49 protein-coding genes and 1 pseudogene (1 of these 50 running past the window's edge) are annotated in these 57,671 nt (G+C 44.7%); 34 read left to right on the forward strand and 16 right to left on the reverse strand.

Translation table 11 applies throughout. The annotated features are described in order from the left end of the window. Positions 1-77: 77 nt before the first annotated feature. The 5 genes and pseudogenes from JKP82_RS20885 to JKP82_RS13050 all read right to left on the reverse strand — a co-directional run. Positions 78-191 (reverse strand): annotated as a pseudogene (locus tag JKP82_RS20885) (transposase); the annotation flags it as partial. 190 nt (positions 192-381) lie between these two features. Further along, complete coding sequence (locus JKP82_RS13035) at positions 382-822, reverse strand: DUF4426 domain-containing protein (protein ID WP_159532830.1); 441 nt, start codon at positions 820-822, stop codon at positions 382-384. Between the two features lie 22 nt (positions 823-844). Continuing rightward, positions 845-1,384 carry a YggT family protein gene (locus JKP82_RS13040; RefSeq protein WP_159532828.1) on the reverse strand — a complete coding sequence of 180 codons (540 nt, stop codon included), beginning with the start codon at positions 1,382-1,384 and terminating at the stop codon, positions 845-847. Positions 1,385-1,405: 21 nt separating this feature from the next. Beyond that, positions 1,406-2,227 carry a pyrroline-5-carboxylate reductase gene (gene proC, locus JKP82_RS13045; protein ID WP_218397338.1) on the reverse strand — a complete coding sequence of 274 codons (822 nt, stop codon included), beginning with the start codon at positions 2,225-2,227 and terminating at the stop codon, positions 1,406-1,408. 55 nt (positions 2,228-2,282) lie between these two features. Next, positions 2,283-2,969: a YggS family pyridoxal phosphate-dependent enzyme gene (locus JKP82_RS13050; RefSeq protein ID WP_218397340.1), complete on the reverse strand. Its 687-nt coding sequence runs from the start codon at positions 2,967-2,969 to the stop codon at positions 2,283-2,285. Positions 2,970-2,993: 24 nt separating this feature from the next. Between JKP82_RS13050 and JKP82_RS13055 the strand changes: the two genes are divergently transcribed. From JKP82_RS13055 to JKP82_RS13065, 3 genes are read left to right on the forward strand one after another with little or no spacing between them, the layout of a single operon-like run. Continuing rightward, complete coding sequence (locus JKP82_RS13055) at positions 2,994-4,037, forward strand: type IV pilus twitching motility protein PilT (protein WP_159532822.1); 1,044 nt, start codon at positions 2,994-2,996, stop codon at positions 4,035-4,037. A 9-nt stretch (positions 4,038-4,046) separates the two neighbouring features. Continuing rightward, entirely contained in the window at positions 4,047-5,159 is a 1,113-nt protein-coding gene (locus JKP82_RS13060; RefSeq protein ID WP_159532820.1) for a PilT/PilU family type 4a pilus ATPase, read from the forward strand. Positions 5,160-5,164: 5 nt separating this feature from the next. Further along, positions 5,165-5,479, forward strand: coding sequence for a putative signal transducing protein (locus JKP82_RS13065; RefSeq protein WP_159532818.1), 315 nt, complete (start codon positions 5,165-5,167; stop codon positions 5,477-5,479). Between the two features lie 217 nt (positions 5,480-5,696). Here the strand turns inward: JKP82_RS13065 and ruvX are convergent, their stop codons facing one another. The 4 genes from ruvX to JKP82_RS13085 form a co-directional block, all read right to left on the reverse strand. Next, positions 5,697-6,131 carry a Holliday junction resolvase RuvX gene (gene ruvX / locus JKP82_RS13070; RefSeq protein WP_159532816.1) on the reverse strand — a complete coding sequence of 145 codons (435 nt, stop codon included), beginning with the start codon at positions 6,129-6,131 and terminating at the stop codon, positions 5,697-5,699. Beyond that, positions 6,124-6,690, reverse strand: coding sequence for a YqgE/AlgH family protein (locus tag JKP82_RS13075; RefSeq protein WP_159532814.1), 567 nt, complete (start codon positions 6,688-6,690; stop codon positions 6,124-6,126). The genes ruvX and JKP82_RS13075 overlap by 8 nt, the downstream gene beginning before the upstream one ends. A 50-nt stretch (positions 6,691-6,740) precedes the next feature. Then, complete coding sequence (gene gshB, locus JKP82_RS13080) at positions 6,741-7,694, reverse strand: glutathione synthase (protein ID WP_218397343.1); 954 nt, start codon at positions 7,692-7,694, stop codon at positions 6,741-6,743. 212 nt (positions 7,695-7,906) lie between these two features. Further along, on the reverse strand, positions 7,907-8,635 hold the full coding sequence (locus JKP82_RS13085; RefSeq protein ID WP_159532810.1) for a 16S rRNA (uracil(1498)-N(3))-methyltransferase: 729 nt from the start codon (positions 8,633-8,635) through the stop codon (positions 7,907-7,909). Positions 8,636-9,452: 817 nt separating this feature from the next. Here JKP82_RS13085 and JKP82_RS13090 point away from each other — a divergent pair. Next, positions 9,453-10,295 (forward strand): mechanosensitive ion channel family protein, encoded by an 843-nt coding sequence (locus JKP82_RS13090; RefSeq protein WP_159532808.1) that lies wholly within the window; start codon positions 9,453-9,455, stop codon positions 10,293-10,295. Between the two features lie 79 nt (positions 10,296-10,374). On the opposite strand, the gene JKP82_RS13095 is transcribed toward JKP82_RS13090, so the two are convergent. Continuing rightward, positions 10,375-11,169, reverse strand: coding sequence for a M48 family metallopeptidase (locus JKP82_RS13095; RefSeq protein ID WP_159532806.1), 795 nt, complete (start codon positions 11,167-11,169; stop codon positions 10,375-10,377). Positions 11,170-11,491: 322 nt separating this feature from the next. Between JKP82_RS13095 and JKP82_RS13100 the strand changes: the two genes are divergently transcribed. The 4 genes from JKP82_RS13100 to prsR all read left to right on the forward strand — a co-directional run bounded on the left by JKP82_RS13100 (position 11,492) and on the right by prsR (position 18,319). Further along, complete coding sequence (locus JKP82_RS13100) at positions 11,492-13,303, forward strand: choice-of-anchor I family protein (protein ID WP_159532804.1); 1,812 nt, start codon at positions 11,492-11,494, stop codon at positions 13,301-13,303. A gap of 341 nt (positions 13,304-13,644) precedes the next feature. Next, the gene (locus tag JKP82_RS13105) at positions 13,645-14,769 is read left to right on the forward strand and encodes a beta-ketoacyl-ACP synthase III (protein ID WP_218397345.1); all 1,125 of its coding nucleotides are present in this window, start codon (positions 13,645-13,647) and stop codon (positions 14,767-14,769) included. 98 nt (positions 14,770-14,867) lie between these two features. Next, positions 14,868-16,895, forward strand: coding sequence for an XrtA/PEP-CTERM system histidine kinase PrsK (prsK, locus tag JKP82_RS13110; protein ID WP_159532802.1), 2,028 nt, complete (start codon positions 14,868-14,870; stop codon positions 16,893-16,895). Positions 16,896-16,957: 62 nt separating this feature from the next. Then, positions 16,958-18,319: a PEP-CTERM-box response regulator transcription factor gene (gene prsR / locus JKP82_RS13115; protein ID WP_159532800.1), complete on the forward strand. Its 1,362-nt coding sequence runs from the start codon at positions 16,958-16,960 to the stop codon at positions 18,317-18,319. A 294-nt stretch (positions 18,320-18,613) separates the two neighbouring features. Here prsR and JKP82_RS13120 read toward each other — a convergent pair whose 3' ends face one another. Together JKP82_RS13120 and JKP82_RS13125 are read right to left on the reverse strand one after the other, a co-directional pair. Next, complete coding sequence (locus JKP82_RS13120) at positions 18,614-18,934, reverse strand: GFA family protein (protein WP_159532798.1); 321 nt, start codon at positions 18,932-18,934, stop codon at positions 18,614-18,616. Positions 18,935-18,945: 11 nt separating this feature from the next. After that, positions 18,946-21,087, reverse strand: a complete 2,142-nt coding sequence (locus tag JKP82_RS13125; protein WP_218397347.1) for a GGDEF domain-containing protein — start codon at positions 21,085-21,087, stop codon at positions 18,946-18,948. Between the two features lie 495 nt (positions 21,088-21,582). On the opposite strand from JKP82_RS13125, the gene JKP82_RS13130 reads away from it, so the two are divergent. From JKP82_RS13130 to JKP82_RS13155, 6 genes are all read left to right on the forward strand, one after another. Continuing rightward, on the forward strand, positions 21,583-22,323 hold the full coding sequence (locus tag JKP82_RS13130; protein ID WP_159532794.1) for a glutathione peroxidase: 741 nt from the start codon (positions 21,583-21,585) through the stop codon (positions 22,321-22,323). A 166-nt stretch (positions 22,324-22,489) separates the two neighbouring features. Continuing rightward, positions 22,490-23,557, forward strand: coding sequence for an alpha/beta hydrolase (locus JKP82_RS13135; RefSeq protein WP_159532792.1), 1,068 nt, complete (start codon positions 22,490-22,492; stop codon positions 23,555-23,557). A gap of 51 nt (positions 23,558-23,608) precedes the next feature. Next, on the forward strand, positions 23,609-24,169 hold the full coding sequence (locus tag JKP82_RS13140; protein ID WP_218397349.1) for a hypothetical protein: 561 nt from the start codon (positions 23,609-23,611) through the stop codon (positions 24,167-24,169). An 80-nt stretch (positions 24,170-24,249) separates the two neighbouring features. After that, complete coding sequence (locus JKP82_RS13145) at positions 24,250-25,944, forward strand: TolC family protein (RefSeq protein WP_218397351.1); 1,695 nt, start codon at positions 24,250-24,252, stop codon at positions 25,942-25,944. After that, on the forward strand, positions 25,941-27,392 hold the full coding sequence (locus tag JKP82_RS13150; RefSeq protein WP_218397354.1) for an efflux RND transporter periplasmic adaptor subunit: 1,452 nt from the start codon (positions 25,941-25,943) through the stop codon (positions 27,390-27,392). Before JKP82_RS13145 ends, JKP82_RS13150 begins: the two co-directional genes overlap by 4 nt. Continuing rightward, complete coding sequence (locus JKP82_RS13155) at positions 27,385-30,537, forward strand: efflux RND transporter permease subunit (protein ID WP_218397356.1); 3,153 nt, start codon at positions 27,385-27,387, stop codon at positions 30,535-30,537. The genes JKP82_RS13150 and JKP82_RS13155 overlap by 8 nt, the downstream gene beginning before the upstream one ends. Positions 30,538-30,735: 198 nt before the next feature. On the opposite strand, the gene JKP82_RS13160 is transcribed toward JKP82_RS13155, so the two are convergent. Next, positions 30,736-31,950 (reverse strand): dipeptidase, encoded by a 1,215-nt coding sequence (locus JKP82_RS13160; protein WP_159532782.1) that lies wholly within the window; start codon positions 31,948-31,950, stop codon positions 30,736-30,738. 385 nt (positions 31,951-32,335) lie between these two features. Here JKP82_RS13160 and JKP82_RS13165 point away from each other — a divergent pair, with 385 nt between their 5' ends. The 20 genes from JKP82_RS13165 to mutT all read left to right on the forward strand — a co-directional run bounded on the left by JKP82_RS13165 (position 32,336) and on the right by mutT (position 56,209). Continuing rightward, positions 32,336-33,103, forward strand: coding sequence for a SapC family protein (locus JKP82_RS13165; protein WP_218397358.1), 768 nt, complete (start codon positions 32,336-32,338; stop codon positions 33,101-33,103). Between the two features lie 356 nt (positions 33,104-33,459). Beyond that, positions 33,460-33,918: a division/cell wall cluster transcriptional repressor MraZ gene (gene mraZ, locus JKP82_RS13170; protein ID WP_057789935.1), complete on the forward strand. Its 459-nt coding sequence runs from the start codon at positions 33,460-33,462 to the stop codon at positions 33,916-33,918. Next, positions 33,915-34,856: a 16S rRNA (cytosine(1402)-N(4))-methyltransferase RsmH gene (rsmH, locus tag JKP82_RS13175; protein ID WP_159532778.1), complete on the forward strand. Its 942-nt coding sequence runs from the start codon at positions 33,915-33,917 to the stop codon at positions 34,854-34,856. Before mraZ ends, rsmH begins: the two co-directional genes overlap by 4 nt. Beyond that, positions 34,853-35,188: a cell division protein FtsL gene (ftsL, locus tag JKP82_RS13180; protein WP_013782930.1), complete on the forward strand. Its 336-nt coding sequence runs from the start codon at positions 34,853-34,855 to the stop codon at positions 35,186-35,188. Before rsmH ends, ftsL begins: the two co-directional genes overlap by 4 nt. Further along, entirely contained in the window at positions 35,185-36,960 is a 1,776-nt protein-coding gene (locus tag JKP82_RS13185; RefSeq protein ID WP_129739878.1) for a penicillin-binding transpeptidase domain-containing protein, read from the forward strand. The genes ftsL and JKP82_RS13185 overlap by 4 nt, the downstream gene beginning before the upstream one ends. Continuing rightward, complete coding sequence (locus JKP82_RS13190; RefSeq protein ID WP_218397359.1) at positions 36,950-38,542, forward strand: UDP-N-acetylmuramoyl-L-alanyl-D-glutamate--2,6-diaminopimelate ligase; 1,593 nt, start codon at positions 36,950-36,952, stop codon at positions 38,540-38,542. The genes JKP82_RS13185 and JKP82_RS13190 overlap by 11 nt, the downstream gene beginning before the upstream one ends. Further along, on the forward strand, positions 38,539-39,954 hold the full coding sequence (locus JKP82_RS13195) for a UDP-N-acetylmuramoyl-tripeptide--D-alanyl-D-alanine ligase (protein ID WP_218397361.1): 1,416 nt from the start codon (positions 38,539-38,541) through the stop codon (positions 39,952-39,954). The genes JKP82_RS13190 and JKP82_RS13195 overlap by 4 nt, the downstream gene beginning before the upstream one ends. Further along, entirely contained in the window at positions 39,948-41,030 is a 1,083-nt protein-coding gene (gene mraY, locus JKP82_RS13200; RefSeq protein WP_159532772.1) for a phospho-N-acetylmuramoyl-pentapeptide-transferase, read from the forward strand. The genes JKP82_RS13195 and mraY overlap by 7 nt, the downstream gene beginning before the upstream one ends. Then, complete coding sequence (murD, locus tag JKP82_RS13205; RefSeq protein WP_218397363.1) at positions 41,030-42,442, forward strand: UDP-N-acetylmuramoyl-L-alanine--D-glutamate ligase; 1,413 nt, start codon at positions 41,030-41,032, stop codon at positions 42,440-42,442. Before mraY ends, murD begins: the two co-directional genes overlap by 1 nt. Beyond that, positions 42,439-43,941, forward strand: a complete 1,503-nt coding sequence (gene ftsW, locus JKP82_RS13210; protein ID WP_258544394.1) for a cell division protein FtsW — start codon at positions 42,439-42,441, stop codon at positions 43,939-43,941. The genes murD and ftsW overlap by 4 nt, the downstream gene beginning before the upstream one ends. Then, positions 43,934-45,022 carry an undecaprenyldiphospho-muramoylpentapeptide beta-N-acetylglucosaminyltransferase gene (gene murG, locus JKP82_RS13215; RefSeq protein WP_159532768.1) on the forward strand — a complete coding sequence of 363 codons (1,089 nt, stop codon included), beginning with the start codon at positions 43,934-43,936 and terminating at the stop codon, positions 45,020-45,022. The genes ftsW and murG overlap by 8 nt, the downstream gene beginning before the upstream one ends. Continuing rightward, positions 45,022-46,470 (forward strand): UDP-N-acetylmuramate--L-alanine ligase, encoded by a 1,449-nt coding sequence (gene murC / locus JKP82_RS13220; protein WP_218397365.1) that lies wholly within the window; start codon positions 45,022-45,024, stop codon positions 46,468-46,470. Before murG ends, murC begins: the two co-directional genes overlap by 1 nt. After that, positions 46,467-47,435, forward strand: coding sequence for a D-alanine--D-alanine ligase (locus tag JKP82_RS13225; RefSeq protein ID WP_159532764.1), 969 nt, complete (start codon positions 46,467-46,469; stop codon positions 47,433-47,435). The genes murC and JKP82_RS13225 overlap by 4 nt, the downstream gene beginning before the upstream one ends. 6 nt (positions 47,436-47,441) lie before the next feature. Beyond that, positions 47,442-48,206 (forward strand): cell division protein FtsQ/DivIB, encoded by a 765-nt coding sequence (locus JKP82_RS13230; RefSeq protein WP_159532762.1) that lies wholly within the window; start codon positions 47,442-47,444, stop codon positions 48,204-48,206. A gap of 7 nt (positions 48,207-48,213) precedes the next feature. Next, positions 48,214-49,443 (forward strand): cell division protein FtsA, encoded by a 1,230-nt coding sequence (gene ftsA / locus JKP82_RS13235; protein WP_013782941.1) that lies wholly within the window; start codon positions 48,214-48,216, stop codon positions 49,441-49,443. Between the two features lie 102 nt (positions 49,444-49,545). Then, positions 49,546-50,715: a cell division protein FtsZ gene (gene ftsZ, locus JKP82_RS13240; RefSeq protein WP_159532760.1), complete on the forward strand. Its 1,170-nt coding sequence runs from the start codon at positions 49,546-49,548 to the stop codon at positions 50,713-50,715. Between the two features lie 236 nt (positions 50,716-50,951). Then, positions 50,952-51,863 (forward strand): UDP-3-O-acyl-N-acetylglucosamine deacetylase, encoded by a 912-nt coding sequence (gene lpxC, locus JKP82_RS13245; RefSeq protein WP_159532758.1) that lies wholly within the window; start codon positions 50,952-50,954, stop codon positions 51,861-51,863. Positions 51,864-52,068: 205 nt separating this feature from the next. Next, on the forward strand, positions 52,069-52,947 hold the full coding sequence (locus JKP82_RS13250) for a M23 family metallopeptidase (RefSeq protein WP_159532756.1): 879 nt from the start codon (positions 52,069-52,071) through the stop codon (positions 52,945-52,947). A gap of 149 nt (positions 52,948-53,096) precedes the next feature. Continuing rightward, positions 53,097-55,814: a preprotein translocase subunit SecA gene (gene secA / locus JKP82_RS13255; protein ID WP_218397368.1), complete on the forward strand. Its 2,718-nt coding sequence runs from the start codon at positions 53,097-53,099 to the stop codon at positions 55,812-55,814. Continuing rightward, entirely contained in the window at positions 55,814-56,209 is a 396-nt protein-coding gene (gene mutT, locus JKP82_RS13260; protein ID WP_218397370.1) for an 8-oxo-dGTP diphosphatase MutT, read from the forward strand. The genes secA and mutT overlap by 1 nt, the downstream gene beginning before the upstream one ends. A 115-nt stretch (positions 56,210-56,324) precedes the next feature. Here mutT and JKP82_RS13265 read toward each other — a convergent pair whose 3' ends face one another. The 3 genes in view from JKP82_RS13265 to zapD are tightly spaced (at most 41 nt apart) and all read right to left on the reverse strand, a layout consistent with a single transcriptional unit that may run on beyond the window. Further along, entirely contained in the window at positions 56,325-57,203 is an 879-nt protein-coding gene (locus JKP82_RS13265; RefSeq protein WP_159532751.1) for an aspartoacylase, read from the reverse strand. A 10-nt stretch (positions 57,204-57,213) separates the two neighbouring features. Further along, the gene (gene yacG / locus JKP82_RS13270) at positions 57,214-57,441 is read right to left on the reverse strand and encodes a DNA gyrase inhibitor YacG (RefSeq protein WP_159532749.1); all 228 of its coding nucleotides are present in this window, start codon (positions 57,439-57,441) and stop codon (positions 57,214-57,216) included. A gap of 41 nt (positions 57,442-57,482) precedes the next feature. Then, positions 57,483-57,671, reverse strand: partial view of a cell division protein ZapD gene (gene zapD, locus JKP82_RS13275; protein WP_159532747.1) — the 3' end only. 564 nt of this gene lie beyond the right edge of the window; the window shows 189 of its 753 coding nt (coding positions 565-753); its start codon lies beyond the right edge, outside the window; the stop codon is at positions 57,483-57,485.

Raw genomic sequence — 57,671 nt, forward strand, 5'->3', positions numbered from 1 at the left:
TTATTGAGATATTGAGCTAATTCATTGGCTAAATATACTGAACAAGAGGATGGTTTGAGTGGGTGTCCATGCTTCTACTTTCCCGTGTAACGGTCTGCTCCACACAAGAATGCTCGCCTCACACACCGTGATACGCAGTGATAGTAAGGGGTGTTTTGTAAACAGATTAGTGACTTTCTAGGGCGTGGCATAAGGGAACTCACTCTCAAAATAGTTATTGAGATATTGAGCTAATTCATTGGCTAAATATACTGAACAAGAGGATGGTTTGAGTGGGTGTCCATGCTTCTAGTGCGCGTAAAAAAGGCGAGTTTTCACTCGCCTTTTGGTATTTTTACAAAATTATATTACGTGTTTCGCGCTTTCGGCTTACTTTAATTATTAACCATCAACAAACATTTCTTGCTTGAAATTTAAGGTATGCAAGGTATTTCCACGTTGAACATCAATACTGAACCGGTAGTTTTCTCTATCTCTAAAAGGTAGCACTGCTAGGTAGTAAATAGCATCACCTTCTTCTACCTTTTTAAAGGTGAGTGTCTTAGTGGTGCCTATCAAGTTCTTAGCCGTACCCGAAACCGATACCCGTTGAGAAGTTCCTGTTACGGTGTCTAGCACTGAAATATTGACAAGGGCGTTAAATTTACTACGAACTATGCCGTAAGAGGCCGCAACTTCTGGAGTAAGAAAGGGAGTACTCACTACCATGTAATGTACATCCCAATCGCCTAGTTGTTGCTTTTGCTCGGCGTACGCTGCACTACTTATAATAAGTAACAAACTACCCAATAAACCAAAAAGTAATGTACTGATTTTTTTCATGTTATCACCTTACATATTCAGCTTAAAAAAACCTGAATGTGTCTTGAAGTAGCAATTGTAAAAACTGTAGTCCAATAATGGCAATCAGCACAGATAAGTCTAAACCACCTAGAGGCGGTATAACTTTTCTAATGGGTGCTAAGAAAGGCTCAGTTAATTGATAAAGAAGGTAATCGATAGGCGTTTGGCCTTGTGATACCCAACTTAAAATGGCGCGTAGAATCAACACCCAAAACATAATGGAAAGGGTTTCTTTTACCACTTCAATCAGTGCAACGATTGCGATACCGACTGGATTCAAACTTCCACCAGCCATCAGTGAAAGCGTAATTATTTTTAACGCCGCAACAACAAGCGCTAGCACGAACGTAGCCGTGTCGAAGCGTCCGATTGAAGGGATTATTCTGCGCAACGGCCCCACGATTGGATGTGTGGCCTTTACAATAAACTGGCTCATAGGGTTATAAAAATCAGCCCTAACCAGTTGCAACCATAGGCGTAAGATAACCACCATTAAATACAGACCAAATAGTGTATCTACCAGAAAAACCGTTGCATTCATGTTTTGATGTTCCTAAAAACGTTAAAGCTGTTTTGCCATTTCTTCAGCGCGAGCTACCGCAGCGCGCATCGCTTTACTTACGATATCACTCAAATCCAGGTCAATTAAGGTATTGACTGCCGCAGCCGTAGTGCCGCCCTTAGAGGTAACTTGGGCACGAAGCTCACTTAATTCAAGGTCAGGATTGTGACAAACCATTTCAGCCGCGCCCAACATGGCTTGCTGTACCATCAAACGGGATTGTGCTTTATCGAAGCCCATGTTTATGGCTTCCTCTTGCATGGCCTGTAAAAACAAGAAGAAATACGCTGGGCTGCTGCCAGCGGCGGCGATAACGCCGTTAATACCGTCTTCTTCTTCTACCCATACCGTTTCACCTACGCTATTCATCACATCATCAACGTAAGTTCTATTGTCTTGTGACACGGTAGTGTCTGCGTACATGCCTGACATACCCTTACCAAGTAGGCTTGGCGTATTTGGCATTATACGAACAACAGGGTATTCCCCGCCTAACATTTCCTGTAATCGAGAAACGGGTAACCCAGCTGCAATGCTAAGAAATAACTTGCCAGATAAATCGTTGTTCTGCTTAAGTTCTGTGCACATATCACCCATCATTTGGGGTTTAACGGCTAGCACAATAGCATCGGCAAACTGGCAGGCTTCATCATTAGATTGGGTAATTTGAATACCGAATTCCTCTTTTAATTTATCGAGTTTCGGAGTAGACGGGTTGCTCGCTAAGATGCGTGTCTTATCGTAGCCAGACTGAATTAAACCACTAATGATGCTACGGCTCATGTTGCCCGCGCCAATGAATGCCAATTTCTTTTGTTGCATATGAATCCTATTGTAAGTTGAAAAACTAACAGCGTTCAGTAAAAAATAGTAGGAACTAGTTTCGTGAGCCAAAGATAGCTGTGCCAATTCTTACCATGGTAGACCCATGAGCGATGGCGCTTTGTATATCACTGCTCATTCCTACGGACAGGGTATCAAAATTGGTCAAGTTTGTATGGTATCGGTCGAACAATTCCTTTAAAGCACTTAAGCTTTGCGCTTGTTCATGGCTGTCCGGGTTCGCTTTAGGAATTGCCATCAGCCCGCGCAAGCAAAGTTTGTCCTGCTGGCCAATAAAGCGCACTAGCTCGTCTACTTCTTCGGGTTTTACTCCTGACTTATTCGCTTCATCATCAATATTAACTTGAATACATACATTCAAAGGCGCCATATCCGCCGGACGTTGGTCATTCAAACGACGCGCTATTTTTTCTCTGTCAACGGATTGCACCCAATCAAAATGCTCGGCTACTATTTTTGTTTTGTTCGATTGAATTGGGCCTATCATATGCCATTCAATATCACTAAGTGCAGACAGCTGCTGTATTTTATCTACACCTTCTTGTATATAGTTCTCGCCGAATGTACGTTGTCCTTCTTCATACGCTGCCATAATATCCGATACCGGTTTAGTTTTGCTCACGGCTAGCAATTTAACTGAATTTGGTGGACGATTAGCGTTGGTAGTAGCTAGGCTCACATCCTGTCGTGCACTATTGAGTCTTTCTGCTATTGTTTGCATTATTCACCTTTTTGAGGAGTTGTTGTGGATATTACCGAACTTTTGGCTTTCAGCGTTAAAAATAAAGCGTCAGATTTGCACTTATCAGCAGGTCTGCCACCTCTTATCCGCGTAGACGGAGAAATGCGTAAGCTTAATGTACCCGCATTAGATCATAAACAAGTCCATGCACTTATTTATGAAATAATGAATGACATGCAACGTAAAGAATACGAAGAGAACTTGGAAACCGATTTCTCATTCGAAATTAGTGGCTTGTCGCGGTTTCGTGTAAATGCTTTTGTACAAAATCGCGGTGCAGCAGCAGTGCTCCGTACTATCCCCAACACAGTTCTGACGCTTGATGATTTAGGTGCACCTGAAATTTTCAAAGAAATAATCAACCAACCTACCGGAATTGTCCTAGTAACTGGGGCCACGGGTTCGGGTAAGAGTACAACCCTTGCGGCGATGGTAGATCATATCAACTCGCATAAGCGTGAGCACATTCTTACTATTGAAGATCCTATCGAGTTTGTGCACGAAAATAAGATGAGCCTGATAAACCAACGGGAAGTACATAGAGACACCCACTCATTTAGTAACGCGCTTCGCTCTGCATTACGTGAAGATCCAGATGTTATTTTAGTTGGTGAATTGCGTGATTTAGAAACAATTCGTTTAGCCATTTCAGCTGCGGAAACGGGGCATTTAGTATTTGGCACTTTGCATACTAACTCAGCGCCTAAAACGATAGACCGTATTATCGATGTGTTCCCTGCCGAAGAAAAAGCGATGGTGCGATCTATGTTGTCTGAATCACTACGAGCTGTAATTTCTCAAACCCTGTTGAAAAAGGTGGGGGGAGGGCGAATAGCTGCGCACGAAATCATGGTAGGTATTCCGGCGATACGAAATCTTATTCGTGAAGATAAGGTGCCTCAAATGTATTCCGTTATTCAAACGGGGCAAGCTTCGGGTATGCAGACTATGGATCAGTGTCTACAACGCTTGTTGGCGCTAGGTGCAATTTCTAGAGAAGACGCTGCCGCTAAATCGAAAGACAAGCAATCGATGAGTAATTTTTAAGGACGAGTAATGTTAGATCGCTTTTTAGAAAAAATGGTAGAGAAATCTGCTTCTGACTTATTCGTAACCGCTGGCTTTCCCGTTAGCGCTAAGGTGCACGGTAAGCTTACCCCAATTTCGGAAAATTCGTTTAATGATGAAGATGCATTAGCACTTGTTCATGAGGCCATGAATGAAAAGCAAAAAGACGCATTTCATACTACCAAGGAATGTAATTTTGCCATTGTGCGAGAGGGACTAGGGCGTTTTCGTTGTTCGGCATTCTGGCAACGAGATCAAGCCGGGATGGTGGTACGTCGTATTGTTACCGAAATACCTAAGGTTGATGATCTTGGTTTACCCTCGGTGTTAAAAGATATCATTATGTCAAAGCGCGGCTTGGTGCTTTTTGTAGGGGGAACCGGCACGGGTAAATCGACCTCCTTGGCCGCACTCATCGGCCATCGGAATAGTAATTCTTTTGGGCATATTTTAACTATTGAAGACCCTATTGAATTTGTACACGAGCATAAATCTTGCGTGATAACTCAGCGTGAAGTGGGCATAGACACCCACTCATTCGACGATGCATTGAAAAGCTCACTGCGACAAGCGCCAGATGTCATTCTTATTGGTGAAATTCGCTCAATGGAGACAATGGAATACGCCATGTCGTTCGCTGACACGGGTCATTTGTGTGTGGCAACACTCCATGCTAACAATGCTAACCAAGCCATTGAGCGCATTATGCACTTAGCGCCAAAAGACCAACACGACAAGTTACGTTTTGACTTAAGCCAAAATATAAAAGCTATAGTAGCGCAGCAGCTTCTTCCAACCAAAGACGGTGAGGGGCGGGTAGCCGCAATTGAAATTCTTCTAAACTCTCCTTTAGTAAGCGACCTTATTCAACGTAATGAAATAGGGAGCTTGAAAGAAGCCATGAAAAAGGGCAAAGAGTTAGGGATGCAAAGTTTCGATATGGCGTTGTACGATTTATATCGCGAGGGCAGTATTGATTTAGACCAAGCCTTACACCATGCAGATTCCCCCAATGATTTGCGTCTAATGATAAAACTAGACTCTAACGATGGGTCGAGTTTGGGCACATTATCCAATGTCTCGATAGATATGGATGACTAAAACTCTTGATTAAGCTTTTTACGTCGTCCGACGCTTTCTTACTTCAGTCGGTGAAAAGTGAACTCGATGCACTCTCTATACCTTACCTAGTGAAAAATGAATTTGCCGGTGGGGCGGTGGGCGAGCTGCCATGGCAAGAATCTCAGCCAGAACTTTGGCTAATAGATGAATCTTGGTCTGCCAGAGCCAATAAGGTTGTGAATTCGCTAATGGACAGCCACAAACCTACCGAGCAGTTCCCGTGGGTTTGTGGAAATTGTGGTGAGCCAAACGGTGAAGCTTTTGATACTTGCTGGAAATGTGGAGGAAGTAGGCCTTAGCGTTACGGGTTTCTTATTCATTAATTCGTGATTGAAACTGTGGGTGTCTTGCAATGATAGCCTTAGTCTGAGCTACTTTACGCTGGGTGTAAAAAGAGTGGGTGACCAAGAACGTCATCCAAGAACGTCACAAGAACGACAGGCGTCCGACCAACGGCGAATGAGGTGTTGAAAAGGTGGGTGTCCAACTAGTGGGTGTCCAACTAACGGCGAGAAACTACTCGCCGTATTGGTTTTCAACCCAGCTGGTAAAAATCACGCAGGCCGATACGCTGTCTATTTTTTCTTTGGTTAGCTTTTTATAGCCGCCGAGCTCGAACAACATAGATTTAGCATCTGTTGTGGTAAGCCTTTCATCGCATAAATCTACCGCCACTTTGAATCTACCATGCAAGCGATTAGCAAATTTTTTGGCGCGCAGAGTAACTTCTTGTTCGGTGCCATCCATATTTAACGGTAAACCAACCACCACAAGCTGCGGTTGCCATTCTTCATAAAGCTTTTCAATAACATTCCAATCTGGAATACCATCACGGGCTTTTAGCGCGGCTAGCGGTGACGCTGTTCCGGTAATTTCTTGTCCTACCGCCACACCTATACTTTTTGTACCGAAGTCGAAAGCCAGTACTGTTCTACTACCAATATCAGGCATGCCCAGCTCCTGGTGCGAGCTGCCACACATCTACCCCAAGTTTATTAACCGCTGCCTGCCACTTTTTATGTATGGGAGTGTTAAACAAAATTTCGTCATCGGCCTCTATGGTTAGCCATGAGTTATCTTGCATTTCCTGTTCAAGTTGCCCCGCCGTCCATCCCGCATAACCTAACGCGATAATGGATGAGTCTGGTCCTGTATTAGTACCAATCGCAGACAAAATATCTTTTGAAGTGGTAATCATAACGTCAGGCGATAAGGTCAAGCTTGAGTCCCAGCCACTTTGACTGGAATGCAGCACAAATCCTCGCTCTTGGCTCACTGGTCCACCAGCAAGAATAATCTGTTCGGCTTTATCTTCTGCCACGGTTAAGTCTTTGTCGGTTTGCTCGAGCAACGCTTTCAAGTTCATGGTTGAAGGCTGATTTATTACCAGCCCCATGGCACCGTCTTTGTTATGTTCGCAAATATAAGTGAGAGAGCGGGAAAAATACGGGTCATCTAGCGAGGGCATCGCTACTAGAAAGTGGTTTTGTAAACTTTTCAGTTCTGTCATTTTTTCCTCTACTTCTCACTTACCTACTGTTAGTGCAAAACGCTGCGTAGCTACTTATTTATAAGGCGCTTTTCAATTGCGTCGAATAACGAGGCCATAATATTAATATTATAGTGACCTTCTATTTCTCTTACGCAGGTTGGGCTAGTAATGTTTATTTCTGTGATTTTCTCACCAATCACGTCCAGCCCAACAAATAAAATATTGTTGTCTCGTAAGGTGGGAGCCACAGCTTCAGCTAACGCACGATCGGTTTCTGAAATTTCCTGGGGCCTGCCTGTTCCTCCAGCAGCTAAATTACCACGGGTTTCCCCTTTGGTAGGTAAGCGTGCTAAACAATAAGGAATCACTTCACCGTCCACAATAAGAATACGTTTATCACCATCTTTTATTTGTGGTAAGTACGCTTGAACCATCATGTAACGCTTGCCCAAATTGGTTAACGTTTCAATGATCACGCCTAAGTTATTTCCATCTGGCTTCACTCTGAAAATTGAAGCGCCGCCCATTCCATCCAAAGGCTTACAAATAATATCTTGATGCTTGGCATGGAAATCACGAATAAGCTTCTGATTATTGCTTACCAGTGTGTTAGGAATGTGCTCAGGAAACAAAGATGTGAACAATTTTTCGTTGTAGTCTCGAAGCGCTTGCGGATTATTTACAACCAGTGCGCCCTGGTCTTGGGCAAGCGATAGAATATGGGTCGCATATAAAAATTCGCTGTCGAAGGGGGGATCCTTACGCATAAGTAACACATCAATGTCGCCAAGTGAAACAGTATGCTCTTCACCTAGGGTGTAAAAGTCAGTCGCTTGATCACGCACGGTAATGGTTCTAGCCAACCCCATTGGCTTGCCATTATCTATATAAATGTCTTTGAGTTCGAAGTACAGTACGGTAGCGCCACGGCGCTGGGCTTCAAGCATCATAGCTAGGCTGGTGTCTTTATGCGGCTTGATCACCGCGATAGGATCCATAATCACGCCAAGGGTGTAGTGCATGTATGTTCTCACTTTTTGATAAAGGTAGATAAGTTGGCCACAGCTTTACGCACTAATCATGCAAATTGACTGTTGGTACATTTTATACGTCGAAGTTGGTTTTGGTATGAATACCACTAAATGTTAAGTGGGGGCACACAGCAGTTAGATCAAGTATCGAAAAAACCAAACTTTCTAATAATTAACCTGTAAAGCTCGCTTTAGCTGCCTGCTTAAAAATCGCCATGTTGGGCTTGCAGAATACTAATACTGCTAATGGCCGCTGTTTCAGTACGCAGTATTCGCGGTCCTAAACTGCACGACGTAAAACCGCTTTCGTTCGCTTGATGAATTTCAGCCTCGGAAAGTCCGCCTTCTGGGCCAATTAACAAACGAAAGCCTTGGGAGTTATATGGTTGACGGGCCAACGGCTTCTCTGCACCAGGCGCCAATACTAACCGTGAACTCGAGGTCGACTCAGATAACCATTTGTTAAGTGCAATTGGCGGGTTCAGCAAGGGAAGTGTATTTCTGCCACTTTGCTCACAAGCACCAATGATGGTCTTTTGCCATTGATGCAGCTTTTTTTCCCATCTGGCTTCATCTAGTTTAACTGCACATCGCTCTGTCAAAATAGGGGTGATTTCGGTAGCACCTAGCTCTACGCTTTTTTGCAGCACTGTATCCATCCGGTCACCTTTAGACACACCTTGCCCTAAATGTATAGTTAGCGGTGATTCTTTGGATAATGATAAACACGCATCGGCTTCTACAAAAACCTTTTTTCTTTGGGCATTGATAATCTGTGCGCTGTACTCATTACCGTCACCATTAAATAATACGATGGGATGATTCGCTTTCAAACGAAGCACACTGGCGATGTGATGCCCAGCTTCTTCGGTCAACTGAAATTCTTCTTCAAGAGGAATTGGATTGGGGTAATAAATTCTTGGTATGCGCATTGGTAAACTAACTATGGCGGATAATGTGGATATGATACGTGGCTAGAGCAAGTGGATGCAACGCATCGTAGCTGAAAAATCGCTACAATGCGTTGTAAAAAGCTATTTTGGTCAGAGTTTCGCTAACAATAATAGTGCGATGACTATTTACGCTGCCGAAGGTGTTGAAGTGGAGTTTTGCGTTTCATTCTTCTGAGGAGGTAATACTTGTCCGTCCTTACGTGCGTACTTGGTATGTTCACCTTTATCTGTTCTCAAAGAATACAAGAACAATGCTGCTACGATAATTGCCAGTAATATAAAGTAAAACATAGATTATTCCTTTTATTCTATTTGCTAAGCTATACAAAATGACAATAGCAATACATGCTAACGTCATGTTCGGTTCACATTCTTTTCAAATGTATTTCAGCGCTTTGCAGACTCTATAAAGCATCCTGCTTATTTTGACGGAAAATTCTACACCAATTGGACTAAAAAATCATCAATTCTCGTAGAATTTTTCGATAGTCCGTTATGGCTGATTCACTTTTCTGGGTTGCAAACTAACTTGACGAGGTATTGAGAGTAAATTGCTTAAATGACACTCTAATGACGAAATTACGACACTATTCTTAAATAGCTCGACAATAATTTAGAAGAAAAAATTAGCAGGAAAAAAGTCGACTTTAGGATAACATTTGTTGGCTGTAGGCCACGTAAATATTAGACTTTTGACCTAAAATTGCCCTTTGAGCTTTAAAGTCATTGGCGTCAATCTAAAAGCCTGCTACTTTAATTCGGCTTACACTACGATTGATAAAAAAAGGACAAAATTATGGAAGAAAATTTATCATTATTCTCATCGAGTGATGTTGAACGCTACATTAACGATTACGCAATTCCATGGGGCATTAATATTGCCATGGCGATTGTTATCTACGTTATTGGTCGAATCGTTGTAGGATTCATCCTATCTATTTTTCGCCGTCTAATGGCAAAATCAAAGTACGATGCAATGTTGGTGGACTTCTTAGAAGCCATTATAAGCGCTATTTTGATGTTGTTTGTTATCGTGGCGTCGCTAGACCAGCTTGGTGTTGATACAACCTCACTTGTTGCGATTTTAGGTGCTGCAGGTTTAGCCATTGGTTTGTCACTGCAAGATTCACTGAAAAACTTTGCTGCTGGCGTAATGCTTCTTGTATTCAAGCCTTTTAAATCAGGCGATTTTGTTGAAGCTGCTGGAACTTCAGGTACGATCAACAAGATTGGTATCTTTACTACCACAATGACCACTCCAGATAACAAAGAAATTATTGTGCCTAACGGTGGCATTTACAGCAATAACATTACTAACTACTCAGCGAAAGAAACACGTCGTGTTGATATGGTTGTTGGTATTGGTTATGACGCTGACTTACGCAAAGCAAAAGAAATCCTTAATGAAATGGTTCGCGCCGATGAGCGTATCCTAAGCGAGCCAGCACCTACTGTTGCCGTTTCTGAATTGGCTGATAGCAGCGTTAACTTCGTGGTTCGTCCATGGTGTAAAGCGTCTGACTTCTGGGGCGTTAAGTTCGACTTTACTGAGCAAGTTAAACTTCGCTTCGACCAAGAAGGTATTTCAATTCCATTCCCACAAATGGATGTACATCTTCACAAAAACGACAGCGAATAAAATTTTATTCCCTGACACAAAAACGCCACATTAATGTGGCGTTTTTGTGTCTGAATTTTACGTTGGCGACGTCGAATGACTAGCCACAGTTGGGGCGATACGTTGATGCCTGATAATCGGTATATGCAGCGTTCATATTTGCTTGTAAGTTGCTAATTCGCGTTTGCGGGGCAGGGTGAGTTGAAAGCAACTCTAAAGGACGATCGCCGCTGCTTGCTGCATCCATGTTCTGCCATAAATTAACCGACTGACGTGGGTCGAAGCCAGACATGGCCATAAGTTGGAGGCCAATAACATCGGCTTCAGACTCATGGGTACGGCTAAATGGTAGTTGAACCCCAACTTGTAAACCTAGGCCAATGGCTGCCATGATAGGTGCAGTTTGTGAAACTTCGTTCATCGCCAAAGCGGCCCCTGCCGCTTGGGTGCCCATATTGATAAGCGTTGATTGAGACATACGTTCATTACCATGTTCTGCAATAACATGGCCGACTTCATGTCCGATGACCGCCGCAAGCTGGTGTTGGTTCTCAGCAACATTTAATAATCCCGTATAAACACCAATTTTACCTCCTGGCAAAGCAAAGGCATTAACCTGCTCATCATCAAAAACAACGACTTCCCACGTACCATCGAACACACTGTTAGGGACATTCGCGGTGATCGCTTTTGCAACACACTCAACGTAGCTGTTTTGAACTGCTTTGTTTGAGATTTTGAGTTCTTCTTTCATTCCGCTAAATGCTTGGTCGCCCATTTCCGCCAATTGAGATTCAGAATACAAGAGTACCTGATTACGACCTGTAGGCGATGTAGCACAAGCTGTCACAGCAAGAGCTACAGCGGCGATTGATGCGGTAAACCTCAATTTCATATTTTAATCCTTGTTTTCGCGAAATAGAGAAATATTAGTGAGTTACGACCCATATTATTGAATACGTATAGTGCGCAAGAGCAGACCAATATTAGCTTCTATTAATACTACAAATCGGGGTGTTATTCATTTGTAAATTTACCCTTTTGCCAAATTAATATTTGTGTCATACACTGGCTCTAGCTTATATACAGATGTAATTAAAATAATAGCTAAATCTACATTGTATGTCATAGGTTCGTTCACGTGCTGAAGGCGAGAATTGAGAAGCCCTGTTGGCAAGCTGAGGTTTGGCGTAACAACATGATAAAAAGGAAATTAAATGTCTGCGCAGTCAAAATTCAAATACGGCGTCTTAGCGCTACTTATCTCAGCGGCCCTTACTGGCTGCGGTCTAGATGGTGACGATGGTGCACAAGGTGAAACAGGTGCTCAAGGCCCTCAGGGCGAGCAAGGTGAAGCGGGTTCTGATGGCGCCGATGGTGCTGATGGTAGTGATGCCTCGTTAGGTGTTTCCCTTGACGTTGTTGCCCGCGCCTTTTTGGGTAACATAACGTCGGCTGAAATCGTGCAATATCATGCTGCCACCCAAACTATTTATGCCACCAACGGTGAAACCAACGCTATAGCAGTTATTGCCGCTGATACAGTAAGCACCACTGTTATGAGCGACCCAATCAATACTACCAACCTTACGGTGAGTAATATCACGCTACCTGCAGATATTGACGGTGTAACCTTAGGAAGCCTCACCAGTATTGCTATTAGTGGCGACCTAATGGCTGTTGCAGTGCCTGCTGATGTGAAAACAGATAACGGCTACGTACTTTTCTATAATGGGTTAGACACTTCTGCTCCGGTATTTCTAGATTCAGTCGTTGTTGGAGCATTACCTGACATGGTGACTTTTACGCCAGATGGCGGAAAAGTATTGGTGGCTAACGAAGGTGAGCCTTCAGATGATTATACGGTTGACCCAGAAGGCTCTATCTCGGTAATTAATATTCTTGCAAGTGGGGAGCCTGAAGAGACAGCGACCTCAGTGAACTTTACGGATTTTAACGGCAGTCAAGACGACTTAGTTGCGCAGGGAATGATGTTCCCTAATCCAAGTGGCCGCACGATTAAAGGCGTAGATATTGCTACCACTGTGGCTCAAGATCTAGAACCAGAATATATCACGGCGACTAACGATGTAGCGTACGTCAGCCTACAAGAAAACAACGGTTTAGCCATTCTTGATCTTGAAGAACTAACCGTAGAAATTGTTGGCTTGGGTGTAAAAAGTTGGTCTGGCTTGAATATTGATATTCAAGAAGATGGTAGCGTTAGCTTCGGTCAATATGACGGCCTTTACGGTGTATATCAGCCTGATACTATAGCCAATTATTCATGGAAAGATGCTACGTTTGTTGTCACTGCCAATGAAGGTGATGCTCGCGAATACTTCTTTGAGTCTGCTGACGAAGCAACCTGCCTAAGTGAAGGTGGACTAGAGTTTGATGAGGACGATGGCTGTTTAGCTTATATCGACGAAGTTAAAGTTGAAGACTTAACGGCAGAAGCGAATTCTGAACTTGCTGACTTACAAGCCAATGGCGAAGCAGATGATTTACGTGTCACTAATGCAATGGGCGATGCGGATGGTAACGGTGAATATGATGCAGCTTATGCGTATGGTTCACGTTCATTTACCATTTGGGATCAAAACGGTTTAGCGGTTTACGATTCAGGCGATGATTTTGAACGAATTACTGCATCAGTGCATGGGGCGTCATTCAATAATGGTGATGATGAAAACGAAGGTGATTCTCGTTCTGAAAATAAAGGACCTGAGCCTGAAGCATTAACCATAGGTGTTATAGGTGATAGAACTTATGCGTTTGTTGGTACGGAACGGATGGGCGGTATATTCGTATACGATGTGACCAACCCTTACGATGTTCAGTTTGCCGATTACATTATCAATCGCGATTTAACAGAAGGGTTATCAGCGTCTGACGTTATTGGTGATTTGGCGCCTGAAAGCCTTGTATTTGTTAGCGCAGAAAACAGCGCAAGCGGCGTTCCATTGTTACTTGTAGGTAACGAAGTCAGCGGCACTGTTACGGTGTGGCAAATCACGCAAAACTAAGTGAAACGCGGTAATAAGTAGAAAATAGTGAGCAAAAACACTAGGTAGAAACCTGTGATGAAACGGCGCCCTTGGCGCCGTTTTTTTATGTAAACAAAAAAACGTGTAAATTTTATGCCTAGGGTAAATCGTTGAGCGGTGATTACATAAGGGATGGTTTGAGTTAAGCTATAACTATACGTATTAACATTGAAACGATAAGTGCAGCGTAGTAGCGCTCAAATTGTCTGAGCACAGATTGTGGTTGCCTGCTAACAGTCTGTCGGATTTCACTTATCCTATTTCTCCGTTATGTCATGGCCGTATGGCTTAAACAGAAATAATAGAAAAAGAGAATGCAGATGTCTCAACAGATCGTTGTTAGCGGTGTGGGTGTTTGGCACCCTGAAAGCAGTATTACAAATCAGGAACTGGTAGATAGTTATAATGCGTATGTTGATTCGTATAACGAAGAGCATAAAGCGGAAATAGAAGCACAGCAGGTTACTGCAAAACCTTATTCTAGTGCCGAGTTCATTGAAAAAGCGTCAGGTATTAAAAGCCGATATATTTACCAAAAAGAAGGTGCGCTTGATATTTCGCGCATGAAGCCCAAAATTGAGGCTCGTGAAGATGAAGCGCTATCTCACCAAGCGGAAATAGCAGTAGAAGCAACCAAATTGGCGTTGGCTTCTGCAAATAAAACCGCCCAAGACGTTGATGCCGTTATTGTATCTTGCGCCTATACACAACGTGCTTATCCAGCTATTGCGATTGAAGTGCAAGAAGCGCTAGGCATTGAAGGCTTTGGTTTCGATATGCTAGTGGCGTGCTCTGCCGCCACTTTTGGTATGCACCGCGCGTACGAAATGCTAAGTGCCGGTAATGCTAAGTGTGTATTGGTAATAAACCCTGAATTAGTGTCACCACAGATTAACTATACCGACAGAGACAGCCACTTTATTTTTGGTGACGTAGCGACAGCGACGGTATTAGAAACAGCTGAAACTGTGAATAGCAAACACAGTTACGATGTTATGAGTACAAACGCGGTAACTAAGTTTTCAAATAACATTCGCTCAAACTTCGGTTACATTACGCGTACAGAAGATGTAGACCCTTATGGCGCAGATAAGCTCTTTCATCAAGCAGGGCGTAAGGTATTTAAAGAAGTGTGTCCAATGGCAGCAAATCACATAGAAAGCCACTTAGACAGACATCAGTTAACGGCGACAGACGTAAGACGTTGGTGGTTGCATCAAGCGAATATCAACATGAATACGCTGATCATAAAGCGTTTATTGGGGCGCGATGCTAATGCTGATGAAGCACCTATTGTTCTAGATGAATATGCTAATACGGCATCAGCAGGATCTGTGATTGCTTTTGGACTGAACCATGAAGATTTAGTCGCCGGTGATATAGGTGTGTTGTGCTCTTTTGGAGCCGGTTATTCAATTGGGTCATTGTTACTTAAAAAACGGTAGGCGATTAGCCTAAGCTGGCAGTAACCTAGTTTGTTGTCAGCACCACCTGATAAAACCAGAACCTCAAAACAATAAATACCGGGTGAGAATAAATAGGGATGATTTCAGATATAGGCTATGGCCTTAACAGTTTGGCTTACTTACTGTTAATGCTATTACTTTTTGCAGTACGAAAGCCTGGATTAGCCAATCACTTGTTGGTACTAGCTACAGCCACTACGTTGTTCTGGTCTACTAGCATGATAACGGCGCTGTTTGGTCCTATCAGTCTTTCTTGGTTACTCACCATCGATGCACTCAGACAAGTGGCTTGGTTGCTCTTTTTGGCAGGGTGCCTGAAAGATAATTTTACCAACCTGTTTGATATATTACGTCGCCCAACAACCCTTTTCATATTACTCCCTGGCTGCATAGCCTTAGTGTTACCCCATGTCTTGTGGATTGATGCCTCGTGGCGTTATCTCATGCTCATTATTCTGGCCCTTGAAGTGCTTATCTTATTGGAAGTTATTTACCGTCAAGCGGATGCAGATCAATGGGCATATAAGCCCTTAATTTTATATCTTGGTGCCACCCACCTTTTTGATTTCGTTACTTACGCTAATGCCACCATGGTGAATCAGGTTGAGGTTAATTACATTGCCGCTCGTGGCTATATCTATTTCCTCCTTATTCCATTTTTGGTTATTGCCATTCGACGTATCAAGCACTGGGGCGTCGATATCTTCATTTCTAGGGATGTAGTACTACACAGCTCTTTATTACTCGTTGCAGGCGCTTATCTTTTCATTATGGCCATTATTGGCTACGCCATCAGCTACGTAGGTGGAAATTGGGGAGCCATGGTACAGACCATACTTGTGGTATTGTCGCTTGCCTTGCTAGTTACCGTATTTTTGTCGAACTCCTTTAGAACCAAGTGTAAGGTATTTATTACCAAACACTTTTTTGCCAACCAGTTTGACTACCGTGTAGAGTGGATAAAACTAACAAAAACACTCTCTAGCTCAATGGACGCTCCTAATACCGTTCACGAGAGTGCACTTCGAGGCATACTGGAAGCTATCGAATACGATTCTGGTAAGCTGTATAAACGGGTAAACAACGACTTTGAGCAGTTGGCACAAGTTAACCCATTACCAGACACCCATGATGACTTAACCGTCATTCGTGCGCTAACAGAGTATTGTGCGTCTAATACATGGTTGATTGATGTACACGAATACCAGGCAAAGCCATTTCATTATAAAGGGCTACAAATCGACAGAGTTATTTTGAAAGAATGGGGCTATCAGCTTTACCTACCATTTTACAAAAATGATGAAATTTGGGGCTTCGCCATCCTTGCGGCTGGTGATAAGGAACGACTGAGTTTAAATTGGGAAGTTAGAGATTATCTCAATGCTATCACCGAGCAGGTAAGTATGTTTGTGTTCCATCATGAAGCATCAAAGCTGGTGGCAGAAAATGCCCAGTTCGCCGCGTTTAATAGAATGTCTGCGTTTGTTGTGCATGATTTAAAGAATGTGATGGCGCAAGTAGATTTGATCTTGGCCAACGCGCAGCAGCATAAACATAACCCCGAGTTTATTGAAGATACATTTGAAACATTGGAACATACCAAAGCGCGTATGGATAAAATGTTAAAGCAATTAACCGATAAAAAGATTAATGATGACGGTGCTCACACCTCTTGCTCCTTATCGCATATTATTAATGATGTAGTGGCAAACCGATGCATGGGGCTTTTCCCCACCCCGAAAGTGCATTGCAGTAGCGAAGAGCAAGTATTAATTGATAAAGAAAAAGTCGCCAATGTTTTCTATCACCTAATAAGTAACGCGCAGCAAGCAACCGAAGATAGTGGCGTAATAAATATAGTGTTAACGCATGACATCCAAAACCGTGTTCAATATGTAATGATAGAGGATACAGGAACCGGGATGGATCAAGACTTCATCGAAACTCGCTTGTTTACCCCTTTCGATACTACGAAAGGTAACGCAGGAATGGGGATTGGTGCGTACGATGCGAAAACGTACATTGAATCTATCGGTGGTAAAATAAGCGTTCAAAGTGAACCAGGGAAAGGAAGTTGTTTTACGCTAGCATTTACGCTGATTTGAGCAAAGTGAGCGATGACAACCAACCTATGTTGATACGGACGAAGTAACACAGGAACAGACTGATGACAGATACCGTTTTAGTGGTAGATGACGATTTAGGTATTCAGAAACAATTAAAGTGGAGCTTAACCGACTACGACGTTGTTTTTGCTGACGATCATACCTCGGCAATTGCACAACTGCGCCGGTACGAACCTAAAGTCGTGACACTAGACTTAGGATTGCCACCCGACCCAGCTAATGCGTCTGAAGGCTTGAGAATTTTACAAGATATTATTTCCTTAGCGCCTAGAACCAAAGTCATTGTTGTCACCGGTAACAACGAAAAAGAGAATGCACTTAAGGCCATAAATTTCGGTGCCTATGATTTTTACCAAAAACCGATAGATTCAGACACCATAAAGTTGCTTGTTTATCGTGCACTTAACTTGGCTAAGCTGGAATTGGAAAATAGCATTTTATCTAAAGTACGCTCAGGCATGAGCCGTATCATTGGTAACAGTGAGTCGATTCAAACGGTGGTGCGTAAAGCTGAGAAAATAGCGAATACGGATGTGAGTACGTTACTGCTAGGTGAAAGTGGAACGGGTAAAGAAGTCTTTGCGCGCAGCATCCATGAACACAGCCCTCGAAGAGATAAACCGTTTGTCGCCATTAACTGTGCATCAATTCCTGAAAATCTTTTGGAAAGTGAGCTGTTTGGTTACGAGAAAGGCGCATTTACTGGCGCTAATAAAACTACCCTAGGTAAAATTGAAACCGCCCAAGGTGGCACGCTATTTCTAGATGAGATTGGCGATATGCCTATTGGGCTGCAAGCCAAAATGCTACGTTTTTTACAAGAGCGTGTTATTGAGCGAGTAGGGGGGCGTTCCGAAATTCCTGTGGATATTCGGGTTGTCTGTGCTACCCACAGAGACCTGCAAACCATGGTGGCTGAAGAGCGTTTTAGGGAAGATTTATATTACCGTATTGGTGAAATTCCCATTATGATCCCGCCGCTGCGAGATAGAGATCAAGATATTATCCTGCTTGCGCGTACCTTCCTTAATATTTATCGCGAAGAGTTTAACGCCAAGGCAAAGAGCTTTTCTGAATCTGCGATTAATTCCATGCTGGCTCACAAATGGCCTGGGAATATTCGTGAAATGCAAAATAAGCTGAAATCGGCAGTGATTATGGCCGAGGGAACAGTCATCCAGCCTGATGACTTAGGTTTGTTCGCGGTAGATGGTAGTGGAGAGTCTGAAACCTTGAATCTTCGCGAAGTACGAGAGGTTGCCGAAAGTAGGGCAATTCGTAGAGCGTATCATCAAGCGGATAAAAATATGTCTAAAACCGCTGAATTGCTAGGTGTTACTCGTCCAACCTTGTACTCACTTATTGACAAATACCACTTGGACGATTTAAAAAGTTCGGCGTGAGACTCATCGAAAAGGCGTAGTTTGATGCTACGCTCTTGCCTATCGCATCATTCGGTGCGATACCTTTCAACGAGCTCTTCTTTCGGTAAAGCTTGCTGTTACGACAAGCTCTGCTGAGAGCGGGAGTCTTCATTGCGGTTTCGTTATCGTGCCTTCGTTGGGACAACTTCGTTACGACAGCTTCACTGCGACAACTTCACTGCGACAACTCCGTTGTGGCAACTTCGTTGGGACAACTCACAATGTCTCAAAACCCATGTCGCGTCTCCAGAGCTGCTGAAACAGTGGGCCTAGTCAGGGAATATGGTATTGGCTGTGATGTTTAGCCAATAAATCATGCCCGTAAAAGGCTACATGCAGCTCAATATTTCCACGTTCATCTTCGGTAAAAATGGGGGTTGAGCATTCATTACAGAAAAACTGTTTGCTGCTTGGCGATAGCTGTAATTCACCCAGCACCGATGGCGCACAATCTATCACTAGATGCTTACGTGCACCGGCAATGGTGAGGTTAAGCGTTTCGCTGCAAGATAACGTTTCAACGTCCAATTCATCTTCACTAATATCAGACAACTCAAACTGTATGGCCTGACACTGACAACTACCTTTATACATAATGTACGCTCCTACTCCTCGGGCCAATTTATGCTCGACAGCGTGTTAAATGATGTAGAAATGTATGACTGCTTAAAGTGAAATTTCTTATCAAGCGGGGTTTCTTGCACGTCGCCAATCAGGGCTTTATTGGTATCGATAACCCCAATCCACCCATTGCGGCCAGACATCTTGGTGGCGTATAAACAATAATCTACCACTGAAAACGTACTCTTCCAGCTTTCTTCGAACGACACGTGTTCAATAGGAGGGAGAATGCTAAACCCAATGCTACAGGTAACGCGAAGCGAGCGAGTATCATCAATATGGAAGACTTTATCGCTAACAGCGGCGCGGCATCGTTCGGCCAGTTGGGGAAGGTCATCTCGCATAGAGTGACGGCATATTACCAAGAACTCTTCGCCGCCCCAGCGAATTAGTAAATCGGTTTGTCTGAAAACTTCTCGAAGAACGTCGGCGAACTGACTAAGTACTTTATCGCCCGCTAAATGGCCATGCTCATCATTAATACGTTTGAAATGGTCGATGTCTATTAAGAAGCAGAGCAGATCCTGGTTACGTTCATTGTGGCCTTGCTGATGTTTGTTCGCATGAGAACTACGCTTAAGTTCACCTGGCAATTGGGATTCAAGGTAGTGCCGGTTATACAAGCCTGTCAGTGAATCATGAAGACTCACTTGCTCAAGAGTTTTATAGGCTGTTTGTAGCTCAGAATTTTTTTGTTCAAGCTCTTTTGTTCGCTGCTTAACTTCACGACGAAGCCTGATGGTTTGTTGGCGCTGAGTGTACCTGCTCCAAATAAGAAAGAGCGTTAACAGCCCGGCAATTAACGTACTCCAAAATAATGTTGTGCGCAGATTAGTTTGTTCGGCTTCAGCTAATGCGAGTTGTTTGGTTTTCTGTAATACCTGAATAGACTGTGCTTGACGCTCGATTTCTATTTCGGCTTGAAGCTGCGCAATCGCGACCTCGCTACCGGAACTCAACACCTCTTCTCGTATATTTTGCAATATCGACTGAATATCTAATGCGCGCTTAAATTCACCCTTTGCCGCCAGGGCTTTCACTTGAATAGATAAAAAACTCAGTTGGCTACGCAAATCAACCCGTCGTCTTGCTTCTATAGTGCCACTTTTGGCATACGCTAGCGCATCGTCAAACTGTTGTAACGACATCATTGCATTGGCTAATGCTAGGCGGACTTGTTGCAGTAATTTTTGCTGGCCGGTAGATTTAGCCACCGCGAGTGACTCCTCAAGCAGCATTAAGCCTTGCTCTGTGTCGCCGGTTTTTACCAGCGCTTCACCTAACCACGCCTGCGTGGTGGAAATTTCACTTGCCTCCCCATTCTCTTTTAATAGCGTTAGTGCGTGTTTAAGCGCCTCTGAGGCTTCTTCAATATCGCCTTTAAGTAACAGTAAAGCGCCAATCTTACCCAGTATTTGTGCTGTAAGCGGCTTGTCATTGCTTGTTTTCGCTATTTGTAATGCGTCTTGATAATACGTGTTGGCCTCAGAAAACTGATTTAATGTGACATATATATCACCAATGGTGGCGAGGCCTTGGCCAGTACTTTTAGTATCTCGTTGTACCCGAAATAAGCTTAATGCTTTTTTTAATGTGTAAAGTGCAGCTTGTACTTGACCTTGTTCTTTTTGGACAAGGCCAATTTCCATTTGAACGGTCGCATTTAAAAGAAGGATACCTTGAGTTTGCGCGATAGATTGTGCACGTCGAAGGTAGTCAATAGATTGATCATAGTTCCCTAGAAAGCGTTGCGCGGTACCAAGGTGGTGTAAGGTATTTGCCATATCAATAAGTTGGCCATGGCGGGTGAAGCCATCTAACGCAACGTAGAGCGCATCGTTTGCTACATTGAAACGAGATGCACTTTGTAATAGCTGGCCTACCTCAAAAAACGTACTGGCCGACAATGTACTTATCGACAATACATCGCTTTGATGCGCTTCCTCAATGGCAAGTAAGGTTTGACGCTCGGCATCCTCGAAAGCTCCGCTTTGAATGAGTTCGTGAACAGTTTGAGTAAGGGCAGTAGGCGATGCTTTTGTAGACGAAGAAAAACCCACTAAAGCGAAAAGTAGCGAAACGGTGACAATGCTGGTGGCAAAACGCCGAGCCGACTGTCTGGGCATTATAGAAGCTTCCTTACGACTACGCATTTATTGGCCTTCCCTATAAAACAGAAGAAGGACTGAAAGTTTATGAGTAAAACTGAAGTGCTAATATCGTTATAAGCAGTCAATTCCTATCACTACTATTATGGCGAACAACCCGAAGAAATAACGTATCAGTCATTAGACTAAAGTATGGATTTGTCGCAAAGGGTACCTGTTCCAATCAGAACTTACACATTAAATAAAACAGTTTTGTTTTTTTTGATTTCGGATTGCCTGAAGCGTATGGCTAAATCGTTCCCTGACAGGTTAAAACTTATGTCTAACATTAGAATAAGAATATAGTGAGAGTCAGGGTGTTGAAAAGCATTAATGTATCTTAATAAGCATTAATATTAGTCATTACGCATGCTAATTTATACCTTTGATCGGATTAGATGAACCGAGGCTGTTCTTTTTTCTTAGATTTCTCTATCCTAGCAACTTCATTTATTTGCGCGTAGCGAGAACACTATGTCAGAAAGTCGTTTTATCTCAAAAGAAGGTCAACAGGTTCCTTCCGTTTCTATTCCTGTTCGCGATGGCGAAACGTGGGCAACCAAAACCACTGAAGAATTGTTTAGCAATAAAACAGTGGTGGTTTTTTCTCTTCCTGGTGCTTTTACGCCTACATGTTCTTCTACGCACTTACCTCGCTACAACGCACTTGCCAAAGTATTTAAACAGCATGGCGTAGATGAGATATTATGCATATCAGTCAACGATACTTTCGTAATGAATGCTTGGGCAGCCGATCAAGAAGCAGAAAATGTTACTGTTATACCTGATGGGAATGGTGATTTTACTGACGGAATGGGTATGTTGGTAGATAAAGCCGACTTAGGTTTTGGAAAGCGTAGCTGGCGCTACTCTATGTTAGTTAAAAACGGCACCGTAGAGAAAATGTTCATTGAACCAGACGTGCCCGGCGACCCGTTTGAGGTTTCTGATGCCGACACTATGCTTGCTTACATTGCTCCTGGCGCTGAGACAAAAGCACCTGTGTCGCTATTTACTAAGCCTAACTGCCCATTTTGTACAAAGGCGAAAGCATTGTTAACCGACAATGGTTACGATTTTGAAGAGATTGTACTAGGTAAAGATGCCTCGTTAACCAGCCTTAGTGCAGTGACTGGCCGTGAAACTGTTCCTCAAGTTTTCATTGGTGGTAAGCATATTGGCGGGTCAGACGATTTAGCATTGTACTTTAATTAAAAAGCAGTGACGACGGCGAAAAAGCGCTTACCAAAGCAGCACTTGCTAAAGTTTTGCGTGTTAATACACCTTGCCGTCACAGTGTAACTGTACACGTATAAGGCCATTATCTAATGGCCTTATTTTGTTATAATTGGCTAAATGTAATGCCTTTTGGAGAATCTACGTGCATTCAAAGTTTGCTCTCGCAAAATCATCCATACTTCCTGCTGCAGTAATGTGTTGTGCGTTATTAGGCGCATTAATCGTCAGTTCTGTCAGTGCCAGCTCTATTGAAGCACAAGATGTGTTGACGCGATTTGCTGATTTTTATAAGCAAGAGTGGGGTGAAACGCAGCGATGTAAATCTTCTAAACTGCACCGCTATACCGTATGTGGAAACGTACTTCGCAACGAAGGTAATGCTCCCTTCGTGCTGCATCATGATATCCCTTCAAAGAAAGTGGCCGTGTTAGTCCACGGGCTTAGTGATTCACCTTTCTTTATGCGAGAAATTAGCAATATTTTATTCAACGAAGGTTATGACGTTATTGTTCCGCTGTTACCTGGGCATGGGCTGCGAGATGATGAGGGGGCAATGAGTGATAGCGATTTAGCTGAGCGTTGGCAAGCACATGTGGATGAGGTTATCGCGTTAGCTGATGACATGGGCGACACCTTGATTGTGGGCGGGTTTTCAACTGGCGGCGCATTGGCGGTTGAGCAGTACCTGGACGCAAGTGATAACATCGACGGACTTATGTTGTTTTCTGGTGCCTTGGCGCTCTCTGAAAATGCCGAGAGTATGTCTAGGATTTGGGGAATTAAGTGGGTGGCGAAAATTGTGGATGGTAGTTATATCACGCACGGTCCGAACCCTTTTAAATATCCAAATGTTGCTGGCTTTGCGGGGTTAGAGCTGATGGATATTATCGAAAAAGTCCGCGACGATTTTGAAGACGGCAAGCGTATTGAAGTGCCTCTTTTTGCTGCGCACTCTCAAGCTGATGCCACCACGCCTATTCACGGTGTTGAAAACCTAATGGAAAATAGCGCAGGGCCTAATACGTTTTTTGTTATTGATGCATCTTATGCGCTGTGTCATGCCGATCTTGTGGTGAATACGTCAATGCTACACGATATGAAGTTTAATAAGGTCATGGTAAATGAAAACGAAGAGTGCGCCGTGCCAAAAGCAAACCCTTTATTTTCAACCATGTCACTGATGTTAAAAACCTATGCGCAACAATTTTAGCGTTTTACAGCAATAACAAATGCGATTAAGCTTTAAGGCATGATAGCTAAATTGAAAAAGCAGCGACACGGCTATGTAGTCATGCTGATAATGGTTATTTCCTTGGTAACTAAATTGTCGCCGGGAATGGCTATGTCAATGGCGATGCCAAAGGCTATGTCAAAGACCGCGACAACGCCTGTGGACGCAACGTATATAGAAATAAATTCTGAGAACAATTTATCAGAAGCAAGTCGCGCGAATAAAAAAATGCAAGCTAGTGCTAGTGGGTGCCATTCAGATAGTCACGCTTCTGCTAGCAATTTCATTGCGCCTTCAAGCACTCAATCAGCTGCAAAAAAGGAACACGCCATTCATAGTGCCTCAAGCGCTCCCCTTGAAGCTGTGAAATCAATTGACCCGAGTATGCACGGTGTCACACCTGATTCGTGCTGTGACGATCATTGTCAATGCCCTACAGGTGTATGCGCCGCTGTTTATGCACTCATAAATAATGATGTATCGGTAGCGGTTATCGCGCTAACCCCGTTAGTCACTTTTGTACATCAGCAAGCCCCTTACACTATACCCAACACCCAATTTCGCCCCCCCAAATTCGCTTTCGCAGGATAGTTGTATCTGGCGGGGGCGTATAGCACCCACGTTTTTCTTTTTATCTCCTGAGTCTAGGGGGAAATTAATGTGGTTTTCTCATGTTTGCATTTAATCTGGGTATGATTTTTAACTACCAAACTCAAGTTCGACTTCGTACTTGTTACCTTCAGCGTGCTTGGCTAGGAATGTTACTTTTTGTCGTTAGTACACCTTCCCTCGCAACGACCCTCAGTCTTAAAGATGCGCAACATCTCGCGCTCAATCAAGACGTTTATTTTCAAGGAAGTCGGCATGAAGAGGCTGCCTATCAGTTCGATAGTGATGCAGCCAATAGCTGGGATAATCCCACTATCAGTACTTCGCTGCAAAGCGTGCCAACCGATGGCTTTTCACTGAATCAAGAGCCAATGACACAGTTGAAATTGGGTATTCGACAAGCTATGCCAAGGGGGAATTCTGCAAACATCTCCCGTACCATCGCCATTGAAGAAGCCCAAAAAGAACCTGTGAAAAGAGCAGCAAGGCGAGCGTGGTTGTTGCGAGAAGTGTCGCTGGAGTGGCTGGCGTGGTATCAAGCAGAGCAAACCGTAGCCTTATTGCGCGAAGAATCGCAGTCGTTAGCGCAGTTACTCGAGACAGTAGAGTCGTCTTACCGAAGTGGCGTGGGCGGCACTCAACAGCAAGATATTATTCAGATTCGACTAGAGCGCCTTCGCTTAAAAGATACAATTTTGAAGGAACAGCAAGCTGCATCTGTGGCACTAGCCCAGCTGTCAAGGTGGTTCGATTTTTCCAGTGAAGTAAGTTTCACTGTGCCCAGAGCACTTAATCATCACGACATTTTTCCTTTTAGTCACTCCTTAGCCAGGCAGGTTGAGCGAGGTGACTTATTTAATATTATCGATGCGCATCCCTCTGTGCAGTTGCTTGTAAAAGACGAATTGGTCGCTACACAGAAATTGACTCTTGCGAAAGAGCAAACCAAACCTAAATGGGCCTTTGAAGCCGCCTACGGATATCGTCAAGATGCCCAAAATGGTATGAGCCAAGCTGACTTTATTAGTGTGGGTGTCCAAGTAGATTTACCGCTGTTTAGCAGTAAGCGTCAAGATGCCAATTTGTCGGCATCAGCGGCAAGGTTAGGGCTCAAATCCACACAACGACGATTAGAAGTGAGGCGATTAGCTGCCCTTGCTGAAGCACGTGAAGCTGAGCTTGCAAGCTTAACTGACCGCCAGCAGTTATTTGATACCGCATTACTTGAACAATCAGAGAGTTTAGCCGAGTCAGCGCTTAATGCATACATAGCGGATAAGGGCACATTTGACGGCGTAATGCGTGCACGTATCTCTCACATATCAGCAAAGTTAGATGCCCTAGCGCTTCATGTCGATATAGCAAAAACTTTAGCCGAACTCGCTTACCTGTACTACCCGCTGACAAACGAACAAAATCAGTTAACAGGTTCTCGATTGAAAGACAGATTGCTAGACACCCACGTTTTAGGTCGCCAAATGACCTCCTCTCGATTTATAGATATCCATACTTCCAGAAGCCAGATGCACACCCAGATCAGTGTTGGGAGGTTCAATTTTGGACACCCACTTCATACCTCTGACTCAATCGATGAACCACTACTGACTAAAGTGGACACCCACACAAGTTCAAACATAAGTTCAAACATGGACATCCACACTAAATTCAAAGACATCCACATAACTGCTACAAATCCAGTTACTAGATCAAACATGGACACCCACAAAACCACTACCGACGGAGTAGCAAAACAATGAAGACACTATTTATTCTTGTGGTCGGCTTAATCGGTGGCGCAGCGGCTATGTTTGTATGGAATTCAAACATACAGAGCGAGGCCGCTGTTGAGGGGGTGATTGCAGGTGGTGATGACAACTCAAATAACAAAAAGCCCCTCTATTGGGTTGCGCCTATGGATGATGCCTACCGTCGAGACAAACCGGGTAAGTCGCCTATGGGCATGGATTTAGTGCCAGTATATGCAGCATCGGGTAGCGGCGCAAAACGTGATGGTGAGGTGACCATTTCACCCCAGGTACAGCAAAATATGGGCGTGAAGTTTACCACGGTAAAACGAGGGCAACTGGATTTGACCTTTAGTGCAGTGGGGAACGTTACCTATAACGAAGACTACTTGGTGCATATCCACCCCAGAGTAGAGGGTTGGATTGATAAGCTGTTTATTAAAACGGAAGGTGAGGCCGTTAGCCAAGGGCAAAAACTGTATACCCTTTATTCACCTGCTCTGGTGACTGCGCAGGAGGAGTTTGTTATTGCGTTAAAGCGAGGAGACACACGCTTAGCCGCAGGTGCTAAACAACGTTTAAAAGCGCTGCATTTATCGGATGGATTTATCGCGCAACTCGAAAAAAGCCGCGAGGTTTCACAAACTATTACCTTCTTTGCCCCCCAGGCCGGCGTGGTAGAACATTTAGGAGTGCGCGAGGGGTTCTATGTTCAACCTGGCACTACGGTGCTTAGTATTGCTCGTTTAGACAGAGTGTGGGTTGAAGCCCGCGTATTTGAGCGAGATGTGCCTAAAGTGGCACTTGATCAGCAGGTATCGATCACGTTTGACTATCTGTCAAATAAGACCTTTACGGGTAAGGTCGATTTTATCTACCCAGCACTTGATGTTGAAACACGTACGCTCAGAGTGCGGGTTACTTTAAAGAACGACAGCGGTGACATTAAACCCTATATGTTCGCCAATGTGATTTTTACCAAGCAAACCGAAAAGCCTGTGCTGTATGTGCCTTATCAAAGCGTTATTCAAATCCAGTCGCAGGGCCAAAATCAACATCTCGCCCAAAACCGAGTCGTTATGAATGTCGAAGAAAGCTTTAAATCTATAGCCGTCAACGTTGGGCGTAAAGCAGGGGACTTCATTGAAATAACTCAAGGCGTAAATGAAGGTGACAAAATAGTGCTGTCGGCGCAGTTTCTGATTGATTCAGAGTCGTCTAAAACATCAGATTTCAAACGTATGCAGTCTCATGGCGATCATGAAATGGTAAAACACAACAAGCCAATGTCTGATACGCCTGAGCATGACCCAATGCAACACGATCCAACAAAACATGATCCAACACAACACGATTCACCCCAAAAAGAGTCAAACCTGCCAGAGAAATCTCATCATGGATTACAACATCAGGGAGTGAATCACGAGGCCAAGCACCACGAGGGCATGCACCATGATTGAAGCCATAATACGTTGGTCTGTGGCGAATCGCATATTAGTTTTACTGGCAACGTTGTGTATTTCTATTGGCGGGGTAATAGCAGTAAAGCATACACCTATTGATGCCATACCTGATTTATCAGATGTGCAGGTGATTGTTAAAACCAGCTATGCAGGGCAATCGCCTCAAGTAGTAGAAGATCAAGTAACCTATCCGCTCACCACTGCCTTAATGTCTGTGCCGGGTGCAAAAACAGTTCGAGGATTTTCATTTTTTGGTGACTCTTATGTGTACGTTATTTTTGACGACAGTACCGATATGTATTGGGCACGAAGCAGAGTGCTGGAATACCTTAGCCAAATAACCTTGCCTGATGGTGTGGTACCCAAACTGGGGCCTGATGCTACTGGGGTAGGTTGGGTTTACATGTATGCCCTTGTTGATGAGTTACACAACTACGATGCTGGTGAGCTTAGGGCTTTGCAAGACTGGTTCTTAAAATATGAATTGCAAAGCGTGCAAGGAGTGTCGGAAGTCGCCTCTGTAGGCGGCATGGTTAAACAGTATTTACTGCAACTTCATCCGCAAAAGTTGCAAGCGTATAACGTGCCTTTACGTCATATTGAAACGGCACTCGCCCGAGGCAACAATGCAGCGGGTGCGTCAGTAATAGAAATGGCTGAAGCAGAGTATATGGTGACATCTTCTGCCTATCTTACGGGTACTGAAGATATTGCTAATATTCCTTTAGGCGTTGTTCACAATGGCGTGGCGATAACGATAGGCCATGTCGCGAGTGTAGTAGAGGCGCCACTTATGCGCAGAGGCATCGCTGAGCTAAACGGAAATGGCGAAGTGGTAGGTGGCATAGTAGTGATGCGCTTTGGCGAAAATGCTAAGGCGACTATTGATAACGTGAAGGCGCGTATTGAAACGTTGAAGGCCAGTTTACCTAGTGGCGTAAATATTGTACCGGTATACGACCGTTCCACCCTTATCGATAATGCCGTCGATAACCTATGGAGCAAGCTTGTTGAAGAGTTACTTGTGGTGGGTGCCGTCTGCTTAGTGTTTCTTTTTCATGTGCGGTCGTCGCTGGTTGCCATAATCACATTACCAATTGGCATATTAATGGCCTTTATCGTAATGAAGTTTCAAGGCCTTAACGCAAATATTATGTCTTTAGGTGGTATTGCCATTGCTATGGGGGCCATGGTGGATGGCGCTATTGTGTTGGTGGAAAACCTGCATAAGCATATTGAACGGGCGACAGCGCAAGGAGAGCAAGTAAAAGGTGAAGCGCGTTGGGCGCTAGTGGTGAAGTCGGCCACCGAAGTGGGGCCAGCCCTGTTCTTTTCACTGTTGATAATTACCGTGTCTTTTATCCCTGTTTTTACCTTAGAAGCACAAGAAGGGCGAATGTTTGCCCCTCTCGCTTTTACGAAATCCTATGCCATGGCTGCCGCTGCGGCGTTAGCCATTACCTTGGTGCCAGTGTTAGCCGGCTATTTCGTGACAGGCAAGGTAAAAGCAGAGCATCGCAACCCGTTAAATAGGGCTATTTCGACAGGGTATGTTAAGGCGTTAACGGCTGCGCTGAACCACCCTCGAAAAATAGTGTTCGCAGCCCTTATTGCGTTAGTTTCTGTAGTATGGCCAATGCAGCATATCGGTAGTGAATTCATGCCATCTTTGGATGAGGGGGACTTACTCTATATGCCTACGACTTACCCTGGAATTTCGGTGGGCAAAGCCAGAGAGTTGCTACAACAAACCGATAAGCTGATTGCCACAATACCCGAGGTGCAAAATGTATTCGGTAAAGTGGGTAGAGCGGATACCGCTACCGATCCTGCGCCTTTAACTATGATAGAAACCTTTGTGCAATTAAAGCCAAAATCCCAGTGGCGTGCAGGTATGACAACATCAAAATTGAAGGAAATATTAAACAGTACGGTGGAATTTCCAGGGGTATCCAATGCGTGGGTGATGCCAATTAAAACGCGTATCGACATGCTCGCTACTGGTATTAAAACGCCGGTAGGTATCAAAATAGCGGGGCCAGAATTAGCGGGCATTCAGCAGGTAGGTGTACAAATAGAACAAGCGCTACAAGACTTTGAGAATACCGCATCGGTATTTGCCGAGAAAGTTGCAGGTGGGCGTTATATCACTATTGATATTAGTCGTGATAGGGCGGCGCGATATGGGCTCAATATCGCTGATATCCAAGAGGTTATCAACACTGCTATAGGTGGGCGAACATTGGGTGAAACCGTAGAGGGAAGGCAGCGTTTTCCTATCAGTATGCGTTACCCACAACAATACAGAGATTCTCCAGAAGCGCTAAGACAACTTCCCATAGTTTTAGCAAACGGTGCCAATATTACCTTGGGCGAGGTAGCCGATATTGCTATTGAGGTGGGGCCCGCGGCAATAAAAAGCGAAAATGCTCGATTAAACGGTTGGGTATTTATCGATATTGAAAGCGGCGATTTAGGCAGTTACGTAAAAAGTGCAAAAGAACATATTACTAATACGGTTTCATTGCCTCCAGGCTATTCCTTAACGTGGGCTGGACAGTTTGAATACTTAGAAAGGGCGGAAGCACGGCTTAGCATAATGGTGCCATTTACCATAGCCGTTATCGTGTTGCTGTTGTATTTAAGCTTCAGGCGAGTTGCCGATGTAGCACTTATTATGATTACCTTGCCATTGGCACTAATTGGCAGCTACTGGCTACTGTATGCACTGGAGTTTAACTTCTCTGTAGCCGTTGCCGTTGGGTTTATTGCCTTGGCGGGTGTCGCGGTTGAAATAGGCGTTATTATGCTGGTGTACCTGCATCAAGCGGTTGAAGCGTTTGATGGAAAAGCTTGCTCTACTACGCATGCTCAATCATCTGCTGAGCAAATAAAACAAGCACTTAAAGACGCCATCATTGAAGGTGCCACCCGGCGTGTTAGGCCGGTAATGATGACGGCGCTGTCTATTATAATAGGCTTACTACCTGTGCTGTATGCAACGGGAACCGGTGCTGAAATTATGCGACGTATTGCTGCACCCATGGTAGGAGGCATGTTAAGTGCGCTAGCGCTAACTCTGTTTGTGCTACCTACTATGTTTTACCTTGTTCAGGCGTGGCAGATGAAGCGACGTTCGTAAGAATACACGCTACATAACCACCTTAGAAACAAAAAGGCAGTTAGGATAACCTAACTGCTTTTTTAGTATTTGTTCGGCTGTTTTATTTCACTGCTTTACTTTACTGATGAAAGCGTACGGTTTGCGCCAAATGTTGTTTACTCAGCGCTAAATACCGTTTTTAATCACTTAGAAATAAAAGCCAATACTCATCAATGATTAATGCTTGCTGGCGTAATCTTCCACTTGGGTCCATACACGTAATAAATTTCCGCTCAGGATTTTTTCAATATCTGCACGGCTGTATTCTCTGTCCAGTAACCCCTGAACTAAATTAGGGAAGCTGGCCACATCTTTCAGGCCAATAGGCAACGAGTCACCTACGCCGTCATAATCAGAACCAATTCCTACGTGCTCAATACCAACCAGCTCTACCACATGGTCGATGTGGTCAAGCACTTCATCAAGTGTTGAGTAAGGGTAAGGTACTTCTTTGCGGTAGTTAGCTTCGAAGTCTTCCAGTTTCGGGCTATCTTCACCTTCAGAGGCAATCAATGCTTTGCGCGCTTGTGTTAGCCCCGTGCGCCATGTACCCGCTTCTTTCGTTACAAAGCTTGAGCCAAAGTTAATCATGATAACGCCTCCGTTCTCGCCAAGCGCTTTAACCATTTCGTCGTTCATATTACGCTCGAAACCAGGTGTAAAGCGTCGAAGTGATGAGTGAGACGCAATTACGGGTACCTTGGTCAGCTCAATAACTTGATAAAATGCATCGTCAGATACATGAGAAATATCAAGCATGATGCCGATGTTGTTCATCTCAGTAACCAGCGTTTTACCAAACGGACTTAAGCCATTCCACTGACGGCGCAAATCGTAAGACGAATCTGAAATATGGTTCGACTGACTGTGTGCTAGTGTAATATAGCGAATACCACGTTCGTGAAACGCTTCTAGATTAGCTAAATCGCCTTGAATCGGTGAGCCGTTTTCCATTCCCAGAGGTAAAGAGATGATGCCTTTTTCAAATTGTGCTTTTACGTCTGACGGGCTTTTGGCAATGGCAAATTTATCAGGGGCTCGCGCCACAATGGCTTCTACAGAATCGATAAGCAAATGAGCAAGTTGTGTTGATTCTGGTGAATTATCTAAACTCGCAGGTACATAAATTGACATAAAAGGGGCATTTAAACCGCCTTTTACCGCGCGTGGATAATCAAAGTCTCCACCTTCCGTGGCTTTGGTGACATCTACCCATGCATTTTTTACGCGATAGGGCACGTCAATATGCCCATCAACAATAATCGTTTCTTGGGCTATTTTTTTCGCTTTTTCACCCGCTGTGTAAGTGGGGGTATTATCAGCAATGGCTGATGCGCAAAGTAGAGTGGAAATTGCGAGAGCACAAGATTTTAGCGGGAAGAAGCCCTTCATTTTTGTTTTTTCCTTATCATTGTTGTAAGACAAAAGACTAAAAGAAAACCTGCTTAGCTACAATGCCCAGAACGTCTTAATCTTTCATTTCTACTTATTTCCAGTTATTTCGGACTTTTTCAATCCCAAAGCTCCTAAAAGTGATGAAATTGTGCGTTTTTAGAGCGGTTACTACCATTCACTTTAATTTTACATTGCAATAAAAATTTAAAACTTGTTATTGTGTTGACGCGTGACTTCATAACGCGAATGCGGGATACTCCCGAGCGCGTCGCCGAATAGGATGAGAGTGAGTTCATCCGCGCGGCCTACATAATTTTTCGTGGCACCCCTCACTTCTCAGTTATTTTACAGGGGCCACAGTAAACAAGTATGAGAAAGTAAAATGGCTATTAATTTTGTACCGCTAGATAAAGAAAAACACAAAGACGTAAAAGTCGCGGTTAGCAATACCTTTAAGTTTGCGAAAGATACGCACCTTGCTGCAGCCACTATCCGTGAGTTTGCTCAATTAGCTGCCACTATGCCGCTAGTATTTATTGAAGATGCTAATGCTAAACGCCACCATGTTGTTGCAATGTTGGGTATGGAACAGAACAAAAACCTGTTTCTAACTGGTGACAAATGGCAGGGCCCTCACGTTCCAATGAACATCCTTCGTTACCCTTTTGATGTTCGCCCTGATGGCGAGAAGCTAGGCGTATACATTGATGAAAACAGTGACCTAATCGGTGAGGAAGGCGAAGCCTTATTTACTGATGCTGGTGAGCCAACGGAATTTTTGCAAAACCGTCAGCAGTTTTTAGCTGATCTTGCAAACAGCGAAATGGTTACACAGCGTTTTGTTCAACAAGTTGTTGATCTAGACCTGTTAGATCCAATTCAAATTCGTCTTACTTACCAAAGCGGCCAACAACGTAACGTTACTGGCATGTTAAGCATTAACGAAAAGAAAGTACTTGAGTTGCCAGAAGAGAAAGTGACTGAGCTTCACAAGTCTGGTTTCTTAGGCGCTATGTACGCAGTAATGATGTCAGCGGGTCAATTGAACCGTTTGGTTGAGCTTTCAAATGGTACAGACAACCCAATTCGCAGCATGCAATTGTCAGTGGTTAAGCCTGAAGAAGCACAAGCTGAAGCGCCAAGCGCATAGGTATTATCATCCACTAGGGTGATTAAAGCGCTAAGCTAGACAATAAACCGATACTGGGAAACGAGTATCGGTTTTTTCGTATTTATCATCTTTACTTTCCCCACCCCCTTTTTATTTTGCCCCTCTTTTCTTAGGGGTTATCAACTACTTCGCCAAAACACTGTATATGCACACAGTTCAAAGCCAGTAAATACGTGGCCTTCACTATGCTTTTTAGCTTGACAGTGGGGATCATTGATACCTAAACTGTCAATCAGTGGGTAAATGTGGCGAATAGTGGATCGAACCATCATTGTTTTGCAGATCAGTACTCAAAAAACAAGAAAACCAAGAGCAAAATATAGAAGGCTAGGGGAATGTTCCGCGGCGCTAATGCAATCAATCTGGACACAAAAGGCAGACTAGCGATACCGACAAAGTATCGGCAGTCGCTGCTGGATGATTGTAATGGACAGCTGGTCTGTACGGTCGATACACAGCAAAGTTGTTTGCTGCTTTACCCACTTCCCGAATGGGAAGAAATTGAGCTTAAACTCATTAAGTTCTCAAGCATGATTCCGGCAGAAAGACGCATGCAGCGTTTATTACTGGGTCATGCTACAGAAGGTGAAATGGACAAAAGCGGTCGAATTCTGCTTCCTACTCCGCTACGCCTTCATGCTCACCTATCAAAAGAAGTCATGTTAGTTGGTCAGTTGAATAAGTTTGAAATTTGGGATGCTGAAGTATGGGCTGAACAAGTTGAGCTTGATATGGATACCGAACGCAAAGGCGAATTTGAACTCACCGAACGTTTACAGGACTTTTCCTTATGAGCCAATCTAGCGAATTCAAACATGTTTCTGTACTTCTCGACGAGTGTATAGAAGCATTAGCTATCAAACCTGATGGCATTTATATTGACGCCACATTTGGCCGTGGAGGCCATTCTGCGCATATTCTTGATGCATTAGGTAGCGATGGTACCCTAATCGCGTTTGATCGCGACCCTCAGGCTATAGAAGCTGCTAAGCGTTTTGCAGATGACAGCCGCTTCCGTATTATTCATTCTCCTTTTGGCGACATGGCCGAAGAAATTGAAGCCTTGGGTTTAACCGGAAAGATTGACGGCGTATTAATGGACTTGGGTGTTTCGTCTCCTCAACTTGATGATGCTGAACGTGGTTTTAGTTTCCTTCGCGACGGTCCGCTAGATATGCGTATGGACACCTCCCGTGGTGAAAGTGCAGCCGATTGGCTAGCCCGTGCTGAAGAACAAGACATTACCCAAGTGATTAAAGAGTTTGGTGAAGAGAAGTTTGGTAAACGCATCGCGCACGCCATTGTAAATACTCGCGAAACCACGCCTATTACCCGTACTGCTCAGTTAGCCGCACTTATTGATGAAGCCGTACCAGTAAAAGATAAGTTTAAACACCCAGCTACTCGCGCATTTCAAGGCATCCGAATTTACATTAATGCTGAACTAGAGCAACTGCGAATAGGCCTAAAAGCAGCCACTCAGGTGTTAGCAAAAGAAGGTCGCTTAGCGGTCATTTCTTTTCATTCTTTAGAAGACAGACTCGTAAAACGCTTTATAAAAGACCAAAGCAAAGGCAAATCAGTACCGCATAATCTGCCTATAACCCAAGCTGAAATAGATGCCGATAAAGTTTTAAAAGCGCTAAGTCGTGCCATAAAACCCTCTGAATTGGAGATTGCGAACAACGTTCGCTCACGCAGTTCCGTGTTAAGGGTGGCCGAAAAGCTATGACGTTAGGTAAGCCAGATAGGGCAAATACAAACTTCAGTTTACTGCTGATTATTGTGTCAGATTTAACCCGCAACAAGTTGCGGGTTTTGTTGTATTTAGCGGTTCTGCTTAGTGGCATGGCGGTTATCCTTGGTAGCCACCAAAATCGACAGCAAGTTATTGCCCTTGAAGACCTGATGCAACAAAAAGATGAGCTCGACGTTGAATGGCGCAATTTAGTGCTAGAACAACGTGCGCTGACCGAACATAACCGCATAGAAACCTTGGTTGAAAAGCAACTTGATATGTATCGCCCTACAGCCGATGACGAAGTGGTAGTGAGACTTAAATGACCACGCCAACCGTTAAACGTAGCCGCAAAGCGAGCGGAGCAAAACAAAACGTCACACCAAGCTTGGTGCACTGGCGCTTTGTGGTTGTGCTTATCGTGGTTATCTCGGTTTTCGCGGCACTGGCTGCCCGCGCGGCGTTTATTCAAGTTATTGAGCCTGATGAACTTATCCAACAAGGCGATAGCCGTACCTTGCGTACGCGCAACATGCCTACCTATCGCGGGCTGGTGACAGACCGAAATGGTGTTGAACTAGCTGTAAGCGTGCCGGTTCGGGCCATTTATGCCGACCCTAAAATTATTCATGAGAACGATGGCCTTGCTGAACCTCGTCGTTGGCAAGCGCTGGCCGATGTACTAGGCCAATCGGTAGATAGCTTACAAGAAAAAGTGAGCAATCCTAAACGCCGTTTTGTGTACTTGCAGCGCCAAGTGTCTCCTGCCATGGCCGAGTATGTCGATAAGCTTGATATTCCAGGTATTTACTTACGCCGTGAGAGCCGTCGTTATTATCCTACCGGTGAAGTGTCGGCCCAATTAATCGGTGTTACCGATGTAGATGATACAGGTGTTGAAGGCTTAGAGCGTATGTACGACGAGTGGCTAACAGGCACGCCTGGCTCACGTAAAATTCGTCGAGATGCCAAAGGTCGTCAGGTAGAAATTTTAGAAACCACCACGGGTGAAGATGCAGGCAACCTGCAACTGACTATCGACCAACGTATTCAAGCGTTAGCGTACAAAGAAATTAAAGAAGCCATGATTTACTATCAATCTAGTTCTGCCTCGGCAGTGGTGATTGATGTAAAAACGGGCGATGTACTGGCCATGGTAAATGCGCCGTCTTTTAACCCTAACGATCGCAGTAATATTTCACCCCACCGCATGCGTAACCGCGTTATTACCGATGCATTCGAGCCCGGTTCAGCGTTGAAGCCGTTAGCGGTATTAACTGCTATGGAGTTCGGTGAAGTAGAAGCGGAAGATGTGGTAGATACTAACCCTGGTTGGATGCGCCTAGGCGGAAGCTTAGTTAAAGACTCGCGTAACTATGGCGAGCTTACTCTTGAAGAAATTATTCAGCATTCAAGCAATATGGGCACCTCGAAATTAGCGTTGTCTGTGCCTAAGCAATTTCTACTCGATACCTATTACAACATTGGGCTGATGTCAGATACTGGCCTAAATATGGCCGGTGAAAGCAGTGGTATTTTCTACGACCGAAGCCGCTGGTCTGAATTCGAACTGGCCACCTTGTCATTTGGCTATGGGATATCGGTAACCACTGCGCAACTTGGTCGCCTCTACGCTACCTTGGCGAATGGCGGTATCAAGCAGCCATTGAATATTATCAAGTCGCCACAGCAAACGGGGTGGCAAGGCCAGCCTGAACGCGTGATCAGTGAAGAGAATGCAAAAGCCATAGTACAAATGATGGAGAGCGTAACTCAACGAGGCGGTACAGCGAAAAAAGCGGCCGTTCCAGGTTACCGTGTGGCAGGAAAAACTGGTACCAGTCGTAAGGCTGTGGCAGGTGGTTATGGCGAAGAGTATGTGAATATCTTTGCAGGTATTGCCCCTGTTTCCGACCCAAGACTTGTCACTATTGTGCTTATTAACGAGCCTGGTGGTGATTTGTATCACGCCGGTGACACTGCGGCACCTGTGTTTTCGTCAATCATGGGCGGTGCTTTACACATGCTAAACGTAACCCCAGATGACAAGCACGTGACGTCAGGCGCGTGGCTGAAAGGAGGTAACAGTGGTAGTTAATTCCTTTATTCAAAGTACTCGTGCGTTGTTGGCAAAGTTTGGTATAGACGCGCCAGATATTCGTATTGAAGGCTTAACCTTAGATAGCCGTGATGTGAATACAAAAACAGCATTTGTAGCGGTTAAAGGTCATGAACGTGACGGAAGAGATTTTATACCACAGGCGATTAGTTTAGGCGCGCGTGTCATTCTGGCGCAAACTGACGACAGTCAAGCCCATGGCCAAATGGAAATGCGCGACCATTCGGTAATTATTTCGTTATATCAATTACCTAGCATGCTGTCGGCCTTGGCGGCTGCGTTTTACGATTACCCTGCGTTGAAAATGATGACAGTGGCGGTAACGGGAACTAACGGAAAAACCTCTACAGTTCAATTGCTTACCCAGTTGAAAGATGCGCTGGGTACGCGCAGTGCGAGTGTTGGCACTCTTGGCAGTAGCGTATATGAAGGTGAAAATACCCAGTGGGTAACGACTGCCGCGGCGAATACTACACCTGATGCTATTCGTTTGCAGTACGTGTTGGCAGAGTTTGTGCAACAAGAGGTGAGGCATACGGCCTTTGAAGCTAGCTCTCATGCATTGGTACAAGGCCGATTAAGCCAAGTGAAAACAGATATTGCGGTGTTTACAAACCTAACCCGTGACCATCTAGATTACCACGGCACCATGGAAGAGTACGCTAAGGCGAAGCGATTGCTGTTAGATCAACCTGGCCTTGAAGCTGTTGTGCTGAATGTGAACGACAGCGAAAGCCAGAATTGGGCTGACTATTTAGACGCCAATGCAGCTAAAGATGAAAGCTCAGAAAAAATAGCAATTAGTAAGCCGAGAGTGACACAAGTATGGACAGGGTTTGAACCTACTGATGGCGTTTTAGCCACGCACAAACAACCACAAGATCGCCATTGTTTCGCCACAAATGTTTCATACCATTCTTCAGGAATTCGATTCGACCTTGTTTCTTCATGGGGCACAGCACCTATTGAGCTGGCATTGTTTGGCTCGTTTAACGTGAGCAATGCGTTAAGTGCTATTGCGTGTTTATTGGCGCAGGGCGAACGCTTTGAAAATGTAGTGCGGGTAGTGAATGGTTTGCAACCTGTACCAGGAAGGATGGAAGTGTTCCCTGTTGAGGGTAGTGCCAGCGTAGTCGTTGATTATGCCCACACGCCAGACGCGTTAGACCAGGTGCTGAAAAGCGCTAAAACACATACCGCCGGCAAAGTGTGGTGCGTGTTTGGGTGTGGTGGCGATCGCGATAAAGGCAAGCGCCCCTTAATGGGCGCGGCGGCTGAACAGCATGCTGACGTGATTGTCATTACCACTGACAACAGTCGTAGCGAGTCGCCAGAAAGTATTGCTAGCGATATTAAGGCGGGCTTGCAACGCCCTAATGACGCAGTAGAAGAAGCAGACAGAGAAAGCGCTATTCGCTATTGCCTAGATAGTGCAGATGAGAACGATATTATTGTGGTGGCCGGTAAAGGCCATGAAGATTACCAAATTATTGGTACCCAACAGACAGACTATAACGAACGTACAGTTGTGGCGCGACTACAGCAGGAGTACAAAAAATGATAACTACAACACTGTCGTGGATAGCCAGCCAAATTGACGGCAAACTTGACGGACAAGATTGTGAAGTCAGTGCGGTAAGTACAGACACGCGAACCTTAGATTCGGGCTCTGTCTACCTTGCATTAAATGGCGAAAACTTTAATGGCCATGAATTTGCGATAAGCGCAGAAAAAGCAGGGGCAAGTGCAATTATTGCCAGCGAACCTGTTGAAGTATCGATTCCGGTGGTTTATGTCGAAGATACTAAACTGGCTTTAGGCATGCTTGGAGCAGCGGTAAAACGTGAAGTCGCCCCAAAAACCATTGCAATTACAGGCAGTAGTGGCAAGACCACGGTAAAAGAAATGTGCGCGGCCATATTAGAGCGCCGCGGCTCTGTTCTTGCTACCAATGGCAATTTTAACAACGATATTGGGGTTCCGCTTACCTTACTTCGCTTAGAAAAACATCACGAATACGCGGTCATGGAACTAGGTGCAAATCACCTGGGTGAAATTGCGTACACCACAAATCTGGTTAAGCCTGATGTCGCCACTATTGTAAATGCTGCTGCTTCTCACCTTGAAGGGTTCGGGAGCTTGTTAGGTGTAGCTCGTGCAAAAAGCGAAATCTTTAAAGGCTTAGGCGATAGCGGCACTGCCATTGTTAATGTAGACAGCCAATTTGCCGATTTCTGGCAAGGCAAGCTTAAACAAAAGCGTGTATTAACTTTCTCGCCAATGCAAAAGAACGAAGCAGACTTCACTGCCGAAGACATCATCGTCGGACTGGATGGCTGTGCTGCATTCCATTTTTGCAGTAACGAAGGTGAAGTGGCAATCCAACTGACTATTCCTGGAATTCATAACGTTGGGAATGCATTAGTGGCAGCAGCGCTTACCATGCAATTAGGTGCCACTCTTGAGAACGTGCGTGACGGTTTGCTTGCTATGAAGCAAGTGAAAGGTCGCTTGAACGTTAAGACATTAAGTAGCCAAGTGCGTTTGCTAGATGACACTTACAACGCCAACGTTGCTTCGGTTAACGCGGCTATCGATACACTAAGTACCTTTTCAGGCATTAATGTTTTGATATTGGGCGACATGAAAGAGTTGGGCGAAAAAGCGCGCTTCTATCATGAGCAAGTGGGCAACTATGCGCTTAACAATGGTATCGACTACTTATACTCCTTTGGCGTGCTAAGCCAATCTGCCAGCGCTGTCTACGACGCGGCATCTGGAAAAAATGGCGGGCATTTTACCGACATCGACAGTTTGGTGAGCGCGTTAGAGCAAGACTTACAAGTAGAACAACAAGATATTTCAATTTTAGTAAAAGGCTCACGCAGTTCTCGTATGGAACGCGTGGTAGAGGCGATTGAGGCCTCTTCGCTGGGAAAGTTTGAACGCCGTCGGGAGCGTATTGCATGTTAATTTGGCTAGCTGACTGGCTGACACAATTTGATACTGGGTTTAACGTATTTTCATACCTTACCCTAAGAGCGATTTTAAGTACGTTAACGGCGTTGCTCATTGCTATTTTAATTGGCCCTAAAATGATTCGTTATTTGCAAACTATGCAGATAGGGCAAACCGTACGCGACGATGGTCCGCAAAGTCATTTATCTAAATCAGGTACACCTACTATGGGTGGCTTACTTATTCTTGCGGCTATTGTAGTGAGTGTTTTACTGTGGGCAGATTTAAGTAATCGTTACGTATTAGTGACCTTAGCGGTAGTGGTGTCGTATGGCATTATTGGGTTTGTGGATGACTATCGTAAAGTGATCCGCAAAGACTCAAAAGGCTTGATTGCGCGCTGGAAGTATTTCTGGCAATCGGTGATAGCCATTGGGGTAGCTTTCTTCCTATATAGCAGTGCCACATTAAGTGCTGAAACCTCATTGCTTATCCCTTTCTTTAAAGAAGTGTTTCCGCAACTAGGCGCCTTTTTTATCATTATTACTTACTTTGCCATTGTGGGCACAAGTAACGCAGTCAACCTAACCGACGGCCTTGATGGATTAGCCATCGTGCCGACTATTTTAGTGGCAGGTGCTTTCGCTATTTTTGCTTATGTAACCGGGAACGCGAATTTCGCCGATTACCTTAATATTCCGCATATTCCCCTTACCAGTGAGTTGGTTATTGTGTGTACGGCCATTGTCGGTGCTGGGCTAGGATTTTTGTGGTTTAACACTTACCCAGCACAAGTCTTCATGGGCGATGTGGGGTCGTTGGCATTAGGTGGCACATTGGGCGTACTAGCCGTATTAGTCCGCCAAGAAATTGTACTGATTATTATGGGTGGTGTGTTTGTAGTAGAAACCTTATCGGTCATTTTGCAGGTGGGATCTTTTAAGTTGCGTGGACAACGCATTTTTAGAATGGCACCTATTCATCACCATTACGAATTAAAAGGTTGGCCGGAGCCACGAGTCATAGTGCGCTTCTGGATCATTTCTATCATTTTAGTCCTTGTTGGGCTGGCAACGTTGAAGCTTAGGTAATGACATATAACGTACGTACACATTCTTATGTGGTAGGCGGCCTTGGAGTAACAGGTCAGGCTTGCGTGCGTTTTCTAAAACAGCAAGGGGCGAAGGTAAAAGCCTTTGATACCCGCGATACTTTCAATGTGTCAGCACCATTAAATATCTGCGTAACCACCGGGACATTACCTCGTGATTTTTTCGCAGGCGTTGATACCTTGGTACTTAGCCCAGGCCTACCGCTTAACATTGAACAAGTAAAACAAGCAAAAGCCTGTGGTGTTGAAGTAATTGGCGACGTGGAATTGTTTGCACGTCTTAACACTACGCCAACCATAGGCATTACCGGTTCAAATGGTAAAACCACGGTTACCTTGCTAACAACGCATATGCTAAAAGCTTGTGGGTACGAAGTTTGTGAGGCGGGTAATGTAGGGCGCCCAGTACTTGAAACCCTTCCAGAATCCATGGCAGAGCTTGAAACTCAGTCTTCTTCTTTGGATGTCATTGTTTTAGAGCTTTCCAGTTTTCAGCTTGAAACTACCACTAGCTTGAAGTTGAACGCCGCATCGATTTTGAATATTAGCGATGACCATTTAGATAGACACGGCGATATGCAGCAATACACAGCTGCCAAACAGCGTATCTTTAGTCATTGTGATACCGCAGTAGTATGGCGAGGCGACAAGCAGGTGACGCCAACCTCAAACTGTGAAAACACCATCACTTATGGCCTTGATGCTAGCGATACCGATTTTGGTTTACGCGAAGGCGTTATAACCTTCAACGGTGAAGCGCTGCTTAATACCGCCGATATTCGATTGGCAGGCATGCACAATGTGCTTAACGTGATGGCGTCGCTGGCATTATGCCAAGCGTTTAGTATTTCATTGAATAAACCAGCCCTGCTTAATACAGCCGCACGTGCAGTGGCTATCTTCACTTCAGCGCCGCACCGCTGCGTAGAAATTGCCAACATTAATGGCGTGAAGTGGATAGATGATTCAAAGGCTACCAACGTGGGTGCCACTATCGCTGCTATTCAAGGGCTAGCTCCTACTACCAATGGAAAAATTATCCTGATTGCCGGTGGTGATAGCAAAGGTGCAGATTTAAGTGCATTAAAACCAGCGCTAGATGAAAGTGTTGGTGAAGTGATTGCGCTAGGCAAAGACGCAGAAAAATTCAGCGCTATCTACAGTGACACCACAATAGTGGCTTCAATGGAGAAGGCGGTATTGGCTGCTAACTTACGTGCTGGTAACGGCGATATCGTCTTGCTATCCCCAGCGTGTGCCAGTATCGACATGTTTAAAAACTATATGCACCGTGCACAAGTATTTACTGATGCAGTCACACATATTACCGAAAAGGTAAAATTTGAAAGTGACGCTGGCGCAATGAAAGAAGCGGGAGGTTTGCCATCATGATGACAGCCGCGAAAGCTTTTAAATCAACCAATGCGTCGCCAGCAGACACTAAATTAAGTGCGTTGTTTGCGGCGCGTCATGACGAAAAAAATCTTCAAAGCCCTTACGATATTGGCTTAATCATTGTTGCGTTAGCACTAATGACGATTGGTATTATCATAGTGACATCTGCTTCAATGCCTGTTGCTGAAAGAATTCACGATAATCCTTTTTACTTTGCTATTCGTCACGGTATTTACATTGTGGGGGCGATTATTGCTGCCATGGTGGTATTAGAGCTTCCTATGCAGTTTTGGCGTAAGGCAAACCCTTATTTGTTATTAGCGGCGATTGGGCTGTTGGTGGCTGTGCTGCTTGTTGGGCGTACCGTAAACGGCAGTACCCGTTGGTTGGCGCTAGGCCCCATCACAATTCAAGCGGCAGAGCCGGCCAAACTTTTCTTCTTCACTTATCTAGCAGGCTATCTGGTTCGCCGTTATGAGGAAGTAACGGAAAACTTAAAAGGCTTCATCAAGCCGCTAGTGGTGTTCTTTGCGTTAGCCATGTTGCTGTTGCTACAACCCGACCTAGGAACCGTGGTGGTGATGTTTGCCACCACCATTGGGTTATTATTCTTAGCAGGTGCTCGTTTATGGCAGTTTTTTGCATTGGTGTTTGCTGGCGTGCTAGCCGTTGTTGCCCTTATCGTGTTTGAAGAATACCGCATGAAGCGGGTCACTTCTTTTCTAGATCCTTGGGCCGACCCATTCGGCGCCGGGTATCAGCTTACTCAATCGCTAATGGCTTATGGTCGAGGCAATTGGTTTGGCCAAGGCTTAGGCAACAGCCTACAAAAGCTAGAGTTCTTACCTGAAGCGCATACCGATTTTGTTATGGCTATTTTAGCCGAAGAGCTTGGTTTTGTAGGCGTACTGGCTGTACTCGGCTTAATTTTATGGATGGTGGTACGTGCGCTACAAATAGGGAACAAAGCCTTATTGAAATCACGCCCATTCGAAGGGTATTTAGCTTACAGCGTAGGAATTTGGTTCAGTTTCCAAACTGCTGTGAATATTGGTGCAAGTGCAGGCATTCTGCCCACCAAAGGACTTACGCTACCGTTAGTCAGTTATGGCGGCTCATCGCTTATTGTTATGTCGGTGGCGGTGGCTTTGTTGTTGCGTATTGATTTTGAACTTCGCGTAGACGGAGTTCAAGCGTTAGGACGCGGCGACAATAAGAAAACCAGTAAAGTAAAGGCAAAGCCTGCAGCTACATCAGCGGCTAAGCCGCCAGTGAAAACAAAGCATACCAATGCTGAACCGTTTGCCGATGCTGAGGCTGATTACAACCAAGTCCCAAGCGTTGAATCAGACACAGAAGCGCAAGAATCAATGCTAGATGATGCTCAATCAAAAGAAGCAAAAAAAGCATCTAGTACAATTTCTCCTGAAGACGAAGGCAAAGCGGGCATAAAAGCCATTCTAGCCAGAGTATCTAAGGAGGCCACCAATGAGTAAGCGTTGTCTTATTATGGCCGGTGGTACTGGCGGGCATGTTTTCCCTGGGTTAGCTGTGGCCCACGCTCTGAAATCGGCTGGTTGGGAAATAGAATGGCTTGGCACCGCAGAGCGAATGGAAGCCGATGTTGTGCCTAGACATGGCATTCCTATTCACTTTATTCCAGTGAAAGGTATTCGAGGCAAAGGGCTAAAAGCCAAATTGTCGGGCGGTATAGCACTAATAAAAAGTTTATTTTCGGCTCGCCGAATTATCAAACGTATTGAACCAGATTTAGTGCTTGGTTTTGGTGGTTATGCCAGCGGGCCGGGTGGTGTTGCGGCCAAATCGCTAGGGATTCCTGTTGTTATTCACGAGCAAAACGCGGCGGCCGGCATGACCAACAAGTTATTGGCTAACATCGCTACACGCGTGTTGCTCGGTTTTGAAGATGCAAAACCGCAATTTGCCAAGGTGGCAGCTAAAGTTCACACCGTGGGTAACCCTGTGCGGGACGAAATTTGGCAGGTTAACCCGAAAGAACAAGTTACAGACGAGTCAACAAACGGCACACTTAACCTACTGGTTGTGGGCGGAAGTTTGGGTGCCAAAGTACTTAATGATACTGTGCCCGACACGTGCGCGGCACTAGAGGGTTTATCGATTCGCCATCAATGCGGGAAAGGCAATAAAGCGTCGGTGGAAGCGCTTTATGCAGATTCAGCTAATTCCGTTGAAGTCAGCGACTTTATTGATGATATGGCAGCGGCCTATGAGTGGGCTGACTTTGTGATTTGTAGGGCGGGCGCACTCACCGTTGCAGAAGTGGCGGCAGCGGGCAGGGCAGCATTGTTCGTACCTCTGCCACATGCGGTAGACGACCATCAAACCAAAAATGCGCAGTCGCTAGTGAAACATGGCGCCGCCATTATGATTGCGCAGTCGGTATTGAAAGAGAATTTAAGGCAGGCAGTTCGGCACTGGGTTTCGCACCCTAGCGATTGCCTAAAAATGGGTGCAGTAGCAAGGCAACACGCCAGTACTCACGCCACAGAACATGTAGTAAGCCATTGCATGGCAGTAGTAGGAGAAGGGGAATAATGGTTTTTAAGACCCCATTTGAGAGCCCGCAAATGCGCAGGGTGAAGAAAATATTTTTTATCGGCATCGGTGGTGCGGGTATGGGCGGTATTGCTGAAGTACTGCTTAATGAAGGTTACGATATTGCAGGTTCTGACATAAATTCAGGGCCCATGACTCAGCGCCTTAGTGATTTGGGCGTGGATGTAAAAATTGGCCATAAAGCCGAAAATGTTGATGGTATGGACGTGATTGTGGTTTCAAGTGCCATTAACGAAGCTAACCCAGAGATTATTACCGCCAGAGAACAACGTATTCCAATTATACGTCGTGCGGAGATGTTAGCGGAATTGATGCGTTTTCGTCATGGTATTGCCGTGGCAGGAACTCATGGTAAAACCACCACCACAAGTTTAATCTCGACCATTTTTGCACAAGCACAATACGACCCAACGTTTGTGATTGGCGGTTTGTTGAATAGTGCAGGTACTAACGCGCGCTTAGGCAGAAGCCGTTATTTAATTGCTGAAGCCGATGAAAGTGACGCATCGTTTTTACACTTGCAGCCAATGGTGTCGGTAGTTACAAATATTGAAGCTGACCATATGGATACCTATGGCGGTGACTTCTCGAAAGTGAAAGATACTTTTGTTGAGTTTTTGAGTAATTTGCCATTTTACGGGCAGGCAATTGTGTGTGGCGACGACGCGAACATACAAGAGATTAGCCCTCGTATTGGCCGCAGTATCATTACTTATGGCTTTGAAGCGCACAACGATGTACGTGCTGAGGATATTTCCTTGTCATTCGGGCAAGCTAATTTCACCGTTATACGGCCAGAGCATGAGCCTTTGAAGGTGACATTAAACCTTACCGGTAACCACAATGTGCTAAATGCGTTGGCAGCCATCGCTGTGGCAACGGATGAAGGTATTGATGATGAAGCCATTGTGGCTGCATTGGCGAGTTTTGGTGGGATTGGTCGTCGCTTTGAGGTACTTGGCGATTTTAATACCAGTGTGGGTAACGTTACCTTGGTTGATGATTATGGTCATCATCCTACCGAAGTGAAAGCGACTATAGCGGCAGCGAGAGCCAATTGGCCTGAAAATCGGTTAGTGATGGTATATCAACCTCATCGATTTACGCGAACGCGTGACCTATACGAAGATTTCGTTAACGTACTTTCTTCGGTGGATGTATTGCTGTTATTAGACGTTTATCCGGCAAGCGAACAGCCTATTGAAGGCGCTGACAGTAAATCTTTGTGTCGTTCTATTCGTCAACGTGGCCAAATTGAGCCCGTTTACGTAGGCGGTAAAGAAGCGCTTCCCGCCATTCTTGCCAATATTTTGGTAGAGGGCGATGTCGTGATGACCCAAGGCGCTGGAAACATTGGTCAAATTGCTAAGTTGCTCGCCAGCCGTGAGATGGAGCCAAAAGCGCTGCATCAGGAGAGCGATGCATGAGTCTTTTTAGTAACGTAAAAAAATATGATGTTGCCGAATTTGGAAAAGTGGCGGTCATGTTTGGCGGCGACTCTGCCGAACGTGACGTGTCGCTAAACTCAGGAAACGCGGTGCTTGCAGCGCTTTTAAGAGAAAATGTAAACGCCATAGCTTTCGACCCTGCTGAGCGACCACTTACTGATTTAATCAGCGAAAAAGTCGACCGAGTACTTATCATGTTACACGGTCGAGGTGGTGAAGATGGTTCAATGCAAGGGGCACTACAACTGCTTAAAATTCCCTATACGGGAACGCCGGTTTTAGGTTCTGCATTGGCGATGGACAAAATTCACACCAAGCAAGTATGGCAAAGCCTTGGCTTACCTACTGCTAAATATGAAATTGCTGATAAAAGGCGCTTTGAAGCTGGTAAGTGCAGCGCTATAATGGAAAAGTTGGGGAATGAAGTCATGGTAAAACCGGCCCGAGAAGGGTCGAGTATTGGCATGGCGAGAGTGACAAGCGCTGAACAACTCGAAAATGCCATACAGGACGCCTTTAACTATGATAATCAGGTTCTGTTAGAGCAATACATTAAAGGCCCTGAGTTTACGGTTTCAGTAATTCAGGGGCAGGCATTGCCGTCTATTCGCATGTCTACTCCACATACGTTTTATGATTACGCTGCCAAGTACCAAGACGATACCACAGAGTATTTTTGTCCAAGTGGTTTGTCTGACAAGCAAGAAGCACATCTTGCTCAGCTATCGACGCAGGCATTCGATTCTATTTCTGGCTCTGGCTGGGGTCGCATTGACGTGATGCAAGATAGTGATGGGCATTTTTATTTGCTTGAAGCGAATACGGTGCCTGGAATGACGGAAAAGAGCTTGGTGCCTAAAGCGGCCAAAGTGGCTGGGTTAAGTTTTGATGAACTGGTGCTGGCAATATTGGCCACCAGTTTTGACCCTGACAGCAGAGCATAAAGCGCAATGACAAGTAAGACGAGCACCGTAAACAATAAGCCATCTAAAGACAAAGCGTCTTTGTGGGGCGGTGTAGTCTTCTTATTGTTTGTTATCGCGGCATTAGTGTTTGGCGCTATTAAGGCCAACGGCTATATGCAAGATGAACAGCAAATGCCTGTTCAGGTAATCGATTTTTCAGGCGATTACCAACATGTGAATATTACTAGGCTAGAGCGCCTGATAAGAAAGTCACAACCGGGCAGTTTTTTTGCCCTCGATGTGAATGAAGTGTTTGAGCTGGTAGAAGCACAACCATGGGTGTATCGGGCGTCGGTACGCAAAAAATGGCCAAACACGTTAAAGATATATTTGGTTGAGCAGCAACCCGTTGCCAAATGGAACGAGGATTTGTTGCTAAACCCCTACGGCGATACGTTTAACGCCGATGGGCATGATTTAGCTTTACCAAGGTTATACGGCCCAGGTGGTAGCGAGAAGACCGCGCTTGAAGGATATAACTCCATGCATGCGCTATTAGCCACTACTGCTATGAATATTGAAGAATTATCGTTGAGCGAGCGCTTCGCATGGCAAGTTCAACTTGAAAATGGTATTGAATTGAATTTAGGGCGCAAGGAATTTATCGATAGGTTACAACGCTTTATCGATGTATATCCCTTACTTGCGCAGCAAGAGAAGACGGTAAAATATATCGATCTTCGTTACGATACGGGTGTCGCGGTTGGCTGGGAAAACAGCAACAGCGATACAACAAACAAAGAGAGTTAAGGAAACCATGTCAAAACCTGCTGAACGTAATTTGATTGTAGGCTTAGATATAGGCACTAGCCAGGTAAAGGCTGTGGTGGGTGAGCTGCTAGACGACGATCAAATCAGTATTGTCGGTGTCGGTACGCATGCCGCAAAAGGCATGGATAAAGGCGGCGTAAATGACTTAAACCTTGTGGTTAAGTCGGTGCAACGTGCGGTAAATGAAATGGAGCTCATGGCAGATTGCCGTGTTTCTTCAGTGTTCATGTCTATTTCAGGCCGTCACGTAAAATGCCAAAACGAAAACGGTATGGTGCCGATTAACAACCAAGAAGTAACCCAAGAAGATGTAGATAACGTTATTCACGCAGCACGTAGTGTTCCTATTGCAGCTGAACGCAGGTTACTTCATGTTTTACCACAAGAATTTACTATTGATGTGCAAGAAGGGATTAAGAACCCAATTGGCATGTCAGGCGTAAGAATGGAAGCTGATGCACACATTATTACCTGTGCAGACGATATGGCGAAAAATTTAGTGAAGTGTGTTGAGCGCTGTGAACTAAACGCCGACCAATTGATATTTTCAGCATTGGCATCAAGTTATGCTGTGCTAACGGACGATGAACGTGAATTAGGGGTGTGTGTAGTCGATATTGGTGGTGGCACCATGGATATCGTTATTTACACAGATGGTGCCATTAGGCATACCGCTGTTATCCCTGTTGCCGGTAATCAGATTACCAGCGACATCGCTAAGATTTTCCGTACGCCAATCAGTAACGCAGAAGAGATTAAAGTTAATTATGCCTGCGCGCTGAAAGACATGGTCAGTATGGAAGAAAGTATTGAAGTGCCCAGTGTAGGCGGGCGTGCCGCGCGAGTCATGTCGCGACATACGCTAGCTGAAGTGATTGAGCCTCGATACCAAGAACTTTTTGAACTGGTACATGATGAAATTCGTGCCAGTGGTCTGGAAGAGCAAATTGCCGCCGGCTTAGTGCTAACTGGTGGTACCGCCAAAATGGAAGGTGCGGTCGAATTTGCCGAGGAAATTTTCCAGATGCCTGTGAGAGTAGGCAACCCAATCAACGTTAAAGGCTTGTCTGAATACGTTGATGATGCAGGATTTGCAACCGTCGTAGGGCTTCTGCAATACGGCAAAGTGCAAGCAGATAATAAGAAGTCCAGTAAGCAGAAACCTGGTGAGAGTTTATTTCATCGCGTGCAAAGCTGGTTTAAAGGTGAATTTTAATTTTTTGGGGTCGCTATAGCTACGGCATCACGATTCGCAGGATGCAGATAATCGACTATGTGTCGTAGCGAAGCATAGAAGACGTACAACCGGAGAGTAAGTATGTTCGAATTAATGGATAGTCACGGCGAAGAAGCCGTAATCAAAGTCATCGGCGTTGGTGGCGGCGGCGGAAATGCAGTTGAGCACATGGTGTCTCAAAGCATTGAAGGCGTAGAGTTTATTGCGATAAACACCGACGCGCAGGTACTGCGCAGCTCAAATGCTGACGTTACCTTACAAATTGGTTCAAGTGTTACTAAAGGTTTAGGCGCAGGCGCCGATCCTAACATTGGACGCGACGCTGCACACGAAGACAGAGAAACCATTCGCCAAGCATTAGATGGCGCAGATATGGTTTTCATCACCGCAGGTATGGGTGGTGGTACAGGTACTGGTGCAGCACCTGAAGTGGCAAAAATTGCCCGTGAAATGGGAATTCTTACTGTGGCTGTTGTTACCAAGCCATTCCCATTTGAAGGTAAAAAGCGTACTACGTTTGCAGAGCAGGGCATTGTTGAACTGGCTAACAACGTAGATTCACTTATCACTATTCCTAACGAGAAATTGTTAAAGGTGATGGGGCCAGGTACGCCTTTACTTCAAGCATTCAGCGCAGCGAACGACGTATTGCGTGGCGCTGTTCAGGGGATTGCAGAGCTCATTACTCGCCCTGGATTGATCAACGTGGATTTCGCCGACGTACGTACAGTAATGTCTGAAATGGGTAAAGCAATGATGGGCAGTGGTTCAGCAAGTGGTCCAGACCGCGCTGAAGAAGCGTCTGAATCAGCAATTGCTAGTCCGCTACTTGAAGATATCGATTTGTCAGGTGCGCGGGGTATTCTTGTGAATATCACAGCCGGCCCAGATTTCGCTATTGATGAGTTTGAAACTGTTGGTAACGCTGTTAAAGCGTTTGCTTCTGAAAATGCGACAGTGGTTGTGGGTACCGTTATTGACATGGAAATGACAGATGAGTTGCGCGTAACGGTTGTTGCAACCGGTATTGGCGCAGAGCGCAAGCCTGACATTTCGCTAGTAAGCTCAGAAGGTTCGCGTTTAACTACGCCAGCTAAAGAGTACGGTAACACAACAGCATCTGAACCTCGTTCAGCATCGGTTGGCAGTACTGAAGGCAACCAAGCACTTAAAGCTGAAGATGAAGCGCAACCTGGTAATGATTTAGAGTATCTAGATATTCCCGCGTTTTTGCGTAAGCAAGCAGACTAATTCACCTCGCTGAAATTGAAGTGAATTTTTCTGAAATACTGTTGTCAGAACGGTATTAAGGGCACTATATGTCTGGTAGGTTTTAAACTGGAATTTTTCCGGATTAGTGACCAGAGTGGCTAATTGCGCGTAAAATTTTGGATTCGCGAATGGTCCAAATTGCGTATTTTTTGACAAATAAGTGGTAAGTCACTATAATTCGCGACCGCTTTTTTTATAGGTAAAAGCATAAGCAGATGATTAGACAACGTACAATCAAGCACCCGGTGCAAGAAACCGGAATTGGGCTTCATAAAGGGGAAAAGGTCACAATGACTCTCCGGCCTGCGCCTGCGAACACGGGAATTGTGTTTAGGCGTGTTGACCTTGAACCTCATGTTGATATCCCGTCGCGTGCAAACGCGGTGGGTAATACCATGCTGTGTACCTGTTTGAATAATGAAGACGGCGTAACTATTCAAACCGTTGAACATTTGGCATCTGCGCTTGCAGGGCTTGGTATCGACAACATCATTGTTGAAGTTGATAGCAACGAGCTACCTATTATGGATGGTAGTGCTAGCCCCTTCGTATTCTTGCTTCAATCAGCAGGAATAGAAGAGTTGAACGCCCTTAAGCGCTTTATCCGTATTAAGAAAACCGTTCGCGTTGAAGATGGCGATAAGTGGGCCGAATTAGTGCCTTATGATGGTTTCCGTGTCGACTTCCAAATTGACTTCGATCACCCAGTTATCAGTCAAACTCGTCAACATATGACCATGGATTTCGATTCATGCTCTTATGTGAACGAAGTAAGCCGTGCACGTACCTTCGGTTTTATGCGCGACCTTGAATACATGAATGCTAATAACTTAGCATTGGGCGGCAGCATGGAAAATGCGGTAGCACTTGATGAATTTCGCGTGTTAAACCCTGAAGGCTTACGTTACGACGACGAATTTTTAAAGCATAAAATTCTAGATGCTATTGGTGATTTGTACTTAGGCGGTCATAGCCTGATTGGTGAATTGCGCGCTTATAAAACAGGGCACGGTTTGAACAACAAACTATTGAACGCCGTACTTGCGCAGAAAGACTGCTGGGAATTTATAACGTACGATTCTCAAGACAAAGCACCTATACGTTACGCTCAACCAGTATTAGCGTAAACCGGTATATAAAAAGCCGCCTACATGGCGGCTTTTTTTCGTTTAGCTTTTAGACTAAACAATGATAAAGTAAGCAATCTATATAATTATAATTAATGTGCCATAACTTCTTTACGTTCCAGTCCGGCCTTCAGCCGTGTCTATGTTTGTTAGCAAACAGGTATTGGAAGTTCACTGAGCACGACAGAAATTTCCTATTTGTGGTATGAAGCTAACAATAACGCTATCAGGCAAGAACAAACGCTATCGTCATAGCATCAGTGTACGTACGCTGGTGAGCGCGACCGTGTTGTCGTCTATATTTATGTTAGTGTCTAGTCGTTCCACAGAATCTGTGTCTGAAGATGTGGCTAGGGTTCGCCTGGCACAATCTGAAGTGAATGAAACGCAACAAGACGTTGAAGCACTCAAACAACAGACCACCATTAAATTACAAACTTTGATTTCTCATATTGCCGAGCTTTCAGCACAAGCGACTATGCTCGATGATAAAGGAAAGCAGATAGCAACAGAATTAGGTATGACAGCGGCTGACCTGGACGCTTTTGTACCTGTATCGATACCGGACAACCTCCAAGATGATCCCTTACTCAGCGAGATTAATAAGCTCCAGCAATCTCTCGACGTAAAATCTCAGCAGCTTTCTATGCTTGAAAGTTTGGTGAGGGGTCACCATATCCATGAGCAGAGTCAATTATCTGGTCGACCGATAGCATCGGGATGGTTGTCATCTTATTATGGTATGCGCGCCGACCCCTTCACTGGTGAAACAGCCATGCATAAAGGCTTAGATTTCGCTGGTAAAGCGGGTGATGACGTTTTAGCTACTGCGGCAGGTATTGTTACCTGGGCGGGCGAACGTAGCGGTTACGGGCATCTAGTAGAAATAGAACATGGTGATGGTTTTATTACCCGTTATGGGCACAATGAAACGTTATCTGTCTCAATAGGCGACGTGGTGACCAAGGGTCAAGCTATCGCTAAAATGGGTAATACAGGGCGCTCTACTGGCGTTCATGTTCACTACGAAGTAATAAGAAACGGTAAGCAAATCGATCCTCTGCCATACGTTTATAAAAAGTAAACACGGCAGCAGCCAGGTAAGTAAGCGTTCAGCTTGCGCAACAATTAGTCATCGCTTGGCATTATCTTTAGAGGTAGTGTCTTTTACGTTTAATCGCAGCTGTGCTCTTACCGTGCGGCGTCTCGACAAGTAGTGGAAATAACAAGCTAATGTTTTCAAGCATCCTTAGAAAAGTGTTCGGTAGCCGAAACGACCGTCTATTAAAAAAATTACAAAAAAATGTAGATGCCATCAATGCACTGGAAGCAGAGTATGAACAGCTTTCTGATGAGGCGTTAAAAGCAAAAACGACTGAGTTTAAACAGCGAATCGAAAAAGGCGAAAGCCTTGAAGATCTCATGTACGAAGCTTTTGCTACAGTACGTGAGGCAAGTAAACGTGTTTACGGCATGCGCCACTTCGACGTGCAAATGCTGGGCGGCCAAGTATTACACGAAGGTAAAATTTCAGAAATGCGTACCGGTGAAGGTAAAACCCTTACCGCTACCTTGCCAACTTATTTAAATGCCCTATCAGGTAAAGGGGTTCACGTTATTACCGTGAACGATTACCTTGCTAAGCGTGATGCTGAATGGGCAAACCAGCTGTTCACTTTTTTGGGTATGCGTGTAGGTTGTAACGTACCTGGTATGGCGCACGAGCAAAAGCGTGACGCCTATCAAGCTGACGTTACCTATGGTACGAACAACGAATTCGGTTTTGATTACTTGCGCGACAATATGGCGTTTAGCCCGCAAGACCGCGTTCAGCGCCCACTTAACTTTGCTGTAGTGGATGAAGTAGATTCAATCTTAATTGATGAGGCTCGTACTCCGCTTATTATTTCCGGTCAGGCAGAAGACAGTTCTGAACTTTACCGCCGTATTAATTTAGTTATACCTGAATTGATTCAGCAAGAAGAAGAAGACGAAGAAGGCAAAGAAGGCGACGGTGATTACACTATCGACCTTAAAGCGAAACAAATTCACTTAACTGAACGTGGCCAGGGTCATGTAGAAGAAATTTTGCATCGTGCAGGCGTATTACCAGAAGGCGAATCGTTATTTGCTGCGGGTAATATTTCATTACTTCACCACATAAATGCTGCCCTTCGCGCGCACAAATTGTTCTCTAAAGACGTAGATTACATCGTTAAAGAAGATCAAATTGTTATTGTTGATGAACATACCGGCCGCACAATGGAAGGCCGCCGATGGTCTGAAGGTTTACACCAAGCTGTTGAAGCGAAAGAAGGTGTGAAGATTCAAAACGAGAACCAAACCCTAGCGTCTATTACCTTCCAAAACTACTTCCGTTTGTACAACAAACTTGCGGGTATGACAGGTACTGCTGATACGGAAGCGTTCGAGTTTCAGCATATTTACAGCCTAGAAACGGTTGTGTTGCCAACCAATAAACCTATGCAGCGTAAAGATAAGGCCGACCTTATTTACTTAACTGCAGAAGAAAAATACGATGCTATCGTAGAAGATATTAAAGCCTGTGTTGAGCGCGGTCAGCCTACCTTGGTAGGGACAGTATCGATTGAAAACTCTGAGTTGTTGTCTCGGGTTCTTAAGAAAAGCAAAATTCCCCATAAAGTACTTAACGCTAAGTTCCACGAACATGAAGCTGACATTGTTGCTCAAGCCGGTAAGCCTGGTGCAGTGACTATTGCAACCAACATGGCGGGTCGTGGTACGGATATTGTGCTTGGCGGTAACTGGCAAGCAGAAATCGAAAAAATTGAAAACCCTACTCAAGCACAAATCGACAAGATTAAGGCTGAGTGGAAAGTACGTCACGATGCTGTTTTAGCATCAGGCGGTTTGCATATCATTGGTACAGAGCGCCATGAGTCTCGCCGTATCGATAACCAGCTTCGTGGTCGTTCAGGTCGTCAGGGTGACCCAGGTTCAAGCCGTTTTTACTTGTCTCTTGATGATGCACTAATGCGTATATTTGCCTCTGAAAAAATGGGCAACATGATGAAGCGCTTAGGGATGGAAAAAGGCGAAGCCATTGAACACCCATGGGTAACCCGCGCTATCGAAAACGCCCAACGTAAAGTAGAAGGTCGTAACTTCGATATTCGTAAGCAACTACTTGAATACGATGATGTGGCAAACGACCAACGTAAAGTGATTTATGAGCAGCGCAATGAGTTGCTTGATGAAGGCGACATTAGCGAAACCATCGCAGTAATCCGCGAAGATGTGGTAAGCGGTGTGGTTGATGAATATATTCCACCACAATCTCTAGAAGAAATGTGGGATGTGAAAGGATTAGAAGAGCGTTTACGCGCTGACTTCGCCGTAGACTTACCCATTCAAAACTGGTTAGAAAACGACGATAAGCTTTATGAAGAAAAGCTCCGTGAGCGTATTCATGATGACGTGGTTTCTAGCTACAAAGAAAAAGAAGCGGTAGTGGGCGAGCAAGTACTTCGTCAGTTTGAAAAAGCCGTGATGCTACAAAACCTAGACAGCCATTGGAAAGAGCATTTGGCGGCAATGGATCACCTTCGTCAAGGTATTGGACTACGCAGCTACGCGCAGAAAAATCCGAAGCAAGAATACAAGCGCGAGTCGTTTGCTCTTTTCTCACAGATGCTAGAAGCATTGAAAGTTGAAGTGATTACTATTCTTTCACGTGTGAAAGTGCAAGCTGAAGAAGACGTTGAGAAAGTTGAAGAACAGCGTCGTCAAGCGGATAACGTGCCTAAGCAGTTTGAACACGAAAATGCGTCAGCTACAGATGCACCGCCAGAAGCAGCAAGCGATAAGGTACGTACAGAGGTACGTGACGGCCCTAAAGTAGGTCGTAACGACCCTTGCCCATGCGGCTCTGGCAAAAAGTACAAGCAGTGCCACGGTAAATTAAGCTAATGAAACTTGTGCATGTTGCCGTTGGGGTAGTACTTCGCGGCACACAAGTGTTTATCAGCCTACGTGTTGATAACGCTCATCAGGGTGGTAAATGGGAATTTCCTGGCGGTAAAGTTGAAGCTATCGAATCTGTGCTAGATGCGCTCCGCCGAGAGTTGCAGGAAGAAATTGGTATTCAAGTGCAGTCTAGCGAGCCGTTGATTGTTATAGAGCATGATTATGGCGACAAGCTTGTTAAGCTTGATGTGCATGCTGTGAGTGCGTTTAACGGTGAGCCTGATGGTAAGGAAAACCAACAAACGCGCTGGGTTGAAGTAAGTGCATTGGAAGCTAGTGAATTTCCAGCAGCTAATGTGGCTATAATCGATGCGCTTCAGCAGAAATACTTGAAGTAACCTCAGGCTTGGCCAATCACAGCTCAACCTAGTCTTCATATTTCAAAAATAGATACACAAAGGGCGGTATTAACAGACCGCCCTTTTTTATATCTAGCTCACGAGTGTTATAGGCTTACAGCATAAGCCTTGTTGCAGTGGCAAAAGCCACATCCAGCTTGTGATAAGCCGCCTCATTAATGAAATGAGGGTAGGTTTCATGTGCTTCTTGCCATTCAATATCTTTACCATCAAAAGAGCGAAATACCGGTGCGCCGGGAATGAGCGGGGCGAAGTCATTGTCCTGCAATGAATGGTGGATCATCGCGGTACGTTTACCCTCGTCATTGAGTGGAAATTTGATATTTTCCCCTAGTCTAAACACCTCGCATTCAGGGTATTGTTCAAGGCTATCTGTGTTATACGCTTGGCAAAAATCGAGAATAACTTCAGCCATGGTTTGGGTAAGCAAATAAACGTCTTCTCGCAACACACCTTGAGGTTGTGCGCCTACCTCAATCATTACGCCACGTTTGCCCGTGGTACACAAATAACCGTGCTCTAAATACGGCTTTTCATCTTCTAAAAGAATGTTTGCTTCAGGCATATGATGCTTCACAAATCGCGCGAGCTGAATATGGAAGTCATCAGCTTCTAAGATGATTAGCGTCGCGCCCATGTTACTGGTGGTATTGTGAATATCAATAACCAAGTCAGTGGTAGAGTTACCTTTAGGGCCAAACTGTTGATTAAGCTGCTTGGCTAGCTTAGCCTCTTTAGCATCGCTGGGGTTGCTTAACGCTTCTAGGGTGAACTGACGATTCAAATCTTCTTCAATAAACCGCACATTAGCGCTTAGGGCCTCTGGATTAGCAATGGTAAGCGACACGTCCAGTGATGAAAACCGCGATGATAGCGCGTCAGAAAACCCTTGAGATTGCCAATTATGAATAAGTTGAATACCACTGGTTTCATTACCATGTGTTCCACCAACAAGCGCAATTTTATTAATCATATACTTCCTATTAGTGTTTGAAAAAGTCGTCAGACTGTTTTGCAAGCATTGCTTCTATTTCTTCAATGTCGACTTCTTTGGCGGAAGGCTGTTCAGATGGCTTTGCAGCAATTTTCCTTTCCTCTGATGCCCATTCACCTAAATCAATAAGTTGGCATTTCTTACTACAAAAAGGGCGAAATTCGCTATCACTATTCCAAGGAACCGACTTCGCGCAAATCGGGCAATCTACAACCATGAATCACTCCAGTGGCACGTTAAAATTACAATAGGAGTAGTTTAACAGGCTGCCAGTTTAAACTGAATATTAGATTCAACAGCCGCGTTTTGGCCTTCAGCAGGGGAAAACCATAAAAAGCGCAAGGCATAGCGGTATTTATTACCGCTAAGGGTAGGGTAGTAACCTTCATCTACTCGGCATTTAATACGGATAAGTTCGTTTTTATCTTCAGCAGCACCCTGATAAAA

The sequence above is a fragment of the Alteromonas lipotrueae genome, from assembly GCF_019249215.1.
In the GTDB taxonomy this organism is placed as follows: domain Bacteria; phylum Pseudomonadota; class Gammaproteobacteria; order Enterobacterales; family Alteromonadaceae; genus Alteromonas; species Alteromonas lipotrueae.

Bases quoted from the DNA above. Each gene is read 5' to 3' on its own strand.
- JKP82_RS13035 (WP_159532830.1), bottom strand. From the start codon at position 822: ATGAAAAAAATCAGTACATTACTTTTTGGTTTATTGGGTAGTTTGTTA.
- JKP82_RS13040 (WP_159532828.1), bottom strand. From the start codon at position 1,384: ATGAATGCAACGGTTTTTCTGGTAGATACACTATTTGGTCTGTATTTA.
- proC (WP_218397338.1), bottom strand. From the start codon at position 2,227: ATGCAACAAAAGAAATTGGCATTCATTGGCGCGGGCAACATGAGCCGT.
- JKP82_RS13050 (WP_218397340.1), bottom strand. From the start codon at position 2,969: ATGCAAACAATAGCAGAAAGACTCAATAGTGCACGACAGGATGTGAGC.
- JKP82_RS13060 (WP_159532820.1), top strand. From the start codon at position 4,047: ATGTTAGATCGCTTTTTAGAAAAAATGGTAGAGAAATCTGCTTCTGAC.
- ruvX (WP_159532816.1), bottom strand. From the start codon at position 6,131: ATGCCTGATATTGGTAGTAGAACAGTACTGGCTTTCGACTTCGGTACA.
- JKP82_RS13075 (WP_159532814.1), bottom strand. From the start codon at position 6,690: ATGACAGAACTGAAAAGTTTACAAAACCACTTTCTAGTAGCGATGCCC.
- gshB (WP_218397343.1), bottom strand. From the start codon at position 7,694: ATGCACTACACCCTTGGCGTGATTATGGATCCTATCGCGGTGATCAAG.
- JKP82_RS13085 (WP_159532810.1), bottom strand. From the start codon at position 8,635: ATGCGCATACCAAGAATTTATTACCCCAATCCAATTCCTCTTGAAGAA.
- JKP82_RS13090 (WP_159532808.1), top strand. From the start codon at position 9,453: ATGGAAGAAAATTTATCATTATTCTCATCGAGTGATGTTGAACGCTAC.
- JKP82_RS13095 (WP_159532806.1), bottom strand. From the start codon at position 11,169: ATGAAATTGAGGTTTACCGCATCAATCGCCGCTGTAGCTCTTGCTGTG.
- JKP82_RS13100 (WP_159532804.1), top strand. From the start codon at position 11,492: ATGTCTGCGCAGTCAAAATTCAAATACGGCGTCTTAGCGCTACTTATC.
- JKP82_RS13105 (WP_218397345.1), top strand. From the start codon at position 13,645: ATGTCTCAACAGATCGTTGTTAGCGGTGTGGGTGTTTGGCACCCTGAA.
- prsK (WP_159532802.1), top strand. From the start codon at position 14,868: ATGATTTCAGATATAGGCTATGGCCTTAACAGTTTGGCTTACTTACTG.
- prsR (WP_159532800.1), top strand. From the start codon at position 16,958: ATGACAGATACCGTTTTAGTGGTAGATGACGATTTAGGTATTCAGAAA.
- JKP82_RS13120 (WP_159532798.1), bottom strand. From the start codon at position 18,934: ATGTATAAAGGTAGTTGTCAGTGTCAGGCCATACAGTTTGAGTTGTCT.
- JKP82_RS13125 (WP_218397347.1), bottom strand. From the start codon at position 21,087: ATGCCCAGACAGTCGGCTCGGCGTTTTGCCACCAGCATTGTCACCGTT.
- JKP82_RS13130 (WP_159532794.1), top strand. From the start codon at position 21,583: ATGTCAGAAAGTCGTTTTATCTCAAAAGAAGGTCAACAGGTTCCTTCC.
- JKP82_RS13145 (WP_218397351.1), top strand. From the start codon at position 24,250: ATGTTTGCATTTAATCTGGGTATGATTTTTAACTACCAAACTCAAGTT.
- JKP82_RS13150 (WP_218397354.1), top strand. From the start codon at position 25,941: ATGAAGACACTATTTATTCTTGTGGTCGGCTTAATCGGTGGCGCAGCG.
- JKP82_RS13155 (WP_218397356.1), top strand. From the start codon at position 27,385: ATGATTGAAGCCATAATACGTTGGTCTGTGGCGAATCGCATATTAGTT.
- JKP82_RS13160 (WP_159532782.1), bottom strand. From the start codon at position 31,950: ATGAAGGGCTTCTTCCCGCTAAAATCTTGTGCTCTCGCAATTTCCACT.
- JKP82_RS13165 (WP_218397358.1), top strand. From the start codon at position 32,336: ATGGCTATTAATTTTGTACCGCTAGATAAAGAAAAACACAAAGACGTA.
- mraZ (WP_057789935.1), top strand. From the start codon at position 33,460: ATGTTCCGCGGCGCTAATGCAATCAATCTGGACACAAAAGGCAGACTA.
- rsmH (WP_159532778.1), top strand. From the start codon at position 33,915: ATGAGCCAATCTAGCGAATTCAAACATGTTTCTGTACTTCTCGACGAG.
- ftsL (WP_013782930.1), top strand. From the start codon at position 34,853: ATGACGTTAGGTAAGCCAGATAGGGCAAATACAAACTTCAGTTTACTG.
- JKP82_RS13185 (WP_129739878.1), top strand. From the start codon at position 35,185: ATGACCACGCCAACCGTTAAACGTAGCCGCAAAGCGAGCGGAGCAAAA.
- JKP82_RS13195 (WP_218397361.1), top strand. From the start codon at position 38,539: ATGATAACTACAACACTGTCGTGGATAGCCAGCCAAATTGACGGCAAA.
- mraY (WP_159532772.1), top strand. From the start codon at position 39,948: ATGTTAATTTGGCTAGCTGACTGGCTGACACAATTTGATACTGGGTTT.
- murD (WP_218397363.1), top strand. From the start codon at position 41,030: ATGACATATAACGTACGTACACATTCTTATGTGGTAGGCGGCCTTGGA.
- ftsW (WP_258544394.1), top strand. From the start codon at position 42,439: ATGATGACAGCCGCGAAAGCTTTTAAATCAACCAATGCGTCGCCAGCA.
- murG (WP_159532768.1), top strand. From the start codon at position 43,934: ATGAGTAAGCGTTGTCTTATTATGGCCGGTGGTACTGGCGGGCATGTT.
- murC (WP_218397365.1), top strand. From the start codon at position 45,022: ATGGTTTTTAAGACCCCATTTGAGAGCCCGCAAATGCGCAGGGTGAAG.
- JKP82_RS13225 (WP_159532764.1), top strand. From the start codon at position 46,467: ATGAGTCTTTTTAGTAACGTAAAAAAATATGATGTTGCCGAATTTGGA.
- JKP82_RS13230 (WP_159532762.1), top strand. From the start codon at position 47,442: ATGACAAGTAAGACGAGCACCGTAAACAATAAGCCATCTAAAGACAAA.
- ftsA (WP_013782941.1), top strand. From the start codon at position 48,214: ATGTCAAAACCTGCTGAACGTAATTTGATTGTAGGCTTAGATATAGGC.
- ftsZ (WP_159532760.1), top strand. From the start codon at position 49,546: ATGTTCGAATTAATGGATAGTCACGGCGAAGAAGCCGTAATCAAAGTC.
- lpxC (WP_159532758.1), top strand. From the start codon at position 50,952: ATGATTAGACAACGTACAATCAAGCACCCGGTGCAAGAAACCGGAATT.
- JKP82_RS13250 (WP_159532756.1), top strand. From the start codon at position 52,069: ATGAAGCTAACAATAACGCTATCAGGCAAGAACAAACGCTATCGTCAT.
- secA (WP_218397368.1), top strand. From the start codon at position 53,097: ATGTTTTCAAGCATCCTTAGAAAAGTGTTCGGTAGCCGAAACGACCGT.
- mutT (WP_218397370.1), top strand. From the start codon at position 55,814: ATGAAACTTGTGCATGTTGCCGTTGGGGTAGTACTTCGCGGCACACAA.
- JKP82_RS13265 (WP_159532751.1), bottom strand. From the start codon at position 57,203: ATGATTAATAAAATTGCGCTTGTTGGTGGAACACATGGTAATGAAACC.
- yacG (WP_159532749.1), bottom strand. From the start codon at position 57,441: ATGGTTGTAGATTGCCCGATTTGCGCGAAGTCGGTTCCTTGGAATAGT.